Source organism: Enterococcus sp. LJL99 (assembly GCF_054871725.1).
Genome location: NZ_JBTXLT010000008.1, coordinates 115343 through 168055, shown reverse-complemented (window position 1 = coordinate 168055; position 52713 = coordinate 115343). Strand labels below are relative to the sequence as shown.

Here is a 52713-nt window from a genome sequence, read left to right as displayed (position 1 = left end):
TGAAAAACAGATTGCTAATATAATAGCTACCATAATATATAAAACAACAAAACCATTTATTGGTGCATTTGATATCAAACTTCCTAAACCGACAAACATTAATAGTACTAAAAAATTGCTTAACCGTGACATAATCAATCTCCTTCACTTCTGATCCTTTTTGAGAATTAGTTTTTGAAGCTTGGATATGACCTTCTCAATCAATGGACGCATTTTATCCTTCTTATACTTTAAAATATTCATTGATGTAATGTACTCCATAATTAGTCCTCGCAATTGTGGCTTAGACTCCATTATATAATGTAAAGCTGCAAGTGCTTGACGCACAGCTGTAAGCTTTTCGTCATTCAAAATGAGTAAACACTTTGGTAGGAGTGTATCAATAATGTCACTTTCATCCCACTTTGCTTGCCTACAAAGTAAACGAAATCCTCGTACTCTAATTACGTATTTTTCACTATTTACCATCTCAGAGAACATTTTGCAATATGGATATAGAATGGCCTCATTATCTGAAAGACTTTCAAGGTATTTAAGTGATTCGTATGCTTATTTTGTATCTTTTGCACGTAACAAAAACAAATTTTTTTCTAATTCCACAATTCATTTCCTCCTTATTCTTCGTTTTTGGCATTTTTTTATCTACTAATAATGAAATAGATTAACGTAGGTAGAATTAAAGAGACAAGAATAATACTACTAACAATAAACAATGTCTTCCAAAAGTAGTAAGCATTATTTTTTTTTCCCAGTAGCTTCTATTTTAAGATTTCTATAACTAATAAAAGGTAATATCACAACAAAAATTAAGGATAGAAATTTTATTATATTATTCACCATTATTTATACCCCACCTTTATTTATCCTTTTTGACAGAACGTTGTATTTTAGACAAAAAATAAATTTTGCTCAAAATATTTCTCTAAACACTTTACTTTCACAATCAAGACATATAATTGGTGCATTTTGGTATTCTAATGATTTGATTGGTTTATCTTGAGATGAATTTACTTTTGGCGGAAATTGCCATTTAGTCCAGCATTTTTCATAAGTTTCAATTTCATTTTTACATCTGTTACAATAAAATTTCTTTGTTTTCTTATCATACATAAAATACAACATCTCTTTCTAATTTTTTTATTACTATCCTTTTTGAGAATACATTTTAGTTTTCTGATTTGTTTAAAAATTGGCAAGTTCTCGTTGTAATGTTTTTACAAATTTGCCAGCATGAAATCCATCGCATACAGCATGATGTACTTGTATGGACATTGGAATTACGTACTCATTTTCATGTTTATAATATTTACCAATTGTAAAAATTGGAAGTAAGTAACTATCATTATTTACGTTAAGATTAAAGCTTTGAAATTCAATCCAAGGAATCATAGAAATTGTAACAACATTTTCTGGTATATTAGGTTTTGCAAATAATTGTTTCACGCCACCATATTTTTCTAGGTCTATTTTATATGCCTCAATAAATTTCTCATAGACATTAGTATACTCTGTCCAAATATTAGAGAAGGTTTCTTCTTTTTTATCAAATATTGTATATAATGGCATCATTTCCTCATAGATAACAAGGTTTCCATCCAATCGGAAAGACGTTCTAAATTCTTCGTATTGATTCACTGTCTTAATAATACAATATAGCAATGTTGGATATAATTTATTTTTATTTTTAATTATCTTTGTTATGTTTAGTTTGATTGAAAAACTATATGAACAAGGAATCTTTTCTAAATAATGATTAAAGTATTCTGATCGCTTCCAGTTTTCTTTATCAATTAGTCTAAAATCCACTCTTTTTCTCCCCCTAGGCTTTAATCGTATTCTTTCTAATTATCGTTTTTGATAAGGAATTCTAATTCTTTAATAACTTCTTGATACTTAATAGGATCTTCTTTTTCAAGTTGTTCTAATGCCCTGTATGGATTCCATGAGTTAGACTCGTTTAAATCTTCTAAATTAAACTCCTTAACAGTATAGCCCTGTGCTTCAAGTTCTTCCTTATTCAAAAAACCTTTTGGATCAATGATCATTTCAGCATCTTTTTTTACAAAAGGGCCAATTGTTTTTTGCGACATTCCAATACCACTTCTAACAATATTCAAATCTTCCATTATAAACATCTCCTTTATTGACCGTTTTTGATAAATTAATCGTCCTCGTCTAGCAGTTACTCATAAATATCTCTTATCACTCCTACTCATCCATTAATGATAAGTCTAAATCGACTATAAATTCATTAATATCATAAGAAAACTCTTTATAAAATTTGTAAATTTCACTAAACCAGTTTTCTATTTCACTTCCTCTAAACTGGAGACATATTTTATTTGGATTATCTTCATCGGTATAAATTAACTCTTTATCTGAAAGAATATTTAAATACATTGCTAGTTTATTCGCTTCAAGACTATTTGTAGTGTTTAAATAATCGAAATCGATTTCATAAACATCTCCATAACCTCTTTTTCCATAATTAATAATCAATAAAATAATCTTTCTAGTTTCAATAGACAGTGTGTCTAAAATTTCTAGTAGCGTACTAATCTCTTTCAATTCAATTGATCTGGATTGCTCTATTTCATTAGTTGTTAATCCTGCGTTTCTGTAATATGCATTTAAATTTTGTGGTGCTGTATAGTCATGATTACCAACAGTAACAGTAAAAGTTTCCATGATATCCTTCATTTTATTTTCATGTTTAGTTTTCAATTTTTTTAAATATTCTACACTATATTCTTGAATGTCCCCTTTATCTATTTCATCATGACAATTTCCACAAACCACAATTAAATTGTCAAATCCTGATTTTTGTTCTTCACTTTGTTTCTTATTGAATCTTGCTGAATTTGGTTTTTCTCCCTCTATATGAGCTATTTTACCTATGTAAACTCCTTCACGCGTAATCAATGGATTTTTGCATTTATAACAATATCCTCCTGACGATAACCATAATTGTTTTTTTACCGGATCAGAAATTTTCTTTTTTTTCCTCATAATTTTTCTCCTTTATTAATTGTTTTAGTAATTTGACAAAAATTGCTATCTAATCTAACATTAAATATTATATAGAATATTTAGGTAAGTTATCCTAGTTTTGGGATAGCTTTTTTATTTTGCCAAAAACGTCGTTTTTGATAATCCTCAGTTCATTTGTTTCATTAACTACCTTGCTAAAAATTTGAAATGCTCTTAAAATCGCTCTTTCATTATCGTATATTTATGATAGATAGATTTTGCTATGAGTTTTGGTATTTTCTTCGTCTTTTTTCTCTATATAAAGAAGCTTCGCTGATCCCTGTTTTTCGTGATACATTTTTTGTTGTATCGATTTTAAGTAAATCCATTGCTAAGTCCAATTGATCCATACTAAATTTTTTTGGTCTGCCTTCTCTAAAATCAGGATTCAATTTCGCTATTGCTTTCCCTTCTTGTGTTCTTTCCACAATCATATCTCGTTCAAACTCGGCAAAAGCTGAAAATATTGTAAATGTTAAGCGCCCTGTTGGTGTATTTTCGATTATTCCCATATTCAGAATATGAACTTTGATTCCTCGACTAAAAAGGTTTTGAACTGTTTCTAGTCCTTGAACAGTGGAACGTGCGAATCGATCTAACTTTGTCACAACCAATGTATCGCCTTCAGATAATTCATTAAGCAACGATTGAAACTCTTTTCTCTCCAATTTTGTTCCGGTGAATTTTTCAGTATAAATTTTTTCACACCCTGCTTTTTTTAAAGCGATAATTTGAGATTCTAAATCTTGTCCCCATGTACTAACTCTTGCATAACCAAAAATCAGAATTTTCACCTCATTTTTCAGTTTATTTATGATAGTAAGATATGATAGCCTCACAACCCCTATTTTATCACACCACCTTAAAGCTATCAATACTTTTAAGTTTTGATAGCTTTTATTGTAAAATTAAGGTCTACCCATTTTTCACATAAATGAAGAGACGTTTTTCTTTCTAATACATTCGTTTTTCGAAAACATCATGTTTGATAGATTGTATAGTAACAAAAAAGACCATCAATTTTTTTTGGGCTCTATAATAATTTGTGTTGGTGGATATTCCTAAAGGAAAACCCATCAACACTTTTTTGAGTGTTGAAACACAAAAAAGGAACAACAAACTGATAAAATGAAATCGTCTAAAACCACAAATTATTAGAAAGGCTATTCCTTATGGATAAGAATACCAGAAAATTACTTGGACTAACAGATAAACATCTCTCCTTTGGAGAGGATTGGCTTGAATACAGAAAAACAAAGGGGATTCAAGCTCAAGTCATCAAAGCAACGCTTACTTATATTCCGACATATTGTGAACATTGTGGGGTAAAAAATCAAGGACAAATTATTAAGAACGGGCATCATCTGACATGTGCCCAGTTGCCTGTGTTTAATGGGCGCTTGACTTTCTTAGAACTGAGACGCTCACGGTTTCTTTGTCATGAGTGCGGGAAAACCTTTCATGCACATACTGATTTGATTGAAGAACATCATCATTTATCAAAACAACTTTGTCTTCAAATCATGCTTGATTTAAAAAAGAATATCTCTAGAAAACAGATTGCTCAAAAGCATTTTGTTCCAGATGTGACCGTTCTTCGCTTAATGAGTAAGTTAGCTGCTTCGTATTCTCCTAATTGGGATTCCTTCCAAAAATTCTATGTATTGATGAATTCAAATCAATGAAATCCTGTGAAGGAGCGATGAGTTTCATTTGTGTGAACGGAGAAACCAACCAGATTCTTGAAGTCCTTGAAGATCGGCGATTAACTTACTTAACCCGGCATTTTATGCGCTATACAAAAAAAGCAAGAGAAAGTGTGAAGTATCTGGTCATGGATATGAACGCTAGCTATGACCAATTAATCAAGTCTGTGTTTCCAAATGCTCAACTAGTGACTGATCGTTTTCACATTGTACAACAGATGAATCGAGCCTTGAACCAGCTTCGAATACAGACAATGAATGCCTTTCGGCATTCTTCTCTTCAGGAACAGAAACAATACCGACGATTAAAGCGCTATTGGAAATTATTGTTAAAGGATTCAACTGAACTGGATAGTCAGCATCGCCCTTACCATCCATTGTTTAAACGTCCATTGACTCAAACAGACATTGTCGATGAATTACTCAGTTATGATCCCATCTTACGCTTAGCTTACGACACGATTCAATTTCTAAAATACGCCTTCGTTCATCGAGAAGCTAAACGTTTTTTTGAAGAACTGGATACCTTAGACGTCCGATTACCTTTCTGGTTCAAAAAGAAACTCACCTTCTTTAAGAAACACAAACAAGGAATCACAAATGCGTTCTGTCATCCTTTTTCAAATGGCATTACAGAAGGATTAAACAACAAAATCAAGGTAATTAAAAGAGTGGCTTATGGGTATCGTAATTTCTATCATTTTCGTTCACGTATTTATATTATTCAAGGTCTTATTTTTTCACAAGAGTAAAGGAGGATGTAGCCAATATCTTCGCAGCTACAAAGGCAAATCGGGAATTAGCAGCTGTTTTATCGGGTTAAGTACAGCTGCTTTGACTCTATTTAGGAATGGAATTGGCACGGGTTTCGCCAAGTCGCTTCCGGCCAGCTACTCTGATAATTGGCGGAATCCTCATAAACTACTACAAAAGCTCAGAATAAAACCAGAAGGTCTCTGATTTTTATTCCAAGCTTTACGATTTTATTCAGTTGTTTATATCACCAACACAATTTGACATAGAACCTTTATTTGATGGCCCTCTCAAACTATAATAATATTTCGCGATTTACTTGTATCATAGTTTTCAATTTTCATTTGTCAAACTCAATTTTATATTTATGTTGTCTATGTCCCATCATGACTTCAAGAAATTCTATAATTTCATTCTGAATAAATAGTTTTTCTATAACGAAAACACGAATAAGTTATTTGTAATCTCATTATAGAAGGCGATATTCAGTCACTCAATTATTTTAGCATACTCTTTCGCCAAAATTGTTGCAACAAAATCTAATTGGTAAGGATGGCTTATATGATCTTGTTGAGAAGAAAAGTAGATACAATCAGACACATAATCTGGTACATTTTTTTTACTTCCGCTAATTAACCATATTTTGGGTCTATTTTTTTTCTTCAAAAAACTTCTTTTTGTACTATAGTCGAAATAAGAACCTGTGTACGTAAATATAATAATTAATGTATCTTGTGCTGAATTTTCAATATAATCCATTTGTTCTTTATAGGAAAGATTGGTGTACACTTGTTTGTTACATGTAAGCAAATCAGATTGCAGAATTAGAGCTGCTGTTTCTGCTTTCATTAATCCAAATGCAGCTACTTTATTATAGGATTCCATATCTTCTATAAGTTGAGTAACTTTTTCTTCTGCTATTGACTTAGATACTTCAGCAATACTTTCAGCTATCATAGTTGAATAGTGGTCTATTCTAGTAGAAAATAAGTTTTCTTTAATACTGATATCTCGCTCAAGATCTTTTTCTATCAAAATTTGTTTTAATTCGGCAAAATCGGTCAATCCAATTTCTTTGCAGAAACGAGAAATCGAACTAATAGATACATTACAATTTTTTGCGAATTCTTTAATACCTAAGTATTTCATTTCATCTAAATTAGAAAGAACATACGACGCTATCGTTGAATTAGTAGATCCCTTTTTCTCACTAGCAATTGTGCTCAAAAAGACAATAGGCAACTTATTATAAAGCATGGGATCCCTCCTAACTATTTTCCACCAGCAAAATTGTACAACATTCTATTTTTTAAATGATCAACATTTTTTCCTAAAACTTCAGCTATCCTATAGGCAAAGGGATATGGAGTCGCTGGACCTTGACTGGTAATAATATTTTGATCAAATACTACAACTTCATCTTTAAAAATGCCGCCAACAAGTTTATCGGCATAACCCGTGTAGCCAGTAACCATTTTCCCTTTTATCACATCTGCCTCAGATAAAACTACCGTTCCCGAACACATTGCCGCAAGGTATTTGTTGTTCTCATTAAAGTATTTTACCAAATTCAAGACATCCACACTATTCCTTAAATTTTCTCCACCTGGTCGGCCACCTGGCAATACTAAAAGATCATATTCTTTAATATCTTCACTAAATACTTTATCAGCTTTAACTAGAATTCCATGCATTCCTTTAACAACAAGTTCATCAAAAGCAAATGTATGGCATTCAATTTCTGCTCTTCTTAGAATATCCACAATTGTAACTGTTTCACTTTCTTCAAATCCTTCTGCCATTAATACTGCTACTTTATACATAATATGCTTTCTCCTTCTCTTCAAATGAGTTAAAGTATACCATTCTATTTTTTACTGCCAATGAATCCCCATTTAATATATCTATCAATTCATAAGCAAATGCATATGTAGTTGCTGGTCCTCTACTAGTAATCAATTTCCCATCAACTACGACGATATTTTCCAAATAGTGCCCGCTATTTATTTTAGTACCATATCCTGGGTAGGCCGTAAACTTCTTGTTTTCCAGTAAACCTGCTTGTTCCAACACAATTGGTGCAGCACAAATTGCGGCAATCCACTTTCCATCAGCACTCATGTCTTTTAACAGCTTAATTACTTTATCATTATTTTTCAAATTTGTAGCTCCAGGATATCCACCAGGAAGAACGACCATATCATACATCTGTATTGAATCATCTAGAACACGATCACATTGAATAGCAATATCATGTCCCCCTATCACTTCTTTATCAAATCCAACTGAATCACAAGTAATACCAGCTCTTCTTAAAATATCAATAATTGTCAGGGTTTCGCCCTCTTCAAAACCTGGGGCTACTATAACAGCAACTTTTTGCATAATGATTCCCTCCGTAATTTTATTATAAATCTATCGTACACGTTTATGATTATTTAAACAATTCATTTTCAAATTTTGAAAATTACTCCAGATTATTTCCATTCGATTCGATTACCTTTTTATACCAATTATAGGATTCCTTTGTTATTCTCTTGTTACTTCCTCTCCCATAATTGTCTCGATCTACATATATGAAACCATAGCGTTTATCCATTTCTCCTGTTGAAGCTGCTACTAAATCAATGCATCCCCAAGCGATGTAGCCAATAACATCTACACCATCAATCATTGATTCTTTCATAGCCTCAATATGTTTTTGATGATAGTCTATTCGATATATATTCTCTACTTTTCCATTTTCAATTCTATCACGGGCACCCAAACCATTCTCTACAATAAATAACGGCTTTTCATAGCGATCATATAAAGTATTCAACGTAATTCGAAGCCCTAATGGATCAACTTGCCATTCCCATTCACTATTTTCCAAATAGGGATTTCTAATAGAAGTCATAACATTTGATTCGCTCATTTTCTGTGATTTGCTAGATATGCACCTAGACGTATAATAACTTAGAGCAATAAAATCTGATGTATAATCCTGTAGTAATTTAAAATCTTCTGGTTTAGAATCAATGCTTATTTTCTTTTCATTAAACAACCTTTTAGCATAACTTGGATATTTACCGCGACATTGAATATCAATAAAAAAATAACTTTCTCTATTTTTATTTAGTGCTTTAAAAATATCCTCTGGATGACATGAATAAGGATAATAATCCCCAGCAGCTAACATGCATCCAATTTGGTTAGAAGGATTAATTTCATGAGCAAACTTAGTAGTCCATGCACTTGCTACTAATTGATTATGAGCCGCTTGATACTTTATTTGCTCTGGGTTTTCAACATCTTCAAGAATAAGACCTCCTCCTGAAAATGAATTGTGCAAAATGACATTAACTTCATTAAATGTAATCCAATACTTTACTAAGTTTTTAAATTCTTTGATTACCGTTTTAGAATACTTCACGTAGAAATCAATCATTTCCCGATGATCCCAACCACCATAATGTTCAACTAAATATAGCGGAATATCAAAATGGCTAATCGTAACGATAGGCTCCATACCATATTCTTTACATAATTCAAATATATTACGATAAAACTCTAATCCTTCTTCATTTGGTTTTTGCTCAGTTCCTTTTGGGAAGATACGTGTCCAAGAGATACTTGTTCTAAAGCATGTCAAACCAAGTTCAGCTAACAACTTCAAATCTTCTTCATACGTGTGGTAAAAATCAATCGCATGGTGTGTAGGAAAATAATTTTCACTTTTTTGGTGCATATAATTTAATTTTCCTTGTTTTATCAATTTCCTCTCATCAGAAAGTGGAACTACATCCATCACTGAAAGTCCTCTGCCACCTTCTAAGTAAGCTCCTTCAGCTTGATTCGCTGAAAGAGCCCCACCCCAAAAAAAACTCGATTTCATCATATTAATGCTCCTTGAAAATCAGTTAATAATTCATTATCTTCATTGACTACTATTACATTAGAAAATTCTTCAAAATTTGTAAACAATATTGGAATAATAGAATTCAAATTATGATCAGCAATTTTTTTCAAATCAAATGCAATTAATAATTGTCCTTTTTCTATAGTATCATCCATTTTAACATAGGAACTAAATCCATCACCATTCATCTCAACTGTATCAATGCCAATGTGAATAAGAACTTCCAGTCCCTCTTTACTTCTTAAACCAATCGCATGCTTTGTTGGAAAAAGCATTGTCACAGTTCCCTCAAACGGAGAGTACACTTTTCCTTCAGATGGAATAATAGCGAATCCTTCCCCAAGTGACTTGCTAGAAAATACCTCATCAGGGACTTTTTCTAAGGAAACTATTTCTCCTTCAACCGGCTGAGTTAGATTGATTTCTTTAGATAATTGATCAATACTTGTATTTTTTTCGATCGGGAGACTATTTTCTTTAATGCCAGCTAACATTGTTCCAATAAATGCAAAAATAATACTAATCAAAATACCAATAATAATATGAATATAGCTATCCGCAATGTAAGTTGGCAATGCTAAAATACCTGGTAATATAATGGCAGTTGCACCTCCGCCAAAATAATTAATGTATGCTGCACCAATTCCGCCGCCTAACATAGCAAATATCATCGGTTTTTTATATTTAAGGTTAAACCCAAACATAACTGGTTCTGTGACACCAAACAATCCAGTAATAGAACTAGTAAATGCTACACTCTTTTCCACCTTATTTTTTAATAAGAAAAATACAGCAAAACCAGCTCCTGCTTGTGCCAAGTTTCCAGTCAAATTTGCTGGAGAAATTACAGAGTATCCATACTCAGCAATCAGTTGCGTATTGATTGGTGTTATCGCATAGTGCATGCCGAAAATAATAAGTAATGGTCTAAATGTTCCAAATAGAAAGGCCCCTAATACACCATTTGCATTGTATAACCATGTAACTCCTTGTGCTACCCATTGCCCAACATAAGACCCAAATGGTCCAACTAATACCAACTCTAATGGAACCATGATGAATAACACAATCATAGGAACAAAGAGTACTTTAAAGGTATCAGGGATAAGTTTATTGGCCCATTTATAAACATAAGACATAATCCATACACTAATGATTATAGGGATGATTGTAGATTTATAACTAACTAATAATATCGGTAACCCTAAAAAATCAAGTGAAGAAATACCTGTTTCTGCGGCCATTGTTGCTCCTTGCATAATAGTTGGATACATCAATGCCCCTGCAAGAGCAACTGCTAAATACTCATTTGTTCTGAACTTTTTTGCAGCACTGACTGCTAAAAAGAATGGGAAGAAATAAAAAAGTAGATCTCCTATCAAGTTAAAAATTTTAAGTGTATCACTATCTGGTGAGACCAAAGAAAATGTAGTTAAAATTGCAGTTACAGATTTTACCATACCACAACCAATTAGAACAGGAATAATTGGGCTAAAGCATCCCGAGATTGTTTCTATAATCTGAGATAGTGGATTTTTCTTTATTTCACTTCGTTCAATGGTAGTTCCCTCTTCAATAAGAATCATCTTTTCAAGTTCCGAAAAAACCCCAGTAACTTTTGCTCCAAGAATTACCTGCAACTGACCATGTTTCTTTTGAGATTTGATGACGCCTTCAACTTGATCTAATTCATTTAAAGAAATTTCTGATTCATTTTTTACATTAAAACGAAGTCGAGTTGCACAATGGGTCATATACGTGACGTTACTTTCCCCAATTATATGAAGAATTTTTTTTGCTATTTGTTTGTTGTCCATTTTTTCCTCCTTGAAAACGTATTCCCGGGTTAGTTATTATTTTAAATCGTTTTCAAATTAAAACAATATATTTCCAAAAACTGGAAATAGTATCATTGATTGTATATCAAAAGGAAAATTTTTTATATACACGAAACAAATTTATCTAAAGTATCCACTCTTCCAAAATCTAACCAAAATTCTTCGTTTTTGACATAAAGAAAAACATCTACAAAATATAGACGTTTTTCTCTTGTTTCAATTTTTAAGTGTTTCCTATACAATAAATGATGAAGATTACTTTTAATTTACATAAATCGCATTATTCTAAGTAAAAAAATTTCATCTCTATTCGTATCACACTTGCTATTTTTAAAACAACTCAAGCAACACTTTACCCTAAACACTTAATAGTTTAGTGACATCTAAGTTTACTGCCCTGTATACTTTTACTTATAAAAAGGAGTGAACAATCTTGTCTATAAGTGAAAAAATAAAAGTGTTACGAATAGAAAAAGAATGGTCTCAAAAAAAATTAGCTGAAATGTTAAATGTGTCTAGCCAAGCAATTTCAAACTGGGAAAGAGGACAAAGTTATCCTGATATATCAAATATCATACAACTATCTGACCTATTTGATGTTACCTTAGACGAGTTGATAAAAGAGGACATAAATTTTAAGGAAGAATTACTTCATAAAAAAGTTGAGAAGAAAATCTCTGTCTATTTAAGTAGTTTCATTTTAATCTTTTTTTTAGGAATTTTCGGATATTTTACTTACAACGCCTTCAAAAGTAATTTTGAAGAAATAAATTATTTTGCTTTGTCAGTTTCTCTGTTAGGTATAATAAATTTCATTAAAGAAATTAAAAAAAATAGTTAAGTATGTTATTAAAAGTACAAGGTCACATAATCCCGATTATCACAAAGTAAGCCCACCAGTCAAGCGATTGGTGGGCTTACTTTGTGATTTTCGATTGGTCTACCTAAACACCTCCTGGTTTCACAATCTTTTCAATCTAAAAAGATTGTGAAAAATATTAATTGAATATTGATTTAATTGCTATATAATAAATTTTTTAATAGCTAACAATTAGAATAAGTGGAAAACTAAACTGACTCCAACACCTAATAATATTATTCCGAAAAATAAGCTATACCATATAGAAAAGCCAATAAAATAAGAAGTATTTTTATTTCCATTATTCTTTACTTCAGTAAAATTTTTATAAGTAGTGGATTAGAGTCAATATCTTGGACACATTTTAGTAGAGACAGTTATGTCATCTTTTCTTTTGTCAACTCTTCAAACTCCTGAGGGGTTAGATAGTGAATGGAACTGTGAATTCGATTCCGGTTATAAAATCCCTCAATATAGCTAAATAGTGCACGATTTGCTTCTTCAAAATTTGAGTAGCTAGTCGTGTAAACTTCTTCCTTTTTCAATGAGGCATGGAAAGATTCGATTCCTGCGTTATCATAAGGTGTTCCTTTTCTACTATAGGAATGCCTTATTTTGTTGGTTTCAAGCCATTTTTCTACTTTTGTTGCTGTATATTGACTGCCCAAGTCAGTGTGTAGAATCATTCCTTCCGGAATGTGATAGTGTAGTTTTGCTTTATTCAACGTTTGAATGACACAATCCACAGTCATTCTTTTTGAAAATGTATAGCTAATAATCTTTTTCGTGTGTAGATCCATGATGGAAGACAAGTAACACCAACCGTTTTTCTTAGTAGGAATGTAAGTAATGTCAGCCGCCCATTTCTCACAGATAGTTTGAGTAGAAAAGTCCTGATTTAATATGTTCTCTTTTGAAATAATCGTTTTATTTGACTGTTGAGGTCTAAATTTTTTTGCTACAATCGATCTTAAATTTAATTGCTTCATTAGCTTTTGGACATGTTTAAGAGATACTGAAATGCCATCTTTTAATAAAACTTGATGGATTTTGGAGGCACCATAGCGTTGTTTATTCGTAAAAAAAAATTGTCGAAATAGTCTCTTTCAGCGTATTATTTCTGATTTCTGTAGCTGTCAATGGCTTGTTTTTATAAAAATAATAGACACTTCTAGGGATTTCTAATAACCGACATAACAAAGAAACAGTGTAGTCCGTACACCATTTTTCAATAAACTGAATAAGCGAATTTAGGTTTTTCGAGAGAATATGGCTGCGGCTTTTTTTAAGATTTCAAGTTCCTCTTTCAAACGAGCATTTTCTTTTTTTAGTTCAGCTACTTCATTTCCAGTCAGTCCTGTGGACTGATTAGGTAAATATAAATTCTTCCATTTGTAAATCGTCGCTTCAGATAAGCCATATTCTTTCGCCAATCCTCGAACTGAACGTCCAGTTTGATTCAGTTCAACAATCATCTGTTTAAAATTTTCTTCATATTGGGTCATAAAAATTCATCCTCTCGTAGATAAGTTTAATTTATTTTTGTCTCTACGAAAAGTTGTCTAAGATTTAATACTAACACCAATATATAAAAGTGTTTGTTTTTATTCGGACTTACGTCCTATTTTGCGTAATATAAGATTTTAATGAGTTTAAGAAGTTTACTTCGAAGTAATTGTTAGAATCAATTCTTTGAGCCTCAATAATATTTATAGTTATCTCTGTGTGGAGGTAAGAATTATTAGTATAGAAATAACCGTAGGCTTCATCAACAATTAGTAGTAAGTCTTCGTCATCATCATTTATTGGAGAAAAATCTGTTAATTCCTTTGAGAAATAATTTTCACTATTTACATCTTTTTCTACTTTGTAAAGTTTAAATTTAAACGATTTTTTATCAGCCAAAAAGCCTGTGAATGCCCACGCATTAAATTTCAAACTATCCATAAATGATTTACTTATATCATCAACAGTTATTTCATGAAGATTTACTTTTCCTTCTACAAATTTAACTATTTCATTTGGTGTATAGATATGCAATCGCCCCCCTATTAATTGTGGTTGTATTACCAATATTATAAACGGCACTCTGCCCTGAATTCAAGCTATACAATTGAAGACCAGACTTTTCAATATGATCTCTGGTTAATTTTGTTTTACTCATAATTTTTCCCTTCCTAAAAAAAGTCGTTTAGCATGTGCAAAAATCATCGATTTTGAACAAAAACAGCCTCAAAAGCAAAGTCACTATATAAATGACGAGTGACAGAGTATTCAAACGGTTTTCCAGATTCTAACGAAACAATTTTTTCAACTTCAATCATAAAAAAACCATCTGCAACAGACAAAAACGTTTTATCCATTTCATTTGCTACATCTCCCTTGATCCATAAATGAGAGGTTTGGATCATCAAATCCAATTCTTGCGTAATGTAGTTATAAACTGATTTTTCTAGATGCTTTGGTTGTAAACCTGGAATCAGTGACAATGGCATAAATGTTTGTTCAATCGAATAAGGTTTATGATCAATGTATCGACTTCGAACAATATTATACACATAATCTTTATTGGTGATTTTAAGTAATTTAGCAACTTTTGCACTTGGTATCTCAATAGAAAAACTATGAATTTTAGATGTCACATGCTCCTCTCCAACAATATTTAGCAATCCTGCATTTGGCCCGAAAACATGCGTCGTATCCATTGGTTTTCTCAACACTTCTGTCCCATACCCGCTTCGACTACGCAAAATCCCTTCCTTTACTAATAAATCCAATCCTTTTTTGACCGTAAGTTTACTGCATTGATAAATTTGAGCTAGCTCCCCTCCTGCTGGAAGCTTTTGTCCGACTGAATAATAATCATTCGTGATTTTATTTTTTATATCAATATAAACTTTCATATATTTTGAATCAATTTTCATCTATATGCCCTCACTGTTAAAGATATAGTTAAAGCTATATCTTTTTATTCGAATATAACTAAATTATCTATCATATAATAACTTCTGTCAAATTGAAAAACACAAAGATATATACTTTTAAAATAAAATGTATTGTTTCGTCAAAAAACTGTTTAACTTTCTTGAAAGCGGTGTTATTCTTTGGGTATTAAAGCAACTAAAGGAGACTATCATGAATAAACAACGATTAAATTTTCCAGAAGAATTTTGGTGGGGATCAGCATGGTCTGCCGAACAATCAGAAGGCCGTGGCGAAACAGGAAAAGCTGAAACAGTTTGGGAACGCTGGTTTAGTGAGCAACCTACTCGCTTTTACAATCAAATTAGTTCAGAAATTGCTACAGATCATATTCATCACTATAAAGAAGATGTACAGTTGATGAAACAAACAGGGCATAATTCTTTTAGAGTCTCGATTTCTTGGGCTCGTATGTTTCCAAATGGTGGTCAGGGAGCTGTGAACCCTAAAGCGATTCTTTTTTACCGAAATCTTTTTTCTGAAATGAATCAGAATGGAATCAAGGTCTTTGCTAATTTGTATCATTTTGATATGCCTGCTGCCATGCAAGATAAAGGTGGTTGGGAATCTAGAATTGTCGTTGATGCTTTTGTTCATTTTGCAACAACTTGTTTCGAAGAGTTTGGTGACTTAGTTTCTTACTGGTTTACATCAAATGAACCATTAGGACCGATTTTAGGTAGTTATTTAGAAGATTTTCATTACCCGAATTTAGTTGATTTCAAACGTGGTGCACAAGCAGCCTTCTTTACTATTTTAGCCCATGCTAAAATCATCAAAGTTTTCAAAGAAAAAGAAGTTTCAGGAAAAATCGGTGTGATTTTAAATCTTAGTCCGACTTTCCCGAGAAGTCAGAATTCAGCCGATGTAAAAGCAGCTGAGATTGCGGATTTATTTTATACTCGAAGTTTTTTAGATCCGATGGTCAAAGGTGTTTTTCCTAAAAAATTAGTTGACCTTTTACGTGAGTATGATCAATTACCTAGTGACTATACAACAGCTGATTTAACTTGTATTAAAGAAAATACTGCGCAAATTCTTGGATTGAATTACTACGAGCCAAGACGTGTGAAAGCACGACTAACCGCTATTAATCAAGAAGGTCCATTTTTACCTGATTGGTTTTTTGAGCTTCATATCATGCCTGGAAGAAAAATGAATGAATATCGTGGTTGGGAAATTTACGAAAAAGGCATCTATGATCTTTGTATGGATATCAAAAACAACTATGGCAATATTGAATCATTTATTTCAGAAAATGGAATGGGCGTTGCGAATGAAGAACGTTTTATGGATGAGGTTACAGGTCAAGTTATTGATAGTTACCGCATCGACTATATCAAAGACCACCTTGCTTATCTATGGAAAGCAATTGAAGAAGGCGCAAATATCAAAGGATACCATCTATGGACATTTATTGATTGTTGGTCTTGGATCAACGCTTATAAAAACCGTTACGGTTTAGTCTCATTAGACTTAGCAACACAAAAACGAACCATCAAAAAAAGTGGTGAATTCTATAAACAATTAAGTGATGAAAATGGTTTTTACTACGACAAAAATAAACTTGTATAGGAGCAAATAAAATGGGAGAAACTAAAAAAGATAAAGTTTTTGAAAAATTTGGTTATGTTGCAACAAAATTAGGGAATCAAATCCATTTAAGAACCTTACGCGATGCTTTTGCAACTTTTATGCCTTTTATGATGTTAGCTGGCTTTGTAACATTGATCAATTATGTCATTTTAGAACCTACTGGATTTATGGGGAAAATAATCGCACCGAGCACGTTAACAACGATTCAAGAAATTGGTATTTCAATCGGAAATGGGACGTTGAGTATCACAACCTTACTTGTCGTTGCAGCAGTCTCTTACCATATGTGTATGAGTCGTAATTATTTGAACCAAATTGCAGCGGTATTAGTTGCAATTTCGACATTTATTGTGCTAACTCCAATGAAAACGATGTTTTTACCAGATGGAGCAACTGACACGATTGAAGTGACTGGCGTTATTCCTTTAAGTCATACAGGGGCTTCTGGAATGTTTGTTGGAATTTTTATTGGTTTGTTTGCAACGGAATTATTCATTAAGTTATCTCGAATGGAAAAACTACAAATCAATCTTTCTGGAAACATTCCTCCGGCTGTTACCAAATCATTTAATGTTTTGATCCCAATTATGATAACCGTTACAAGTTTTGCAATTTTGTCTTTTGGTGTCAATCAATTATTTAAACAAGATGTCAATACCTTGATCACAAACGTCATTACAGGTCCATTAAGTCGAGTAACAACTGGTTTGCCAGGTTTCTTGCTGATTACTTCTATCGCAAATCTATTTTTTGGTTTCGGTATTCATCAAGCAGTTATTTCTGGTTCATTACTTGATCCATTTTTATTGCAAAATATGCAAGAAAACATGACTGCTTATGCAAATAAAGAAGAAATTCCTCACATCATTAATATGGCCTTTAAAGATACCTTTGCTGTAATGGGCGGATCAGGGAATACAATTGCTTTATTAATTGCTATTTTTATTTTTAGTCGTAGACAAGATTATAAAGATTTTGCCAAGCTTTCTGTGGCACCAGCTGTCTTCAACATTAGTGAACCTATTATCTTTGGTTTACCGATTGTATTTAATTTGAGCTTGATTATCCCATTTGTTTTAGCACCAATTTTTTCATTAACTGTTGCTTATTTTGCGACAGCTGCTGGATTAATCAATCATGTGGTTGTTCAAATCCCTTGGACTACCCCTCCTGTGATTTCTGGTTTTCTAGCAACTGCAGGGGATTGGCGAGCTGCTGTGCTTCAAATAGTAATTATTGCAGCTAGTGTATTTATTTACCTGCCATTTTTAAGAATCGATGAAAAAGTAACTTCTACAATGAAATAAAAGAGTCATAGATGTTTTCGTGATTGTTTACGGTCACATATAAAAACTAGAAATACTATTTTGATAAAAAACAAGACAACCTACTACTTTTAAGCAGAGGTTGTCTTGTTTTTCTGTACTGTTTGAATTTCAAAAGATTAGTTATTTTCTATACAGTGAAATTCTTTGTGCTTTAGTTCGTACACTTCATCGCATGCTTTTGCGACATCCTGTTCATGAGTGACGACGATAATACACTTTTGTTGTTCATGCGCTACTTTTTGAAAAAGTTGAACAATATCTTTTGACGTTTGCTCATCCAAATTTCCTGTGGGTTCATCTGCCACGATTAATTCATGATCACAACATAATGCTCGTACAATTGCTACTCGTTGTTGTTGTCCACCTGAAAGCTGTGTAACGTTTTTTCGGGCTAACGTTTCATCAATCCCGACACTTTTTAAATTCTCAAGTGCATAAACTTCTCGGTTTTCCTGTTTTGATCCCGAGATTACCATTGCCGTAAGAACATTATCTAAAGCAGACATATACGGTAGTAAATTATATGCCTGAAAAATGATCGATACATCATTTTTACGAAAATTACGCAAACCAATTTTACTTAGTGATTCTCCATTATATAAAATCATTCCCGTTTTTGGGACATCTAATCCAGAAATTAGTGACAAAAAAGTTGTTTTACCAGAACCACTGGCTCCTAAAATTGCATACATTCTTCCTCGATGAAAATCAAGATTGACATTTTTATATAAATAATCTTCTTCGTTTTGGTACCAATAACCGATCTCTTGTGCTTGTAACATATCCATTCCTCTTTTCTATATCCCTATCTAGGTCGTCAATATTTTTTTCGGTTGTAATCGTAAAATCCCAACAGATGCTAATAAAATTGAAAAGAAACTGATTAGGAGTCCTAAGCCCGCTAAGGTTGCGATTTCAGCTGGTTTTACTGAGATATTTAAATCTTGGATTTCTGCTGCAGCTTCTTTAGAACTTGCGCCGATTCCACCAAATCCGCCTTCCATCATTCCACCTCCACCATTGCCTCGACCTTGCTCTTGCCCACCACCAGGGCCACCATTGTTCCCTTGAGTGTTTTGCTGTGTAGATTCCGTTTGTTGTTGGATCAATTGCTCACCTACCACATTCCCAACGATATTTCCGCTGAACGATGCAATCGCTAAAGCAATCACCATACAAACAATAATTTCACTAAAGAATTGTAAAATAACTTTGAAGCGAGACTCTCCTAGTGACAGTAACACACCGATTTCATATCTTCTTTCACGAATGGTCATCATAACAATCAAAGTCAAAATAATGATTCCAGCAATCGCAACTAAAATCACGATATTTTTTGCAAAACTTGCTACATTATTTAAAGGTTGTAACATTTGTTGATAGGCTTGATCATTGGTTTGTAGACTAAAACTTTCTGTATCAATTAATTTTTCAGCACTAGCTACAAAACTATCCATTTCTTTAGGGTCACTTAAAGTATAAACAGCTGAATCGATTGTTTTTTCAGAATCTTCTCCTTTAAGAGTATTCGCAAAAGTATAAGAACTATAAATCGTATTAGATGGATTCAAAAAGTTGAACATCATTCCCATGCTATCGCCACTTTCAGAGGTTTCGTAAATGCCTTTGATCGTCACTTCATAGGTAGTATCTTCATTTTCTGGACTAGTGATTTTAAACGTATCTCCTACTTTTAAATCATTTGCTTGTGCTAACGTTTTTTCAATTACTACATTGTTAGTATCTTTGTCTTCATCAGTAATCAACTCACCGCTCGTTAATGTTGCAGTCCCTTCAGAAAAGGCTGCTAGCATTGACAGGTCTAAAACACCGCTGACTTGGAAATCACTCTGTGTCATCGCTGATTGATCGCCACCCACACCTCCTTGCATCTCTCCACCTGGACCACCGCCCATTCCTTGTTCAGTTTTCGTATCTGAATTTGCTTCTGTAGAAGATGATGTCGATGTATCCTCATTTGAAATGGGGGTAATATCATCTGTTGCTCCAGCAGACGATGAGGAAATAAATGAATAAGTTTTCACGTTATCTAGTGCAGCAATTTTTTCTGCGTCCTCCAAATTAACAGGCGTTAAACTGAAACTTCCAGGATCTGGTCTTTCTCCATCAGAACTTTCCGTTTTTTTCATTGCCGCTTCTCGATTAGCCGACAACGTGACGGTCGCTCCAACACTTTTTTTTGCATTTTCAGTGGCAGTCAATGCTGCACTTCGAATCGTTAACCCAGCTAAAACAAATATTAGTATGGCTGAAAAAACCAAACATAATAAAAAGGTTCGCCCTTTTTTCGTTTTCATACTTAATAATGCTCGTTTGATAAAATCCATGTTTTTCTTCCTCCTAAATAATGACTTGTTGACATCCATAACTATAAAGGTTGTAACTTAAACAGAACTTAAAGGAGAGAAATTAAATTTTTTTCTTTTCGACTTGCAATCAAAATAGAAAAATGATTAAATAGTTGTGGTTACCTCTTTAATATTTTTGATAAAAATAGAAAATAGAAAGGAACTTATTTTATTGGAAAAAAAGAGAATGTCTTTGTACGGAATAATTTTTTCTCTTAGCTTTTTCCTGATTTTATCTTTCTTTTTTTCCCCACATACTGTTGATTATGCCAAAGAGACTGATTTAGCGCATGAGTTGGCTTTTTCCCAAAAAGCTGCTGTCATACCAATTGAAGAGAAAAAAAATAGTATAGTGGAAGAAAAATCCACTGAATTGACTACTTTTTATGAAAATATTGCTGCAACAATCAATAAAACAGCTACTTCTTTTGATGGGAAAATTGGAATCACATATATTGATCTAACTACAGGTGAAAAAATAGCTGTAAATGGTGAGCAGCGCTTTTTTAGCGCTAGTACGATTAAAGTCCCCTTAGCTATGATGATTGCAGACAAAGTAGCCAATGGTGAGCTGAAATGGGAAGATCAATTAATCTACAAGGAAAAAGATGATTACGAGGAAGGAACGGGGATTATTGTTAATAACATTCAACCCACTTACTCTTTAAGAACTTTGCAGGAATACAATATTGTTTATTCTGATAACATTGCTAAAAATATGCTTTACGATACTTTTGGTGGAGATAAAGCTGGAAAAAAAGCAATCACACAGCACTTTTTCCAACGTGATACAGATCCTGAGAATACGGAGTTATCCTCAAACGAAGCAGCAGAAGTTTTATCTCAGCTGTATCAAGAAAAAGCAACAAATTCTGAATACCAAACGATTTATGATTATATGAAACAAACCGTTTTTCACGAACGAATGGATACGGCAACTACTAGTGGTAAAGTAGCCCATAAAATAGGTTCTTATGATAATTTTATTCATGATATTGGTATTTTAGAAACAGACCATCCATTTATTTTAGCTATCTATACAGATGGGAAAAATGGTAGTTCAGTTATTTCTGAGCTAACCGATCAATTATGGGAATTACAACAAAATGAATATCCTAAAATAAGCACTAAAAGTTAGCGATGTTGCTAACTTTTAGTGCTTATTTTTTAGAGTCATCTCCATCAAAAATCTAGAGTTGCAGTTGAATTCGATACAAGCTTACCTTACATATTTTTAACTTTAATCAAGCGAGTAATTTCACTACGTTCGTTTTCTTCTAGTTTCATTTTGATATAATGAATCGTTTCTTCTAATTGAGGAATCGTCAAATATTCTAGTGCATTAACTCTTCTTCTCGTTTTTTCTATTTCTGATGACATCAATTGACACGTTTTTTCTACTTCCGATAACTTTAAAAGTTCTGGTAAAATAGTGGTTATTTTAGTAAATGATGTATCTAATTCAGCATTTGAATTAAGATAACCATAGGAAAGCGGTGTTTCAGAAAGTGTCTGATCATAATCAAAATTCATTATTGGGACCGCCACGCTCATGATATTTTTCTCGATAACATCTAAAAAAACGTTGGTCGCAGGTATGGCTACTAATTCTTCGATGAAAGATTCATTAATTGTGGCACTGGCTAATACAAAATGACTCAATGCTGAGCTTAATTCTTTTTCAACTTGAATCCTTAATGTATGATTCTCTTTTACTAAAATAATAAATTGACGCATTAATTCATCTTGCTTGTCTTTTAGTAACTTATGGCCTCTTTTAGCTGTTGTTAATTGATTTTTTAAACGATTAAGCTCCATACGTGTTGGATTTACATTTAATCGGACCATTCTATTACGCTCCTTCTGTTAAAAATTCCTCTAACATATCATCTTTAATTCGTTTTAACTCTGTTCTAGGTAAAATAGACAGCAATTCCCAACCTAAGTCAAGGGTTTCTTCAATTGGTCGATTAACTTTAAAGCCTTGATTTACATATTCTTTTTCAAATCTAATAGCAAAAGTAGCATAGATTTTATCAATTTCAGATAATGCCGACTCCCCTAAAATAACAGCTAATTCTTTCGCTTGTTTTCCTTGTGCATAGGCAGCAAATAACTGATTCATCGTGGCTGCATGATCTTCACGCGTTTTTCCTGCCCCTGTTCCCTTATCCTTCAAGCGTGATAAGGAAGGCAATACATCAATCGGTGGCTGAATACCACTTTTGTATAATTCGCGAGATAAAATAATTTGCCCTTCTGTAATATAGCCGGTTAAATCAGGAATTGGATGTGTTTTGTCATCTTCTGGCATCGTTAAAATAGGAATTTGTGTAACGGATCCTTTAACTCCGCGAATTCTTCCTGCACGCTCATAAAGAGTTGCTAAATTCGTATATAAATAGCCTGGATAGCCTCTACGACCTGGAACTTCTCGCCGAGCAGCAGAAATTTCGCGTAAGGCTTCACAATAATTGGTCATATCAGTCATAATCACTAATACATGCATGCCTTTTTCATAGGCCAAATATTCAGCTGCCGTTAAAGCCATTCGAGGTGTTGCGATTCGCTCAATTGCGGGGTCATTCGCTAAATTCATAAATAAAACAGAGCGATCGATTGCACCCGTTTGTCGAAAATCTTCCATAAAGAATTCTGCCTCTTCAAACGTAATACCAATAGCCGCAAAAACAACAGCAAATTCTTCGTCACTATTTAAGACTGTTGCTTGACGAGCAATTTGTGCCGCTAATTCTTTGTGTGGAAGTCCAGATCCAGAAAAAACAGGTAATTTTTGCCCACGAACTAAAGTATTCAAGTGATCAATTGCTGAAATTCCTGTTTGGATAAATTCATCTGGATAATCTCTAGCAACTGGATTGATGACTTCTCCGTTGATGTTGACCATTTTTTCTGGTAGGATTGCTGGTCCTTTATCTTTTGGCCTTCCCAACCCATCAAAAACTCGTCCAATCATATCTTCTGATACGCCTAATTCTAAAGGATGACCTAAAAAACGGACTTTTGAATCACGAATATTAAGGTTGCTTGTTCCTTCGAATATTTGCACCATGGCTTTATCACCTGCTACTTCAAGAACTTGTCCTCGACGACTTTCTCCATTTTGCAAACGAACATCTACTAATTCTTCGTATTTTACTCCTTCAACTTGATCAACAATCATTAAAGGACCAACGACTTCACTGATTGTTCGATATTCCTTAATCATTCGTCATCCCTCCATCAGCTATTATTTTCATGATTGTTTCTTTGATACTGGATTCAAGAAGAGCCAACTTTTCAAGTTCTTCTTCATGTACATATTTACTTCTAGCAATTCGATCTCTTAATTCAGTTGTTCCATTCATAATTTCGGTATAATAAGCACCCAAATCTAACGCACGTTGTCCCTCACTATGAAAGGTCAAAATTAAGCGTAGCATTTTAACTTGCTTTTCTCTAGAAGTAAACGTATCTATTTCATCAAAAGCATTTTGTTGCAAATAATCTTCTCGAATTGATTTAGCTGTTTCTAAGGTCAAACGATCTTTGTCCGATAAAGAATCGATTCCCACTAAACGAACAATTTCATCTAGTTGTGCTTCTTCTTGGAGAATCCGCATCCCGTCGCTTACCATTTTGGACCAGTCTGTTCCCAATTCTTGTGTTAAATAGTTAGCAACTTCATAATCATAAAGTGAGTAACTTTGAAGCCAATTAATTGATGGAAAATGGCGTTTTTGCGCTAAAGTCGCATCTAAGCCCCAAAATACCTTTACTACTCGTAGTGTGTTTTGAGTCACTGGTTCTGAAACGTCTCCGCCAGATGGAGAAACGGCACTAATAGCAGTAATACTTCCTTCACGCTGCTCTTTTCCAAGCACGATTGCATGACCAGCACGTTCATAATATTCTGCCAGTCTACTTCCCAAATAAGCAGGATATCCTTCGTCCCCTGGCATTTCTTCTAACCGACCACTCATTTCACGTAAAGCCTCTGCCCAACGTGAAGTTGAATCCGCCATTATCGCAACAGAATACCCCATATCGCGATAATACTCTGCAATGGTTATCCCAGTATAAATCGAAGCTTCTCTGGCTGCTACAGGCATATTTGACGTATTAGCAATCAAAACCGTTCGTTTCATCAGCGATTCGCCCGTTTCAGGGTCTATTAATTCAGGAAATTCATTTAAAACATCCGTCATTTCATTGCCACGTTCACCACAACCAACATAAACAACTAAGTCAACATCCGCCCATTTTGCGATTTGATGTTGAACAACCGTTTTCCCAGCGCCAAAAGGTCCAGGCACTGCGGCAGCACCTCCTTTAGTTACAGGGAAAAAGGTATCAATCACTCGTTGCCCTGTCATTAAAGGAACGGTCGGATTTCTTTTTTCAGAAATAGGTCTACTTTTTCGTACTGGCCATTTTTGTAACATGGAAAAGTTTTTTTCTCCTTGTGGGGTCTTAATAGTATAGATTGTATCCTCAATAGTAAATTCACCAGAGTTAACTACCATCAAAATACCTTCGACTCCAAATGGAACCATAATTTTATGTCGAATAATGGCTGTTTCTTGAACAATCCCAATCACATCACCTGCTTCAACTTCTATCCCAACTGTCAAAATTGGTTCAAAGAGCCATTTACGTTCTCGATCTAAAGCCGTAATTTGTATTCCTCTACCTAAAAAGTAGCTATCTGTTACTTGCGCAAATGTATCTAAAGGACGTTGAATCCCATCAAACATCTGTGAGATAAGTCCGGGAGCTAATTCAACTGACAAAGGTTCGCCAGTTGTGACCACTGGTTCGCCAGGTCCAATTCCCGTAGTTTCTTCATATACTTGAATAGATGCAACATCTCCACGCATTTCAATGATTTCGCCTATCACGCCTAAATTACCTACATGACAAATATCTTGAATACTTGCATCTGCCATATTTTTTGCCATAACTAGAGGACCTGAAACTTTGATAATTTCACCTTTTTGCACGTTCTTTCCTCCTACTTTAATCGTTTATCTAAAACAACTGATTGCTTAGATAACTCTTTCATAATGTAAATCAATCACAATCTCATCGAAACGATTAATCCATAAATTCGCTCATCCTAAATTCTTCTCTCAATCAAATGAACCGATTTTTATAAAATATTTTGACCGACTGCTCTTTCAACTGTTTGTTGAATTTCATTTAAACCAATTCCCTTACTACCATTTTGATTAGGGATTAAGATGATTGCTGGTACTAAAGAAGATTTGTATCGTTCAATTGCTTCCAAAACCATCTCAGCAGTGCTTTCAGTAATAAAAATTAGTCCATAAGATTCTTTCGCCATTTGATCAATCGTTGAGCGAACTTGATTTTGAGATTCTTGATACACCACATCAAATCCTAATAATTTAAAAGGCATTACTGAATCTTTCTCCCCAATCACACCAATTTTATAATTCATTCCCTCATCGTATCCTTTCTCGCAATTGTTCTACTGGAAAATTATTTCGTTTACCAACTAAAAGTAATCGTAGATTCTTCCATTCAAGTTCTTTCGCGTGAAGTAATGCTAAAAGTGGTAACGGACCAAATGCAACTACAGTGTATTTTTCAAATTTTTTCGCTAAATATTCATCTTTTTTTTGTTCAAATTCAATTAGATTTACCGTTTGCGTTTCTGTATCCAAAATTGATGCAATTAATGAATGGTATTTTGTTGTTAATAAATACTGACTAAATTGTGTCAAATTTTGCTCTGAATAATTCAGCAATTCTTTTTTTTGAATCGTTCCTGAACTTGATAAAACAGTCGAAAGAAATGATTTATGTTGTTTTTGCCTGATTCCTCTTGCCATAGTTGATATATTAGTTAAATCGATAAACGCTTGTACTTCTTCTAAGACTTCTGGATAGCTTAATTTTTCTGCTAATTGACGTTGATAGGTCAAAAACAGTCGATCATAGATAATATCAATTGCTTGATAATCGGTAGCTTCCTTCAAGTAATCAAATACTTCGATAATCGCGTCCAATAGAAATGGATCCAACTCACTAGATTTTTTAGTTTGAACTGCACTTTTTAGTGTTTCGATTGAATAACAACCATCAAAAACAAACAAATAATCTAAATTTTGTTGTAGTACTTGAGCTTTTGTTAATACTTTTAAATTATGAAAAGTAAATCGAGAAGTATAAATCGAAATAATCTCTGCTTCAGGAGCCAAATTATACAACCACTCATAAAATCGTCCTCTTTCAACACCTAAAATGTTATCAAAACGATTAAGAAAACCATCTGTGAGATAAGGAGCATAGATAGTACTTCGAAAAACGCGCTCGAGCGCTTCACCATTTTTAGCAGTCAAGAGCTGCTCATATTGTTTTTCAGTTAGCAATTCCATTTCTTTAATACGGACTAAGGGATTTAGTTGATTATATGAGGGAATCTTCATTTAGTACCTCCGACTGAAATAATTTTTCTGCAACATTAAAGCTCTCAGCTTTTTTTATTTCTTCAACTAAATTTGAAAACAAACAATTGTACTCAACACCATTTTTTGAAAAAAGTAACCCACCTTCTCCAGAAATGACTTCATCACAAAGTATAAATTGTTTCTGCTCATTTTTTTGGTCTAAAAACCATTTTTGTGTAACTTTTTCTTTCGAAAATTCACCCAAATAAACCATTATTTCTCCCTCTAAAGGTAAATCAACGATTATTTGTTTTGCAAAAGATTGAAACGATTCTATTGACCAATGGTTCATCCTAGTAACAACTTCTGAAAATAATTGCTCCAAATAAAATTGTTTTTTATTTAGTAATTCTTGTCTTGTTTCAAGTTGTTGACGATTTCTTTTTTGATTCAATGACAAAGTTAGTTGCTTTTGATTTTTTTCAATTTGTTTTGCTTCTTCTATTAAAAGGGCTTCTTTTTCAATTTCAAAAGAGTTTTTGATTCCTTTCATGCGCTCTTCTTCCCATTTATTGGTATCTTGTTTCCCATTTTCAATAATTTCTTCAACTATTTTTTCGATTGCATTCATTTTCTTCCTCCTGTTATTTTACATTTAGAACTAATAAGAAAGAAATAACGAAGCCTAAAATTGCATAAGTTTCAACCATTGCTGCATAAATAATTCCTTTAGTTGCATGTTCAGGTTTTTTAGCTAAAATTTGAATACCTGCTGCTGAAACTCGACCTTGAGCAATACCTGAAAACAAGCCAGCAAAAGCAATCGGAAGCGAAGCTACAAAGTAATCTAATCCCTGAACCATCGTTAAATCATTACTAAGGTTGATAAAAATTAAGAAAGCAATAACAAACCCATATAAGCCTTGTGTCCCTGGTAATAGTTGTAAAATTAGTGCTTGTCCAAATTTTTCAGGTTGTTCAGTCGTTAAAGCTGCTGCTGCTTCTCCTGTAAAACCAACGCCTTTGGCTGAACCAATCCCTGCTAAAATCGTTGCTACTACCATTCCTAAAACGGCAAAAATAATACCACCATTATTATTAATTAAGTAATCGATCATTTATTCTTTTCCTCCATTTTGTTGATTAATTTTCTTTCTATATTCACATATTTTTCTTCAGTTTTTAATGGCCGAAAAGCTCGTCCTCCACCAGTATAAAATTTACCGAAAAATTCAACATATTGTAATCTTGCTCCATGGACATAAGCTCCTAATAAACTTAAAAATAGATTTAAAATATGCAAAACAATAATCAGCAAAATACCAACTGAAAATCGAGCAACTGGCGGCATAAATGAAACTAACATATTGAAAGCAGCGGCAATACTCCCACCTGAAATTCCTAAAGCCATTAATCGAGTGTAACTCACTAAATCGCCAATATAGCCTGTCATTCCATATAAGCCATACAGACCTTTAGCAAATCCTTTTGGTTTTGAAGGATGTTGAACTGTCGGAACTAATACAATAGATATCGCTGAAACTACAATTAAAAACAAGCCAATTAAAAATAAGAGCTGACTACTCATAATTGATTTACTGATAATAACCATAATGACTCCAAATAATAAGCCTAACCAAGCAAAACTTTCATTAATACTATCTAAATATCGTTTTTGTTTTGTTAGCTCTATCCCATTGAGCATTAAACCAACAATTATTTGAATCAGTCCAAAAATTACAGAAAGAATCAAAATCGTATTAATATCTTCAGTTGTTGATAAAAGTGGGAATGGCAGATGAATACCTCCTATTTCAGTTGGTAAACTAATACCAAAAAACGAACTATAAATAAAACCCCAAACAATCGTTGGAAAAGACAAAATCAATAAAAAGTCAGCAAATCGTTTCATTGACCTCGATAAGACAAATAAATGAGTAGCTAGTATCGCTCCCAAAAACATCAGCAATCCATAACCAATATCAGCAACCATCATGCCAAAAAAGACCAGATAAAAAGGGGTCATTAAAGGCGTAGGATCAACTTCTTGGTATTTTGGTAAGCTATACATTTCGGTTAACATTTCAAAGGGAGCAACAATACGATTATTTTTCAGTTTAATTGGGATATCTTGATTAATTTCACTTGCTGTAGGCTCTTCAAAATGAATGTATATCTCTTCCATTAAAGAATTTTGTTTAAAAGCAGTTAAAAGGGCCTGCTTTTCATCCTCTGGTATCCAACCTTGAGCAATAAAAAACGTATCTAATGAAACAAACTGTTTTTTTGCTTGCTCCCGTTGTATAAAAGCAGCAATCATTTCTTCTGCCATACAAAAATCTTCAAAATTTTGCTTATACAGACTTAACTGTTGCTTCACTTTTCTTTCTTGTGTAACTAGAAGTTTCTGTTTTTGCTTTACTTTTTTATATGCTTCTTTAGGCAAACAAGAGTATTCATAATCAATAAGTTGAATTGAATAATTTTGCACTAATTGCGAAATCTCACTCTTTTTATACTTTGGGTATATCAGACAAAAGTAATAGTGATTAGTATTTTGGTAAATTTCTTCAAGATAGATAGTCATGTTTTTTTGGCAGTCATTCATAAAGGTTTGTTTATTTTCACTTGTCATTGAACCTAGTAAGATATCAACACTAGAAAAATGTTCTTGACTAGGAATTACATCTAAAGATTGCCAATAAGATAGTATTGTTTCTTCTTTATTGGCTTGTTGCTTTTCAGTTTGAATTCTTTCAAGTTCTTTTTTTATTGCAGCAATTTCTTTAAGTTGCAACGTTAATTTCGTTTCATCAAAAGAACCCTCTATTGTTTCTAAATGTTCAACTCGTCTTTTCAAGCGATTTTTTTTACTCTTGGTTCCTGAAAATCTTTCAATAAATAACATGGCTTCTTGAAGATTTACTAATAATTCTTCATAGTTTTTTTTCTGGTTATCATTTAACTGAATAGCATCAGTATGTAAATAATCGGTTACTTCTTTTTTTGTTAAGTTTCCCACTGCAAGCTCTTTTATCTCAACAGCTTGCAGACCTTGAATCGTTTGTAGCATTCGTTCTTCATTTTTGCTCGTTGCAATCAATGTAATTTTTTCCATTTTATTGACTGCCATATAAATTTTCCACCCTCTCCAAGACATAAGCTATTGCTGCTTCTTTATTTTGTTCAAATTGCTTTTGATAGGCTACTTTTTTTTGCTGAATCTCGTTTGAAAAACACTGTTTTTGTTCTAATAAGCTCTTTTCGATGCTTTCTCGTTCTTGTTTCAGTTGGCTAGTCATTCGTTTTAAACTAATTTCACGTAATTTCTCTAACTCTTTTTTTGTTTGTTCTTCATATTTTTCAATTTCAATTTGACTTTCATTTTTTAAGCTTTCTACTAGCTCTTCAGCCTTTTTAATTTGTTCTAAAGCTTCTAAAACCATTTTTTCCACCTCCATATTTCCTATTTAATTTTTAAACGCAAAAAAAAAACGAAAACTCAAAAATTGTTCTTCTCACCCCTTGAAGAACATGATCCTTGAAGCTTTCGCCCAACCATTTTACTTTCTATTCAGTTTCTAGCATAACAAAAAGAACAATGAAATTCAACTAAAGAAATAGTGGTCTTTGATAATAAAAGTGTCCTTTTCTTTTGTTTTTGAAAAAATATTCTCGATGATTGCAATTAAAAACAAAAATTCAAGTACACCTTTATTTCTTCTTTTTGATTCTGAAATTTTTTATTCTGTTTCTTCCGGATGTTCTGGATCAAAGGGAACGTAATCATTAAAATCATCTAATTGTCCTTCAAAAACATCGGAAACAAATGTGCTATAGCCTCCCATACTCATTCCACCCATATCCGAACTAGTTTCAGTGACTTCAGTCATCATTTTTTCTTTGTATTCTTCTTCAGTAATCACTGCACCTGTTTTAAGATTCTTGTAAAATTTTGCCATCTTAATCACTCACTTTCGTTTTTTGCTTTTTCTATTTTTATCATACATTTTTTATCAAAAAAAAGATAATAATCTGCGTAATCATCGCTTAATATAACAATATAGTTTAAAATTATTTTAAAGATTACTAAAATTTAACCAATTCTCTAATAGAAAGGATGAACTAACGTTGAGTTATCATCTAAGTGAAGGAATGCTCGTAATTGTGATTACATTAGTTTTTATCGGATTATTTTTGTTTTTGACTAGAAAAGCACCTTGGACTTTCAGAGACAAATTATTATTATTGATGACTGTTATTTGCTATTGTTTGGACACAATTTGGTGGCTGTTTAATCTTCATTATTCATTTACGGATATTTATTTTCAATTTGCTGGTCATACTGAACAACTTACTATTTTCTTTATCTGTTCATTTATTACTTTTGTCAGCTTGATTTTCGGTAGATATAAACGACTTAAAAATAGAAAATAGCTCTTTTAATAAAAAACAAATGATTCATAAATAACAATTAGCTATTTTAAATCATTTGTTTTAAGTATTATTTAATTCATAATGAGCGGTTTTTATCAGAATCTAAACAGTTACTTTTCGAATCCATCCTGCTGGAGCTTTGACATCTCCAAACTGAATCCCAGTTAATTCATCATATAATTTTTGTGTAACGGGTCCAACTTCTGTTTCACTATAAAATACATGGAAATCATCTTTTAATTGAATCCCGCCTATTGGTGAAATAACTGCTGCGGTTCCGCAAGCACCAGCTTCTTTAAAATCATTCAAGGAATCAATATAAACATCACCTTCAACAACTTCTAAACCAAGATGATGTTCTGCTAAGTAAAGTAATGAGTATTTAGTAATACTTGGCAAAATCGATGGAGATAATGGTGTAATAAAGCGATCATCATTTGTGATTCCAAAAAAGTTTGCTGAACCGACTTCTTCAATTTTAGTATGTGTTTTAGGATCTAAGTAAATGCAGTCAGAAAAATGTTTTTCTTTGGCTTCTTCACCTGGTAAAAAGCTCGCTGCATAGTTTCCGCCAACTTTAATCGCACCTGTCCCTTGTGGCGCTGCCCGATCATAGTCTGAAACGATAAAATTAGTAGGCGTTAATCCACCTTTAAAATAAGCGCCCACTGGCATGCAAAAGACTGTAAATAAATATTCTGGAGCTGGACTTACGCCAATTCCTTCTCCCACGCCAATCAGCAATGGGCGAATATAAAGAGTTGCGCCACTTCCATATGGAGGAACAAATTCTTCATTCGCTTTAACAACTTTTTCAACGGCATCAATAAACTTAGCTTCTGGTACTTCTTCCATTAATAATCTACGCGCACTACGATTCATTCTTTTCGAATTTTGATCTACTCTAAATAAATTAATTGAGCCATCTTTACAACGGTATGCCTTAAGTCCTTCGAAACACTGTTGCCCATAATGTAGCGCTGCTGAACCTTCGTGCAGATTCAACTGATTATCTTCTGTTAGTTCTCCTTCATCCCATTTCCCATCTTTCCATCTTGATACATAGCGAAATGGTGTTTTTATATAATTAAATCCTAAGTTATCCCAATCGATTGTCATAATATCACTCCTTATTTTCAGAATATTGTAACATATTTTCATTTATCTTGTTACATTTTTATGAAAGAAATCTATCTTTTTTTTAAAATTACGTTTATAGTAACTAATGAGGGAAGTTTTACTGGTAAAATAGCAATAAATTATTTTAGAAAGAAAGTAGGTAAATTATGTTTTTATTTCAAGCAACGTCCACTTCTTCACTTGAAAAAACAACAGATTCTTCCACCTTAAATTTAACCGAAGCGACCGTAAAAAAAGTAAATGCCTTAGAACGCTTTTGGAATAGTATCAATTGGGATCAAATTCTTGCTACATTTATCGAGAAACTTCTTTATATTGCTTTATTGTGTGTCTTATTCGTAGTGATTAATAAAATTGGTGTCTTTTTGATTGATCGAGCTTATGGTAACTATCGTAACAAAAATACATTGAGTGAAAGTCGTTTAGATACCTTGCATAAATTGATGAATAATGCCTTTAAATATATTTTGTTTTTCTTTTTCATGTATTCTATTCTATCAATAGTTGGTGTTCCAGTCGGATCATTATTAGCTGGGGCGGGAATTGCCGGTGTTGCGATTGGTTTAGGGGCCCAAGGATTCATGAATGATATTATTACTGGTTTTTTCATTATTTTAGAACAACAAATGAATGTGGGCGACTATATCCGTTTGATTGCTTTAAATATTGAGGGAACAGTTGTATCCGTTGGTTTACGGACAACACAGGTAAAAGCATTGGATGGTACCATGCATTTTATTCCAAATCGTAATATAACGACTATAAGTAATCTTTCTCGTTCTAATATGCTAATTCAAATTGATGTCCGCATTATACCAGAAGAAGGATATGACAAAATCATTGCAGTCATCAGTCGTGTCAATGAGCGATTAAAAGAAAAATATGAGGATAGTATTCAAAATGGTCCAACTATTTTTGGAATGGTTGATTTAGGAAACGGAAATTTTGCGGTGCGTACTACCATGTATGTGTTGAATGGGAAACAAGCTATCATTAAAGAAGACTTTTTAGCTCAGTATGTTAAAGAGCTTTCTGAAGCGAACTTTACAATTCCTAATACACCAATCATCATACCCTAAACCGACGTTACAAGGGAATTGAATATAAAAAATAAGCACTAACTCGCGAAAATTATTTCTGATTTTTCGTAAGTTTGTGCTTATTTCTTGGAGTTAAAAACTTCTTTTCCAACATCATTTTACTTTTTTCATTTCCCTTTATTCTTTCACTAGTTAATCTTTCTTACTTTTAATCTTTGAGCATTTTTAAGTTCTCATCATAAGAAATCTCTATTTTTTGATTTACTACTTTTTTAATTTCTGCCACAAATTTTTGTTTCGTTTTCTTATTCATCAAAAATAATTGGGCTTGTTCATCAAAAGAATTGGAGTAAATCTTAATCCCCTTTGTACCTACTTTTATCTCCTTAATTGATTGGAAAGGAAGTGTTTTTCTATTCATAGGCAATAAAGCATGAATAGTCAAATTTTCAGAACCAATCAAAAAATATCTGTTTGTCCCTAAATAAACAAAGAAAAAGAAGACACATAAAACAATATTACTCGCTAAATATGGTTTGGTATGCTCAAGTGTTAAAATCAAACTTAAAAATAAAATGGCAAATGTGCATGACCAATAAATAATTGTAATAGATACCTCTGGTTGCCAGCGGTAGATTTTTTTCTTCATTGCAGGAACCTCTCATTACTTTCGATGTGTTATAATAATAACATATTTAATGTTTGAACGAAAAGAATAAGAGGAGTCTTTTATGTTACGAATTTATGTCGATGCTGCAACAAAAGGAAATCCAGGTCCTAGTGGTGGCGGAATTGTGATCACTGGAGATCATCTACACGAGCAGTTGCACGTTCCGCTTGGGGTATGCTCTAATCATGAAGCAGAATTTAAAGTTTATCTTTATGCGCTTGAATGGTTAAGAGATAATGATTTCACAAAGGAAACGATATTAATCCACTCAGATAGTAAAATCGTAGTCCAAACAATTGAAAAAGCACATGCGAAAAATCCAACTTTTGTGCCTTATCTTCAACAATACCAAAAATTAGAACCTTTGTTTACGCTACTTTTAACAAAGTGGATTCCAGATAGTAAAAATAAAGGCGCAGATACACTAGCTCGCCAAGCGCTGCACAAATATCAATAGTAGTTGAATAATTGAATCTAGCTCACTCAGTAATTTCGGCAAATTTACCATTGATTAGTTCTGCTATTTTTTGTGGATCTAATGCTACTTGTTTTCCTCTTTGCCCTGCTGAAACAACGATTTGTTCATAACTCTTTGCTTCTTCCGCTAAAAATGTCGGAAAAATTTTTTTCATTCCAATTGGTGAACATCCACCACGAATATAGCCTGTTGTTTCTTCTAAATCTTTTAATGGGAGCATTTCTACTTTTTTATTCCCACTGGCTTGTGCTAAGTTTTTTAAGTTCAGTTCTTTTGTTCCAGGAATTACAGCCACAAGGGGACCAGTTTTATTTCCCACTGCCACAAGCGTTTTAAATACTCGTTCATAATCAATCCCTATTCTTTCGGCAGCTTCTTCCGCTCCAAGATGATCCTCGCTCCACTCAAATCCATAATCTTTATATGTAATTTTATGTTGTTCTAAAACACGCATGACATTTGTTTTTTGATTTTTTTTCTTTTTGGCCATTATTTCTCCTCACCCATCAATTCATAAACAAAACTATTTCATTGATTGATTTGTATTCTTATTTCCTTTTATTATAACTGCTTCCTTTACTCAAAGTCTATTAATTAATCATGAGTAGACTCTCTTCAAATACAGGTTGGAACAATAAATATTTGGCTATGAGAACCAAGGATGTACGATGAATTATATTCACTATCCTTAACTAATTTATTCAGGCTGAATGGATTTTTGAACTATGGTGACGCCATTCTCCTGACATATCAAAAAAACAGTTCCCTTGCATCTTAAGAACACAAGAAAACTGCGATTTATTAATTATAAAGATAGCGTTTTAAGCATTTCACGTAATTTTGATACAGGAACTTGTCCAGGTGCTGAAGCTTTTTTAGCAGCACCGAAAGTCATAGCTGATCCAAAAACTGCACCACTTACTCGGCTCACCATTCCCAATTGTCCCATAGACATTGTAACAATTGGGCGATCAGCATAGTTTTCTTTCATTTCATTTGTAGCAGCTAATAATGCTAAAACATCTTCAGAGGATTTAGGCATTACAGCAATTTTACAAATATCTGCGTTTTTTTCTTGCATTTTTCTTAAGCGAGCGATAATTTCTTCTTTCGCAGGTGTTTTATCAAAATCATGATTGCACATTACAATTTTTACTTGTTTATCATGTGCTAATTGGATAACTTCTGCTACTCGATTCGCGTCCATAAATAATTCAACATCCAATAAATCAAGCGTTCCTTTGTTTAAGATTGTTTGATACACTTCAAAATATTGATCATCTGTAAACGCTCGTTCTCCACCTTCTTGTTTGGTTCTAAATGTAACAAGTAACGGTTTTTCTGCTAAAATTGTAGCAATTTTGGTTGATAATTTAGCAACTGCATAAAAATCAGTGACGTTTTCATAAAAGTCAATTCGCCATTCAACTAAATCACAATCAATTTCTGCCACATTTTTTGCTTCTTCTATTAATTCTGTTTCTATTTTTCCAACAATAGGAACAATAATTTTAGGATCCCCAGTGCCTAAAGTAATATTTTTTACAGTAACTGTTTTCATCTTGATAGCTCCCTTATCTGAATTAAACTAATTATTTTGATGTGTCCACAGTTTGACGATAACGAATAAAGATCACAATTGCAAGTACAAATCCGATTCCAGCAATAATTGAATCTAATAACATGATATTACGAGGACTATTATTAACGACTACTCCGCCGACTGCTGGAACAACATAAGAAGCAATACTACCAAATGTATAGAAAATTCCTGTAATTGTTCCTTTTCCAGCTGGGAACATTTCGCCCATGACAGTTAAACCTAATTGCATAACACCACCAGCAGCGAAAAAGCCCACAAGGACCGCACCAATTTTCAATACTCCTGGTGAAGGGAACATGTACATAGCCGTAATCGCAAGGAACGAAGCCAATGTATAGGGTAAAACTAAATTAACTGGACGAACTTTTGTTGCTAAGATCGCAGTCACAGCGACACAGATTAATGATCCTGTAGAATAATACGAAATCAACAATTTACTAGCTGATTCTGACATATCTGCAACTTTTTCTCCATAGGTTGCAACATACTGCGTGATAATATAAAAAGTAGCTTGAGATACAAACCCATATAAAACAAAGGCGATTCCTTCAATATACATTTTAGGTTTACTTTTGAAAACAGTGTCTGTCGCATCAACTTGTGCTTCGGTTTCCGTTTCATCTGCATGTTCTTTTTTCTCATCTTCATCAGGAAACGGCATTTTAAATAAGATAAATGCATTTAAAACTAATAATGCAATACAAAACACAAACGACCAACCGTACCATAATTGATTACTAACGATAAATGCAATGATAAACGGAAAAATAAATTGACCAATTTGGATTGCGGCTTTTAGTAAAACAGTTGCTGTTCCAGCTGTTTTTGGAAAAGATTCCATCAATGCTGGATACGTTCCTGAGTCAAGACATGAGTTGGCAATACCCGCTAGTACCCCAAAAATCATAGCTACTGCCACACTTGGACTTAAAAGAATGCCAATAAAGAATAATGCGTAAAAAAGCATTCCTAAATAAACGAAAGGTTTCCGCCCGAATTTATCTGATAGACGTCCAGAAATAAAAATAGCAATTAATCGACCAATCCCTAACATAGCAACTACTTGAGAAACACCCGCTATATTTGTATTCCATTGTTGTTCCAACGAACCACTATTTTGCATGATGATCAAAACGCCGATTCCATGAACGACATAATTTAAATATAAGCTTAACGCTGTAGGTACATACTTGTTTTTCATTTTTTTTCCTAACTTTCTCTAAGTATTTTAGTCTTTAAATAATAATTCACGAATATAGTCAACAGGCATTTCTTCCCCAGTAAAATGTTTAAACGCTTCCGCTCCTTGATAAAGCATCATGCCTAATCCGTTAATTGTTTTTTTTGCGCCATTTTCACGAGCAAATTTTAATAATTTTGTTTCTTTTGGAATGTAAACAACATCAAAAATAACTAAATCAGGACGAATAACTTCTGGATCATTAATCAAACTTTCATCTGCCAAAGGCTTCATTCCAACACCAGTAGCATCAATGTAAATACTACTTTCAGCCAGTGACTTTTTAAAACCTGCTTGATCAACTAAATCAGTAACTATTGCTTTACATTCTGTATTTTCGTTAATTTTCTTTACTGTTTCTTGTGCAGTTGCAAAATGTTGATCATTGATATTAAAAATGCGTAACTCTTTTGCACCATCTAACGCTGCTTGGATTGCGATTGCCGTTCCAGCACCTCCAGCTCCAGTCATCGTAACAATTTGATCTTTAACATCAACGCCTTCTTCTCTTAAAGCACGCATCGCGCCAGTCCCATCAGTGATATGACCAACCAGATGCCCTTTTCCATCCTTATTAGTCACAGTATTGACTGCACCAACTAATTTTGCTGCTGGTGATAATTCATCTAAATATGGAATAATCGCTTGTTTATTAGGCATAGAAACATTAGAGCCTCTAATTCCTAAAGCGCGAATGCCAGAAACAGCATCTTTTAGTTCCTCGTTGCCAACTTCAAATGCTAGATAGGCATAATCTAAACCAAGTTTAGCAAATGCTTCATTGTGCATGGTTGGTGATAGACTGTGGCGAATCGGTGTAGCAATCAAACTGATAAGTAAAGTGTGACCATTCAAACGTTCTGACATGTTGATTCCTCATTTCATTTTTTTATTGTCTAGTTGCTTGTTGTAAACTTTTCGTTTGTTCAAATAATTGTTTTTGCGTACGATTATTTTCTAATACTTCAATAGTTTTTAAAATATCTCTTGCTTCCCTAGTTCCTTCCATGATTCTACGAGCAACTTTACTATCACCAATGTTTAATAAAACAGCGTTATTCGCACGAGCATAAATATCTAACTCACGAACTAATAATGCCTCAGCACGCATGCCTAAGCAGACAAACCCTAAATCAAATAGTAGCTCAATCATTTCTCCGTCTTTTTCAACAAAAAAACTATTTTCATTAACTTGCATCAATTTCGTTTCAACCAACACTTCTACATCATACTCTTTGACGATTTCCATCATCGCAAGTTTCGTAATCAAATCTAAATCTTTTCCTAGTTCAGATTGCATTTCAACAATCGTTACTTTTTTAGCACCGCGTTCAGCATAATATTCTACTACATCCAAACCAACAGCTCCGCCACCAATTACAACAATTTCTTTACCTTCAAACTCTTGAAATTTCGACATATCACCAAGAATATCAAAAATAGAAAAGACCTTTCGATTTTCATTCGCTAATTGTTCCTTCAATCCATTGATTGGTGGCAATAATGGTTTTGCCCCCGTAGCATTAACAATAATGTCAGGACCAATTGCTTCAACATCAGCTAACGTTGCGGCTTTATTTAAATGAATAGATAAATTATCCAATTCTTTACAGCGATTGATTTCATAAGTAATAAAATCATCAATTCTTTTTTTATCTGGGAAACGAGCAATTTCATGTCCTAAGCCGCCCAAATAATCTTTTTGTTCAAATAGTTCCACATTTACGCCCACTTCTGCAGCGGTGGCAGCTGTTTCTAACCCAGCAGTTCCACCACCAATGACAACCATTTTAGTCGGATGAAGAACTGGTTTCATTTTATAGCTATCTTCGTAATGTAAGTCAGGATTAACCGTACAGCGAATTGGACGAGATTTTGAAATCCGATGATCTGCACATCCAATATTACAAGATATACATTTTCTTAATAAGTTTTCTTGCCCACTAGCTACTTTATTAACCCAATTAGGTTCGGCAATCAAACCACGGCCCATTGCTAATAAATCGGCATCGCCATTTTCTAAAATTTCGGTTGCACGTCTTGGGCTACGAATATTCCCCGCAGTTACTACGACTTTTTCTGGGAAGCGTTCCTTAACCGCTTTTGCCATATAAGCACGCCAACCATCTTCTAAATTCATCTTGTCAATTTGATATTGCAAACTATCATTTAATGCAGCTGAAACATTCAAAATATCAACTTCATCTGCAAAATAACTCAGAATTTCAATGGTTTCTTCTAATGTGTTTCCGCCTTCCATCAATTCATCTGCACTAAAGCGTAAAGAAATCGGGAAAAATGGTCCGACAGCTTTGCGCACCGCTTCAACAACCAATTTGGTAAAGCGTGCCCGATTTTCAGCACTTCCACCAAATTTATCTGTTCGTTTATTGTAAACTGGTGATAAAAATTGGCTCAGTAAATATGAATGTCCCGCATGAATCTCGATACAATCAAAGCCGGCTCTTTGCGCTCTTTGCGCTGCTTCTGCATATTTATCTACAATTTGATAAATTTCTGCTTCAGTTAAAGGTCGAGGAATTGGATTGCCTTTTTTTGAAGGAATATCGGATGCTGAAACTGGTTGATTCCCTTCTAATCTTAACCCGTAAGCTGAAGCCCCAGCATGGTTAATTTGAACAGAAGTACAGGCACCATAGGCATGCATTTTTTCGTTAAAATACCATAAACCTGAAATATACTGATCATTATCCATTCTTAACTGGCGGGCACCATTTGTTCCCATTGGATAATCAATACAAACATTTTCCAATGTAATCAAGCCAGTTCCACCTTTGGCACGTTGTTCATAATAAGAATAGTGTTGCACACTGAATGTTCCGTCCATATTTGCGAAGTTTGTTCCCATCGGTGGCATGACGATTCGGTTTTTAAGTGTCATTCGTTTAATAGTTAAAGGTTCAAAAATTGCTTGATACTTATTCATAATGGCCTCCTGATTTTTAGGTTGTTACTTTATTCACAATCTCTATAGTTGAATTTTATTATATAATATCTATAAATTCAAATGAATGTTTTTTATAATTTCGATAAATATAATTTATGCATAAGCTGGAAATCAACTTTGAACTCGCTAACTTTACTCCGAAACTGATAAAAAAAAATAATCTAATCGATTTTTCATCATGTGAAATAATTATTAAAAGATTTTTATTTGTATAAGCTCTACTATTTATTTTTTTAGTGAAACTTTGTTAGTTTATTGATACACTCATCATATGAGAATTAGATGAAGGAGCAAAAACATGAATTTAAGACAATTAGAGTTTTTTAAATTATTAGCTGATACACAGCATATGACACAAGCTGCACAACTACTTAATACAACACAACCTAACTTAAGTCATTCAATGTCAGAATTAGAAAAAGAATTAGAAGCACAATTATTTGAGAAGAAAGGAAGAAATATTCAACTTACAAAGTATGGCAAGTTTTTTTATACATATGTAGCAACTGCGTTAGAGGAATTGAATAAAGGAGAACGTGCGTTAAAAGAGTTAGTCAGTCCAGAAAAAGGATTGATTGATTTTGGTTTTATTTATACTGCTGGTTCTTATTTAGTTCCGTTATTAATGAAAGAATTTTCTGCAATACCTGAGAATAAAGAAATTCGTTTTGACTTATTTCAAGGAAATTCATCTGATATGAGAGAATTATTAGTGAATGAAGATATTGATATTGCAATCACCTCAAAATTTAAGGAAGACGAACAATTACGCTATGAAATACTAACTGAGCAAGAAATTGTTATGATTGTACCAGAAAATCATCCATTAGCAGAATGTGATTCCATTTCTTTAAAAGAGATTGGTTCCTATCCATTTATTTCATTTAATAAACGAAGTGGACTACGTCCTTATATTGATCAAATACTAGCAACTGCTTCTATTGATCCGGATATTATTTGTGAAGTTGAAGAAGATCATACAATGTTAGGTTTTGTAGCCCATGATTTTGGAATTGCTTTAATTCCAAAAATCCCGTCTATTTCTGCTTATAAAGTAAAGGAAATTCACTTACAAGACAATTTCTTTCCACGCTATATTTACATGGCAACAAAGAAAAATCATTTTCTTTCCCCTGCGGCTATCCGCTTTAAGGACTTTATTTTGAGCTATGCTCATTCACTTTATTTTGATTAAAATTTTATTTTCTATATAAGTAGGCTGAAATAGAAAGTTGCTTTTACTCAAGCATTTTCTATCTCGGCCTTAGTCGATTTTATGTTTAATTTTTTCTCACTATGAAATGACTATTTTGTTATCTCAATAAATAATACTTTTAAATAATTGCCTTCTTGAAAATCTGGATTCACTCGGAAATCTGCTGGTAATTGATAGACTTCTCTTATGTGATATTGAACCCCTTTGGCTTCTAACGCTTCTTGAATCATTGTTTTATATCTTTTCATTGTAATATTTGCAGCATTTGTGGAGGCAATGATTGTCCCTTGATCTGCTAGAATATCGATTGATTCTTTAATCAAATCACCATAATTTTTGGCAACGGAAAAAACTTTTTTCTTATTTCTTGCAAAACTTGGTGGATCCAAAATAATTAATTCATAATTTAGTTGCTTGCGCGCTGCATATTTGAAGTACTCAAAAACATCCATCACAATAATTTGTTGATTTTCTAAAGTTAATTGATTGACTTCAAATTGTTCTTTGGTTTTTGCAGAGCTACGTTTTGCCAAATCAACACTGGTCGTTGAAAACGCCCCTCCCATTGCAGCTGCAACAGAGAAAGCTCCTGTGTAACTAAACATGTTTAGCACTGATTTTCCAATTGCTTCCCCATCTACCAATCGACCTCTGACCTCTTTTTGATCTAAGAAAATCCCCGTCATTAATCCTTCATTTAAGTAAACAGCAAATGAAACACCATTTTCCGCTATAATCAATGGTTCAGGTGCTTTAGCACCAAATAAAAATTGGCTTTCTGGTAATTTTTCAGAAGAAAAACGAATTTTTTCATACGCGCCACAAATTTCTGGAAAAACAACTTGGAATGCTTGAATAATTTCCTTTTTGTGATGGTATAGTGTCTCGTTATACCAAGAAAAAACCGCAAAATCAGCATAACGATCAATAATCAATCCGCCTAACCCATCTCCTTCTCCATTAAATAAGCGATATGCAGTTGTCAATTCATCATTTTCAAAAGCTGATCGTTCCTCTTTGGCTGTCGTGAAAAGTCTTAGCAAAAATTTGCTATCTACTGGACCATTCCAGTTAACCAACCAACCGAGCCCTTTATTTTGTTCACCCAGATAACCAACAGCAATCTCTTTATTCTTACTGTCAACAAATTGTAGCCATTCTTTTGGTAAAACGGTTAATTTATTTTCCAAATCTTCTGCTTGAATCAACGGATAACCACTTTTAAACTTTTTTTCGGCTTTTCTGTTTACTTTTATTTTCAAATCAATTAAACCTACCTTTTTTACTTACTTTTTAATTTTAGCATAATCAACAATTATCCATGCGCGCCCTTTATCAGTAAAAAATTTGTTACGTTAAAATAAGCATAAATGAGCATTTAAAATAGTGCTATAGTATTTATTTTCAAAAAATTCCCAGATTAGAAGCAATTAATACTGGAAGCAAATTTTAGACACGCCATTAGTATAGCAAAAATCTAAACTTCTGTCTTTGGAAGATAAATAAATAAGAATTTATTAACCTTGATGACTTTCATTTTGATTTAAATTGACATGGAAACAAGTACAGAGTAAAATTGTAAGAGTATATCTAAAGCTTTTGACTTGTTTCATCAGCTTATTTAAGATTTGTTATTCAGAAAGGACACGTTTACTTTGAAAAAATTACACACGCCGAACTTTTTAAATACGCGTTTAGGGTTATTTGGGTTCGTAGCAATCTTGATTTGGTTAAAAAATATTTTAGCCTTCACTATTGATTTCAATATAAGAATTGAAAACCCAGTTGAGTATTTTATATTAATCATCAATCCAATCGCAACTACCGTATTTCTATTAGCGATTGCCCTCTACATTAGAAGAACAAAGGGCGCATACATCACGATGATGATTGTCTACTTTTTACTAACATTATTGATTTTCTCTAATGTGGTTTACTACCGAGAATTTACAGATTTTATTACTGTAAATACAATGCTAGGAACTGGTAAAGTCGCAAGTGGACTAGGAGAAAGCGCACTACGTTTATTCAGACCTTATGATTTAGTTTACTGGGTAGATTATATTGCTATTTTAGTTTTACTACTTACAAAGAAAATCAAAATGGATGATCGCCCAATTCGTGCTCGAGTTGCGGTTTCAGTAAGTTTATTATCAACCTTATTTTTCCTAGGTAATTTAACTTTAGCTGAGTCTGTTCGTCCCTCATTATTGACACGTCAATTTTCACGTGACTATATTGTTAAATTTTTAGGTTTAAATGCTTTTACAGTTTATGATGGAATCACTACGTACCAAACGAACCAAGTCCGTGCAGAGGCAAGTCCAAATGATATGTTGGAAGTTGAAGACTATGTAAAAGGTCATTATGCTCAGCCATCAGATGATATGTTTGGAATTGCAAAAGGCAAAAACGTTATCTATATTCACTTAGAAAGTTTCCAACAATTCTTAATCGATTATAAATTGAAAGATGAAAATGGTGTTGAACATACCGTGACTCCTTTCTTAAATAGTATTTATCATAGCAACAGCACATACAGTTTTGATAACTTTTTTCATCAAGTAGGTCAAGGAAAAACAAGTGATGCTGAAACAATGTTTGAAAACTCTTTATTCGGATTAAACCAAGGATCACTTTTCACTCAATTCGGTGGAAAAAATACTTTTGAAGCAGCACCTGCTATTTTAAGTCAAGAAGAAGGTTATACAACAGCCGCTTTCCACGGAAATGCTGGAAACTTCTGGAATCGAAACGAAACTTACAAACATCTTGGTTATGATTATTTCTTCGATGCTAGTTACTATGATGTAAATGAAGATAACTCATTCCAATATGGCTTACATGATAAACCATTCTTTAAACAGTCTGTTGAATATCTAGAACACTTACAACAACCGTTCTACTCTAAGTTCATTGCTGTATCAAATCACTACCCTTATTCACAATTTACAAATGATGAAGCTGGGTTTCCGATTGCACAAACCTCTGATGAAACAATTAATGGTTACTTTGCTACTGCGAATTACTTAGATAAATCTGTGGAAGAATTCTTTAATTATTTAAAAGCTTCTGGTTTGTATGAAAATTCTGTTATCGTTCTTTATGGAGATCATTATGGAATTTCAAGCTCTCGTAACCAAAACTTAGCTGAATTGGTTGGAAAATCAAAATCTAGTTGGAATGACTTTGACAATTCTACAATGCAGCGTGTTCCATATATGATTCATATTCCTGGTCAAACGAACGGTGGAATCAATCATACGTATGGCGGACAAATCGATGCTTTACCTACCCTGCTTCATTTAATGGGAATCGATACAAAGAATAATATTCAAATGGGTCAAGACTTATTTTCTAAGGAAAACGAACAAATCGTTACTTTTAGAAATGGTAGTGTTGTGACACCTAAGTATACGATTTTAGGTTCTCGAATTTATGATACACAAACAGGTCTATTGATTCCTGAACCTACTGAAGAAGTTCAAAATGAAATCAATAACTTAAAACAAAAAGGAAATCTTCAATTACAAATGTCTGACCGTGTTACAACTGGAGATTTGTTGCGTTACTACACAAACAGTGGCTTGACTCCAGTCGAACCTGACAAATATAATTATAAAAATCAGTTAGAGCAAATGGAAAAAATTGAAGCCGATAAAGGTTCCGATTCAACTAGTATCTATAGCGAAAACAACGATAAAACAACAACTGATTTGTATCATACAGATACTTTCCAAGGTTATCTTAAATCTGGAAAATAAATCATAGAATAATAAAAGCTTGAGCGAAAATTGCTCAAGCTTTTTTGTATCTTTTTCATAATTTATTCATATTCTTCTTTTATACTATATATATAATTGAGGTGAAAGAAATTGAGAACCATTCATTATGCGATCGCAAGTAATACTTACCATCGAAAAAAAACAATTTTAATTAGTATTATTTTCTTTGTATTTTTATCTCTGCTTACTGGTATCTTAAATTTAATTGATATAGAGAAAATTTTATTTAAACAGTATACGGATTTGATGAATACGAATCAAGCAGATCATTTTCAAAAGAATCTATTCATCTATTATTTCTCTATTCTAATTCTGTATTTACTGATTATCAGTATTTTTAGTTACTTCTTTTTAAAATCAAAACAAGATGATATCATCAAATGGAAATTAATGGGCTTCTCCAAAGGTTATATTATTAAACAAATCTTGGCAGAACTTTTTATACCTACTTTTTTCGTTTCATTTTTTGTTCTTATTTTTGTTCTAATTTTTCAACATACTTATGATTATATGTTACTACAGTGTCATCAAGGTATTTCTAAGTCATTAGGCTTTCTAAAAACATTAACACTTCATTCAACTAATGGTAGCGGTACGACTGTGACAAAAGAAATGACCCCTTTAGCAACAAATTCAATCGAACATGTGCGTTTTTTAGATTTAGGAGTCACTCGTCTTCCTTCACAATACGTTGTAGCCGCATTTTTTAAAACTTATGCTCTATTACTGTTTTTCTTATCAATTGTAACAACTATAGGAAGTAGCTTATTTATTCTAAAATCTAGAAATAAACTTAGGAAGTGAGTCAAATGAGTTTTTTTACTAACAAAACCTTATCTGAACAAGAACATCTGAATTTATTCAAGCCGCAAAAAATTACTGTTATTTTAGAAAATCAAACAAGTATTGAAAGTGATTTAACCTTTATTATGGAACAATTGCTTGCTAAAAATGGAAAATCTACGGTTGGCTTAATTTCTAAGGAGAATATATTTTTCCCTTATCTTTCATTAAAAGACAATTTGTTTATAACAAGTGAAATCAAGGAAAAAAATCGGAAAACAGCATTAAATGAATTGCTTTTACAATTCCAAATAAGTCCAAATACTTTATTCAAATCCTATGAACAATTAACAAAATATGAACAAATCCAACTACAATTAATGCAAATTGTTCTATCCAATAAAAATGAAATCATTATTGAAGATATTTTTTCAGATTTAAGTATTTATCAAAGACAGCATTTACTTCCTTTACTAAAACAAATCTCAAATAAAAAAGAAAAAGCAATCCTTTTATTTACCTCTGATCAGCAAATAGCAGAAAGCTCTTATATAGATAAAGTCATTACTCCCGTATCTATTAATTGTTAAAAAAGAATTGAAAAAAACCAACCCTAAATTGAACGACAATAATTTAGGATTGGTTTTTTATAATCGAAAATACGGAATTTTCATCTCTTCATTTAAATAACAAATAAATGATTAGTAAATACTTCACTTGGATCATCTAAATTATACTTCACTTTAATAGTATCACCTATTTGACAATTGAGTGGAACTTGAATTCTATTTTTAGAAAGATATTTTTGATTATCAAGTTCAAATGAGACAATTGCGAATTTTGAATTCAATTTACTTTGTGTATCAGGAATCACTGTATATACTTCCTCAACTAGTGCGTTAACCGTGCCTTTCATAACTTTCATTTTCTCTCCTCTTTTCTTTGTCTAGCTTTCAGTATCGAATCAAACCAACTAAAAATTTATTTTAAGATATATCTTCCGTAAATCGTTAAAAAGGGATCCACTGCTCCAATAGAAGAAAATTCAAAAAATTGTTGGACTTTATAATTATTTTCTAATAAGAAATAGCCGTTTACTTGTTTTTGGACTAACCAATCAATAGAATCTTGTACTAACTGATTTTTTTCTACTTTTAACTCTTTTGCTAAAAGTAAAAAGCGAATTAGACTATAATGGTATCGAAATGGATAGGTATTTTTTCGATAGGTCTTATTATCTTGAAACAGATGATGTTTATAGAAAAAGCACAGCCCATTTTGAATTGCTTCCTCTATTTCAGCTGGTAAATTTGAAGTAGGGAAATTTTTTAAAAAAGAATTAAGACCTTCTAATACACAAATCGTGGAATGTGGATCACCTTCTTCATCGATTAACCAAGTAAATCCGCCATCTTTTTTCTGCTTTTTTAAAATAGAGCGTACCAAATTAATTATTTTTATTTGATCAAAATTAAAATAGCTTGCGTAATTTAAAATCATTCCATCTACACAAATATCACTTGGTAAATTTGATTTAGCTAAATTTAAGCCCCTCTCTTCTAATTGACAATCCTCAAATATCTTTAACAATACATTCCGACAAATCAAATTAACTGACTCAATACCTAAATCTTTCAATTGTAATAATGTATAGTGAGTCGACGTCCATTTAGGTTGATAATAATATTTTCCCCATTGACCATCTGCATTTTGTTGATCCAAAAGCTTTTTGCCGTAGCCTTCACTAGTAATTCTTTCTTGCTTTGATTGATAGTTTTTATTATTTATTAACCTTTCGTAGAGATATATAATAGAAACATATTATAAAAATAAACAACCAAAAAATGATTCTCCCACCCTCACTTAACTCCCTTTTTACAAAATTAAAAAAAAGCTGAGAATCGCAAAATTCACAGAAACTTTTCTATGAATCGTTCAATATCTAAAATTGAAGATTTCATGTTTCTTGTCATTTTTTACAATTTTCAGCTTATGCTTTTACTAAAACTTTTAAACAAACACTATTTCTATTCTTCGATTTCTACATCAGGGAATGAAATTGTAAAGGTTGTCCCTTGACCTAATTCACTGTCAACAGTTATTTTTCCTTTATGCAGACGGACCAATTGTTGAACAATTGGTAACCCTAAGCCAGATTCACCATATTTAGTATTTTTTCGTGATGGATCCACTTTATAGTAACGATCCCAAATATTTTGAATTTGCTCTTCAGACATCCCAATTCCTGTATCAGAAATCTTAATAATTGTTTCTAAATAGCCTTTTTCGATAGCGATAGTTATTTTACCATCTGTTGTAAATTGAATAGCGTTTTGAATAATATTGACAACTATTTGAACAAAACGATCATAGTCCGCATAAACATCGATTTCAGCTTGTGCTTCCAAAATCAATTGATCTCCTGCCATCTCTGCTTTTGAAGCTAATTGGGTCACAATATTTTGTAATGCCTCAGTTGCATTGAATTTTTTCACCACAATATTGATTTGATTTGTCCGAATTTTTTCATAATCTAGATTTTCATTAACCAAACGAATCAGCCTAGACGTTTCATTTTGCATCAAGCGAATGGCATTGGCTTTTTGATCCTCTGGTATCGCATCATATTGAAGTCCTTCTAATAGACCATTGATTGTCGTTAACGGCGTTCTCATTTCATGTGAAGCATCAGCCATAAATTGTCTGCGACGGTCTTCTTGACGATCAATTTCTAGTCTTGATTCCTCTAATGACTCTGCCATTTTATTAAAATCTTCTGCTAAATCATCAAATTCATCTTTATCATGAACTTCCAATTTTACTGAAAAATTTCCACTTGTAATTTCTTTGGTCGCTTTTCTCATCCGATTGATTCTTTTTACTTGGAAACTGGCAAAAAAGTAACTTAAAACAAGAGCAACAACACTTGAAATAATAAATCCTTTAAACAAATTTTGAGTAACCGCACTCACACTGTCAGAAACGTTTTTAGCTGGTTGTACGGCTACTAGAACTCCTTTAAAGTCTTTGGGATTATTCGCTGCAGTTACTGGTAACATTACAAATGAAGACATTTGTTTTTCCCCATAAATATTTTTATTGATTGTTGTATAAATTTTTCTACCTTGTAACAAATTATCCCATTGATCCTGGATAAACGAATAATCGATTTTTTTTTCTGTAGTAGTGGGGTATTGTTGAACCATATCTGAATTAATAAAAACAAATTTTACATCTTGTTTACTAAGCAGAATCTCTGTCCATTCTAATGAAGCATTTAATCGTTCAGAACTAGATAATTCGTTGGAATTTATAAACTCTGTAGTTTGTAGTACTGATTTTGAATAGCTTAAGAGTTGATCATAGTTTGAATCTTGCATACTTTTTTTCGTTAGCTGGGTAAATGACGTGCCTACAATCAAAATAATCAGGATGATTACTCCCCAAAAGGCAAGTAACTGTTGGTATAAGTATTTCATTTAGTTCACTCCGGAATCATCAAATTTATACCCGACGCCCCAAACAGTTTGAATCACTTGTGGTCCCACTTTTTCAATTTTTTGACGCAGTTTTTTAATATGAGCATCTACTGTTCGTTCATCGCCAAAATACTGATAATCCCAAACCATTTGTAACAACTGCTCACGTGAAAAAACTTGACGTGGTTTTTTAGCTAAAGTATAAAGTAAATCAAATTCTTTAGGGGTTAAGCCACTAATCAACTTGTCATCCAAATAAGCTTCTCTGGTTTTGGTATTCATTTTAAAATGATCTGTCAGTACATCATATTGTTGCGAGTTTGCTTCATTTCCTTCACCAGAATGATCTACAATCTCAGAACGACGATGAAGAGCCTTCATTCTAGCAATCAAAGTCAGTGGACTGAATGGTTTAGTAACGTAGTCATCGGCCCCCATTTCTAAGCCAATTACTTGATCACTCTCTGAGTCACGAGCAGTCAACATGATAATCGGAACACTATTAGAAACTTTACGAATCTCTCGACAAACAGCCATTCCATCCATTGTCGGTAAATTTAAATCTAATGTGACCATATCCCAGCTTTCAGGATATTCTAAAAAAACATCTAATCCTTCTTTTCCATCATATTTAAAGGTTGCTTCCCATCCTTCGTTCAAGAAAAACATTTGCATCATTTCCGAAACTGATTCATTATCTTCTATCATTAAAACTTTCATTTTATTCGCTCCTTTGAATTTTTCTCATAGTTGATTGACTCTTTTTATTTACTATCCACTATTAGTTTACTTTCATTAATAGTCTAATTATACTCTAAATTGCTCTACTCTCCAATAACTTCTATCTTACATTGAAAAAAGCTTTGTCTTTTTTTTAAGATTTGATAAGATAGAGAGATGAAAGGACGTCGAATGTATATGAAAAAAATTGAAGCTGTAACTTTTTTTGACTTGGATGGTACTTTATTAGACCATCAATCTCAGATTACTCCTGAAGTAAAAAAGGCGATTGATTCACTAAAGGAAAACAATATTTTACCCGTTATTGCTACAGGAAGAACACTTATAGAAGTTGAAGCAATTATGGAAGCAAGTGGTATCGACTCAGCCATTGTAATGAATGGCCAATTTATTCAAGTGAATGGTGAAAAATTATATTCTAATGAATTTTCTTATGAGGAATGTAAAAAAATGCATGATTTTGCGAAATCTCATGGTCATGAACTATCCTTCTACAACGAGAAAAAAATCTGGTGTACAGCCATTAATCAAACGGTTATTGATTGTTATGGATTTATCCACTCTGATTTGCCAAGTACTGATATGAGTCTTCTAGGAAAAGAACCAGTAAATATGTTATTGGTCGTATCTGAAGAAGGCGATGAACATTATTTGGAACATTTTCCTGAATTGACTTTTTATCGTAATGGACCTTACTCGATTGATGTTGTTCGAAAAAATGTATCGAAGGGTTCTGGAGTCAAAATTCTTTTAGATTCTTTAGGCATTGCAGATGTCCCGACTTTTGCGTTTGGCGATGGACTGAATGATATCGCATTATTTGAAGCTTGCGAACACAAAATTGCTATGGAAAATGCTCGTGATCAATTAAAAGAACTAGCAACTTTCATCACTAAAAAAAATACAGATGGCGGCATTGTTCATGCCTTAAAACATCATCAATTAATTTAAAAAAAAGCCCACTTCTTACTTAGAAGTGGGGATTTTTTTTGGATGCTTTTTCCTATACACACAAATGGTTGTTCCTGTCACTTGAATCAGTAATATCAGACCTAAAAGCAGGCTTAGTGCTACATGCCCTTGATCGATTGTTAACTTTAATAAAATAACTAAAACTAAACTGCTTACTGAATAGAGTGACCACTGTTTGTCCATATCAATTAGACCCCTTTGTTTTGTTACTTATAGGATAGGACTTTTAACTAAAAAAATCAAGAGGATTCAAAGGATTTGTGAAAAAAGACACATTTATGAGTGATTTCTTATTTTTCTCACAAAACTCTAAGCATTTATGTAAATCAGGATTCAGGATATTTTCATTATTGAATAAAAATGATACACTGAGATATAAGTGATTGACACAGATAGAGCGTTTTTTATTTGATTAAAAAGTAAAAAGAACATTTGCTTTTTCTTATGAAATTGAACCAACGTTGCTTTGTTTTTTTCACTTTAGATTCAAATAAAATCTTTATACTTTATGAGAGGACTATTCGCATGCCAAAGAAATTAAAACAGCAATTGATAGTAGATACTTGTCTGCTAGCAGGTAAAATTATGACAGAGAGTGGTTCAGAAGTTTATCGTGTAGAGGATACAATGAATCGAATCGCTTCTAATGCTGGAGAACAAAATAGCGTGAGTTACGTTACTGCTACAGGACTTTTTATGAGTATTCGATCAAGTAATTATACTCAGTTAGAAAATGTTACTGAACGAAATATTAATTTAGAAAAAGTCGCTGTCGTCAATCAATTATCAAGAAAATTCCAAGAAAAGAACATTACTTTGGAAGAATTAAACCATCGTTTGCAGCATATTGATGATGAGGCACCTATTTTTTCTCCATCACTGCAAATATTCGCAGCAGGAATCATTAGTTGTACATTGATGTATATTTTTGGTGGAACTTGGTCTGATTTTCTAGCGACCTTTGTAATTGGTATGATTGGCTATTCAGTTTCTTATTTCACAAAAAAATGGTTAGCAATTAAATTTCTCGATGATTTTATCGCTGCCTTTATGATTGGACTTTGTGCTTATTTTGCAGTAGAACTTCACTTAGCAACTACTATTGATAATATTATTATTGGCGCTGTGATGCCATTAGTTCCAGGTGTAGCCATTACAAATGCCTTTAGAGATATTCTAGCTGGTCATTTACTCAGTGGAACTGCTCGAGCAACAGAAGCCATTTTTGTGGCAGGTTCAATCGGTATCGGAATTGCAATCGTCTTTAAATTATTTTTATAAGGAGTTTAATTATGGAAGTTTTTATTCATATTCTCTTCAGTTATTTGAGTACCATTACTTTTGGCATCGTTACGAATGTTCCTAGAAGAGTCCTAAATGCTT

50 protein-coding genes, 2 pseudogenes and 1 other annotated feature (1 of these 53 running past the window's edge) are annotated in these 52713 nt (G+C 32.9%); of the genes and pseudogenes, 15 read left to right on the top strand and 37 right to left on the bottom strand.

Annotated elements, in window-relative coordinates; all coding sequences use genetic code 11:
* Positions 1-1182: 1182 nt before the first annotated feature.
* The 4 genes from catA to ACYSNW_RS13085 all read right to left on the bottom strand — a co-directional run bounded on the left by catA (position 1183) and on the right by ACYSNW_RS13085 (position 3815).
* The gene (catA, locus tag ACYSNW_RS13100) at positions 1183-1806 is read right to left on the bottom strand and encodes a type A chloramphenicol O-acetyltransferase (RefSeq protein WP_461745175.1); all 624 of its coding nucleotides are present in this window, start codon (positions 1804-1806) and stop codon (positions 1183-1185) included.
* A 35-nt stretch (positions 1807-1841) separates the two neighbouring features.
* Positions 1842-2126, bottom strand: a complete 285-nt coding sequence (locus ACYSNW_RS13095) for a hypothetical protein (protein ID WP_461745173.1) — start codon at positions 2124-2126, stop codon at positions 1842-1844.
* An 82-nt stretch (positions 2127-2208) separates the two neighbouring features.
* A complete protein-coding gene (locus ACYSNW_RS13090; protein ID WP_461745171.1) occupies positions 2209-3009 on the bottom strand; it encodes a hypothetical protein in 801 nt (266 codons plus the stop codon).
* Between the two features lie 242 nt (positions 3010-3251).
* Entirely contained in the window at positions 3252-3815 is a 564-nt protein-coding gene (locus ACYSNW_RS13085) for a recombinase family protein (RefSeq protein ID WP_461745182.1), read from the bottom strand.
* 387 nt (positions 3816-4202) lie between these two features.
* On the opposite strand from ACYSNW_RS13085, the pseudogene ACYSNW_RS13080 reads away from it, so the two are divergent.
* Positions 4203-5488, top strand: a pseudogene (locus ACYSNW_RS13080) (ISL3 family transposase).
* Between the two features lie 490 nt (positions 5489-5978).
* Here the strand turns inward: ACYSNW_RS13080 and ACYSNW_RS13075 are convergent.
* The 5 genes from ACYSNW_RS13075 to ACYSNW_RS13055 form a co-directional block, all read right to left on the bottom strand.
* Entirely contained in the window at positions 5979-6746 is a 768-nt protein-coding gene (locus ACYSNW_RS13075; protein ID WP_461745169.1) for a MurR/RpiR family transcriptional regulator, read from the bottom strand.
* 14 nt (positions 6747-6760) lie between these two features.
* A complete protein-coding gene (locus ACYSNW_RS13070) occupies positions 6761-7312 on the bottom strand; it encodes a DJ-1 family glyoxalase III (RefSeq protein ID WP_461745168.1) in 552 nt (183 codons plus the stop codon).
* Positions 7305-7874 carry a DJ-1 family glyoxalase III gene (locus ACYSNW_RS13065; RefSeq protein WP_461745166.1) on the bottom strand — a complete coding sequence of 190 codons (570 nt, stop codon included), beginning with the start codon at positions 7872-7874 and terminating at the stop codon, positions 7305-7307. Before ACYSNW_RS13065 ends, ACYSNW_RS13070 begins: the two co-directional genes overlap by 8 nt.
* An 82-nt stretch (positions 7875-7956) precedes the next feature.
* Complete coding sequence (gene ascB / locus ACYSNW_RS13060; protein ID WP_461745164.1) at positions 7957-9369, bottom strand: 6-phospho-beta-glucosidase; 1413 nt, start codon at positions 9367-9369, stop codon at positions 7957-7959.
* Positions 9366-11207, bottom strand: a complete 1842-nt coding sequence (locus ACYSNW_RS13055) for a beta-glucoside-specific PTS transporter subunit IIABC (RefSeq protein WP_461745162.1) — start codon at positions 11205-11207, stop codon at positions 9366-9368. The genes ascB and ACYSNW_RS13055 overlap by 4 nt, the downstream gene beginning before the upstream one ends.
* Before the next feature lie 454 nt (positions 11208-11661).
* On the opposite strand from ACYSNW_RS13055, the gene ACYSNW_RS13050 reads away from it, so the two are divergent.
* Positions 11662-12069 (top strand): helix-turn-helix domain-containing protein, encoded by a 408-nt coding sequence (locus ACYSNW_RS13050; protein WP_461745160.1) that lies wholly within the window; start codon positions 11662-11664, stop codon positions 12067-12069.
* A gap of 395 nt (positions 12070-12464) precedes the next feature.
* Here ACYSNW_RS13050 and ACYSNW_RS13045 read toward each other — a convergent pair.
* From ACYSNW_RS13045 to ACYSNW_RS13035, 3 genes and pseudogenes are all read right to left on the bottom strand, one after another.
* Positions 12465-13592: pseudogene (locus ACYSNW_RS13045) on the bottom strand (IS3 family transposase).
* 109 nt (positions 13593-13701) lie between these two features.
* Positions 13702-14127, bottom strand: coding sequence for a hypothetical protein (locus tag ACYSNW_RS13040; RefSeq protein WP_461745158.1), 426 nt, complete (start codon positions 14125-14127; stop codon positions 13702-13704).
* Between the two features lie 167 nt (positions 14128-14294).
* Entirely contained in the window at positions 14295-15011 is a 717-nt protein-coding gene (locus tag ACYSNW_RS13035) for a GntR family transcriptional regulator (protein WP_461745156.1), read from the bottom strand.
* 211 nt (positions 15012-15222) lie between these two features.
* Between ACYSNW_RS13035 and ACYSNW_RS13030 the strand changes: the two genes are divergently transcribed.
* Together ACYSNW_RS13030 and ACYSNW_RS13025 are read left to right on the top strand one after the other, a co-directional pair.
* Positions 15223-16644 (top strand): glycoside hydrolase family 1 protein, encoded by a 1422-nt coding sequence (locus ACYSNW_RS13030; protein ID WP_461745154.1) that lies wholly within the window; start codon positions 15223-15225, stop codon positions 16642-16644.
* An 11-nt stretch (positions 16645-16655) separates the two neighbouring features.
* Entirely contained in the window at positions 16656-17972 is a 1317-nt protein-coding gene (locus ACYSNW_RS13025) for a PTS sugar transporter subunit IIC (RefSeq protein WP_461745152.1), read from the top strand.
* Between the two features lie 137 nt (positions 17973-18109).
* Here ACYSNW_RS13025 and ACYSNW_RS13020 read toward each other — a convergent pair whose 3' ends face one another.
* Together ACYSNW_RS13020 and ACYSNW_RS13015 are read right to left on the bottom strand one after the other, a co-directional pair.
* Positions 18110-18775 carry an ABC transporter ATP-binding protein gene (locus ACYSNW_RS13020; RefSeq protein WP_461745150.1) on the bottom strand — a complete coding sequence of 222 codons (666 nt, stop codon included), beginning with the start codon at positions 18773-18775 and terminating at the stop codon, positions 18110-18112.
* Positions 18776-18802: 27 nt separating this feature from the next.
* Entirely contained in the window at positions 18803-20341 is a 1539-nt protein-coding gene (locus ACYSNW_RS13015; protein ID WP_461745148.1) for an ABC transporter permease, read from the bottom strand.
* 208 nt (positions 20342-20549) lie between these two features.
* Between ACYSNW_RS13015 and ACYSNW_RS13010 the strand changes: the two genes are divergently transcribed.
* Positions 20550-21500 (top strand): serine hydrolase, encoded by a 951-nt coding sequence (locus ACYSNW_RS13010; RefSeq protein WP_461745180.1) that lies wholly within the window; start codon positions 20550-20552, stop codon positions 21498-21500.
* 86 nt (positions 21501-21586) lie between these two features.
* On the opposite strand, the gene ACYSNW_RS13005 is transcribed toward ACYSNW_RS13010, so the two are convergent.
* From ACYSNW_RS13005 to ACYSNW_RS12960, 10 genes are all read right to left on the bottom strand, one after another.
* On the bottom strand, positions 21587-22210 hold the full coding sequence (locus ACYSNW_RS13005; protein WP_461745146.1) for a V-type ATP synthase subunit D: 624 nt from the start codon (positions 22208-22210) through the stop codon (positions 21587-21589).
* Between the two features lie 4 nt (positions 22211-22214).
* Positions 22215-23591 (bottom strand): V-type ATP synthase subunit B, encoded by a 1377-nt coding sequence (locus tag ACYSNW_RS13000; protein ID WP_461745145.1) that lies wholly within the window; start codon positions 23589-23591, stop codon positions 22215-22217.
* Entirely contained in the window at positions 23584-25365 is a 1782-nt protein-coding gene (locus ACYSNW_RS12995) for a V-type ATP synthase subunit A (RefSeq protein WP_461745143.1), read from the bottom strand. Before ACYSNW_RS12995 ends, ACYSNW_RS13000 begins: the two co-directional genes overlap by 8 nt.
* 149 nt (positions 25366-25514) lie before the next feature.
* Positions 25515-25826 carry a V-type ATP synthase subunit F gene (locus ACYSNW_RS12990; protein WP_461745141.1) on the bottom strand — a complete coding sequence of 104 codons (312 nt, stop codon included), beginning with the start codon at positions 25824-25826 and terminating at the stop codon, positions 25515-25517.
* 4 nt (positions 25827-25830) lie between these two features.
* A complete protein-coding gene (locus tag ACYSNW_RS12985; protein ID WP_461745139.1) occupies positions 25831-26817 on the bottom strand; it encodes a V-type ATPase subunit in 987 nt (328 codons plus the stop codon).
* Positions 26798-27409, bottom strand: coding sequence for a hypothetical protein (locus ACYSNW_RS12980; protein ID WP_461745137.1), 612 nt, complete (start codon positions 27407-27409; stop codon positions 26798-26800). The genes ACYSNW_RS12985 and ACYSNW_RS12980 overlap by 20 nt, the downstream gene beginning before the upstream one ends.
* A 13-nt stretch (positions 27410-27422) precedes the next feature.
* A complete protein-coding gene (locus tag ACYSNW_RS12975) occupies positions 27423-27896 on the bottom strand; it encodes a V-type ATP synthase subunit K (RefSeq protein ID WP_461745136.1) in 474 nt (157 codons plus the stop codon).
* Positions 27893-29911: a V-type ATP synthase subunit I gene (locus ACYSNW_RS12970; protein ID WP_461745134.1), complete on the bottom strand. Its 2019-nt coding sequence runs from the start codon at positions 29909-29911 to the stop codon at positions 27893-27895. Before ACYSNW_RS12970 ends, ACYSNW_RS12975 begins: the two co-directional genes overlap by 4 nt.
* A complete protein-coding gene (locus ACYSNW_RS12965; protein WP_461745132.1) occupies positions 29898-30224 on the bottom strand; it encodes a hypothetical protein in 327 nt (108 codons plus the stop codon). The genes ACYSNW_RS12970 and ACYSNW_RS12965 overlap by 14 nt, the downstream gene beginning before the upstream one ends.
* A gap of 66 nt (positions 30225-30290) precedes the next feature.
* Positions 30291-30338 (bottom strand) — a sequence feature (sodium ion sensor (DUF1646 type); this cis-regulatory element may regulate processes involved in with the transportation of sodium ions).
* A 183-nt stretch (positions 30339-30521) separates the two neighbouring features.
* Positions 30522-30740, bottom strand: coding sequence for a hypothetical protein (locus ACYSNW_RS12960; RefSeq protein ID WP_461745130.1), 219 nt, complete (start codon positions 30738-30740; stop codon positions 30522-30524).
* 169 nt (positions 30741-30909) lie between these two features.
* Between ACYSNW_RS12960 and ACYSNW_RS12955 the strand changes: the two genes are divergently transcribed.
* Complete coding sequence (locus ACYSNW_RS12955; protein WP_461745128.1) at positions 30910-31215, top strand: hypothetical protein; 306 nt, start codon at positions 30910-30912, stop codon at positions 31213-31215.
* Positions 31216-31317: 102 nt separating this feature from the next.
* Here ACYSNW_RS12955 and ACYSNW_RS12950 read toward each other — a convergent pair whose 3' ends face one another.
* On the bottom strand, positions 31318-32334 hold the full coding sequence (locus ACYSNW_RS12950) for a branched-chain amino acid aminotransferase (protein ID WP_461745127.1): 1017 nt from the start codon (positions 32332-32334) through the stop codon (positions 31318-31320).
* Between the two features lie 167 nt (positions 32335-32501).
* On the opposite strand from ACYSNW_RS12950, the gene ACYSNW_RS12945 reads away from it, so the two are divergent.
* A complete protein-coding gene (locus tag ACYSNW_RS12945; protein WP_461745125.1) occupies positions 32502-33434 on the top strand; it encodes a mechanosensitive ion channel family protein in 933 nt (310 codons plus the stop codon).
* 169 nt (positions 33435-33603) lie between these two features.
* On the opposite strand, the gene ACYSNW_RS12940 is transcribed toward ACYSNW_RS12945, so the two are convergent.
* On the bottom strand, positions 33604-34044 hold the full coding sequence (locus ACYSNW_RS12940; RefSeq protein WP_461745124.1) for an EbsA family protein: 441 nt from the start codon (positions 34042-34044) through the stop codon (positions 33604-33606).
* Positions 34045-34126: 82 nt separating this feature from the next.
* Here ACYSNW_RS12940 and ACYSNW_RS12935 point away from each other — a divergent pair, with 82 nt between their 5' ends.
* Positions 34127-34522 (top strand): ribonuclease HI family protein, encoded by a 396-nt coding sequence (locus ACYSNW_RS12935; RefSeq protein WP_461745122.1) that lies wholly within the window; start codon positions 34127-34129, stop codon positions 34520-34522.
* A gap of 22 nt (positions 34523-34544) precedes the next feature.
* On the opposite strand, the gene ybaK is transcribed toward ACYSNW_RS12935, so the two are convergent.
* The 5 genes from ybaK to ACYSNW_RS12910 all read right to left on the bottom strand — a co-directional run bounded on the left by ybaK (position 34545) and on the right by ACYSNW_RS12910 (position 40333).
* Positions 34545-35033 (bottom strand): Cys-tRNA(Pro) deacylase, encoded by a 489-nt coding sequence (gene ybaK / locus ACYSNW_RS12930; protein WP_461745120.1) that lies wholly within the window; start codon positions 35031-35033, stop codon positions 34545-34547.
* Between the two features lie 315 nt (positions 35034-35348).
* Positions 35349-36104 carry a type I 3-dehydroquinate dehydratase gene (gene aroD / locus ACYSNW_RS12925; protein ID WP_461745118.1) on the bottom strand — a complete coding sequence of 252 codons (756 nt, stop codon included), beginning with the start codon at positions 36102-36104 and terminating at the stop codon, positions 35349-35351.
* Between the two features lie 31 nt (positions 36105-36135).
* Positions 36136-37347, bottom strand: coding sequence for an MFS transporter (locus ACYSNW_RS12920; RefSeq protein WP_461745117.1), 1212 nt, complete (start codon positions 37345-37347; stop codon positions 36136-36138).
* 27 nt (positions 37348-37374) lie between these two features.
* Positions 37375-38253, bottom strand: a complete 879-nt coding sequence (locus ACYSNW_RS12915; RefSeq protein WP_461745115.1) for a shikimate dehydrogenase — start codon at positions 38251-38253, stop codon at positions 37375-37377.
* 22 nt (positions 38254-38275) lie between these two features.
* On the bottom strand, positions 38276-40333 hold the full coding sequence (locus ACYSNW_RS12910; RefSeq protein WP_461745113.1) for an oxidoreductase: 2058 nt from the start codon (positions 40331-40333) through the stop codon (positions 38276-38278).
* A gap of 319 nt (positions 40334-40652) precedes the next feature.
* Between ACYSNW_RS12910 and ACYSNW_RS12905 the strand changes: the two genes are divergently transcribed.
* A complete protein-coding gene (locus tag ACYSNW_RS12905) occupies positions 40653-41549 on the top strand; it encodes a LysR family transcriptional regulator (RefSeq protein ID WP_461745111.1) in 897 nt (298 codons plus the stop codon).
* Between the two features lie 110 nt (positions 41550-41659).
* On the opposite strand, the gene ACYSNW_RS12900 is transcribed toward ACYSNW_RS12905, so the two are convergent.
* A complete protein-coding gene (locus tag ACYSNW_RS12900; protein ID WP_461745109.1) occupies positions 41660-42832 on the bottom strand; it encodes a class I SAM-dependent rRNA methyltransferase in 1173 nt (390 codons plus the stop codon).
* A 393-nt stretch (positions 42833-43225) separates the two neighbouring features.
* On the opposite strand from ACYSNW_RS12900, the gene ACYSNW_RS12895 reads away from it, so the two are divergent.
* The 3 genes from ACYSNW_RS12895 to ACYSNW_RS12885 all read left to right on the top strand — a co-directional run bounded on the left by ACYSNW_RS12895 (position 43226) and on the right by ACYSNW_RS12885 (position 46728).
* Entirely contained in the window at positions 43226-45334 is a 2109-nt protein-coding gene (locus tag ACYSNW_RS12895) for an LTA synthase family protein (protein ID WP_461745107.1), read from the top strand.
* A gap of 111 nt (positions 45335-45445) precedes the next feature.
* A complete protein-coding gene (locus ACYSNW_RS12890) occupies positions 45446-46159 on the top strand; it encodes a hypothetical protein (RefSeq protein WP_461745106.1) in 714 nt (237 codons plus the stop codon).
* Positions 46160-46164: 5 nt separating this feature from the next.
* Positions 46165-46728, top strand: coding sequence for a hypothetical protein (locus tag ACYSNW_RS12885; RefSeq protein WP_461745104.1), 564 nt, complete (start codon positions 46165-46167; stop codon positions 46726-46728).
* Positions 46729-46820: 92 nt separating this feature from the next.
* Here ACYSNW_RS12885 and ACYSNW_RS12880 read toward each other — a convergent pair whose 3' ends face one another.
* From ACYSNW_RS12880 to ACYSNW_RS12865, 4 genes are all read right to left on the bottom strand, one after another.
* Positions 46821-47063, bottom strand: a complete 243-nt coding sequence (locus ACYSNW_RS12880; protein WP_461745102.1) for a hypothetical protein — start codon at positions 47061-47063, stop codon at positions 46821-46823.
* Positions 47064-47119: 56 nt separating this feature from the next.
* A complete protein-coding gene (locus ACYSNW_RS12875; RefSeq protein WP_461745178.1) occupies positions 47120-47890 on the bottom strand; it encodes a prenyltransferase/squalene oxidase repeat-containing protein in 771 nt (256 codons plus the stop codon).
* A 275-nt stretch (positions 47891-48165) separates the two neighbouring features.
* Positions 48166-49617 (bottom strand): ATP-binding protein, encoded by a 1452-nt coding sequence (locus tag ACYSNW_RS12870; protein WP_461745100.1) that lies wholly within the window; start codon positions 49615-49617, stop codon positions 48166-48168.
* Positions 49618-50337, bottom strand: a complete 720-nt coding sequence (locus ACYSNW_RS12865) for a winged helix-turn-helix domain-containing protein (RefSeq protein ID WP_461745098.1) — start codon at positions 50335-50337, stop codon at positions 49618-49620. It abuts the gene before it with no gap.
* Between the two features lie 198 nt (positions 50338-50535).
* On the opposite strand from ACYSNW_RS12865, the gene ACYSNW_RS12860 reads away from it, so the two are divergent.
* A complete protein-coding gene (locus tag ACYSNW_RS12860) occupies positions 50536-51309 on the top strand; it encodes a Cof-type HAD-IIB family hydrolase (protein WP_461745096.1) in 774 nt (257 codons plus the stop codon).
* Between the two features lie 15 nt (positions 51310-51324).
* Here the strand turns inward: ACYSNW_RS12860 and ACYSNW_RS12855 are convergent, their stop codons facing one another.
* The gene (locus ACYSNW_RS12855) at positions 51325-51513 is read right to left on the bottom strand and encodes a hypothetical protein (RefSeq protein WP_461745094.1); all 189 of its coding nucleotides are present in this window, start codon (positions 51511-51513) and stop codon (positions 51325-51327) included.
* 342 nt (positions 51514-51855) lie between these two features.
* Here ACYSNW_RS12855 and ACYSNW_RS12850 point away from each other — a divergent pair, with 342 nt between their 5' ends.
* Complete coding sequence (locus tag ACYSNW_RS12850) at positions 51856-52611, top strand: threonine/serine exporter family protein (RefSeq protein ID WP_461745092.1); 756 nt, start codon at positions 51856-51858, stop codon at positions 52609-52611.
* Positions 52612-52622: 11 nt separating this feature from the next.
* On the top strand, positions 52623-52713 hold the 5' end (the start) of the coding sequence (locus ACYSNW_RS12845) for a threonine/serine exporter family protein (protein WP_461745090.1). It continues 359 nt past the right edge of the window; 91 of the gene's 450 nt are visible here — the first part of the coding sequence; the start codon lies at positions 52623-52625; its stop codon lies beyond the right edge, outside the window.

Bases quoted from the DNA above. Each gene is read 5' to 3' on its own strand.
- ACYSNW_RS13095 (WP_461745173.1), bottom strand. From the start codon at position 2,126: ATGGAAGATTTGAATATTGTTAGAAGTGGTATTGGAATGTCGCAAAAA.
- ACYSNW_RS13090 (WP_461745171.1), bottom strand. From the start codon at position 3,009: ATGAGGAAAAAAAAGAAAATTTCTGATCCGGTAAAAAAACAATTATGG.
- ACYSNW_RS13075 (WP_461745169.1), bottom strand. From the start codon at position 6,746: ATGCTTTATAATAAGTTGCCTATTGTCTTTTTGAGCACAATTGCTAGT.
- ACYSNW_RS13070 (WP_461745168.1), bottom strand. From the start codon at position 7,312: ATGTATAAAGTAGCAGTATTAATGGCAGAAGGATTTGAAGAAAGTGAA.
- ACYSNW_RS13065 (WP_461745166.1), bottom strand. From the start codon at position 7,874: ATGCAAAAAGTTGCTGTTATAGTAGCCCCAGGTTTTGAAGAGGGCGAA.
- ascB (WP_461745164.1), bottom strand. From the start codon at position 9,369: ATGATGAAATCGAGTTTTTTTTGGGGTGGGGCTCTTTCAGCGAATCAA.
- ACYSNW_RS13055 (WP_461745162.1), bottom strand. From the start codon at position 11,207: ATGGACAACAAACAAATAGCAAAAAAAATTCTTCATATAATTGGGGAA.
- ACYSNW_RS13035 (WP_461745156.1), bottom strand. From the start codon at position 15,011: ATGAAAATTGATTCAAAATATATGAAAGTTTATATTGATATAAAAAAT.
- ACYSNW_RS13030 (WP_461745154.1), top strand. From the start codon at position 15,223: ATGAATAAACAACGATTAAATTTTCCAGAAGAATTTTGGTGGGGATCA.
- ACYSNW_RS13025 (WP_461745152.1), top strand. From the start codon at position 16,656: ATGGGAGAAACTAAAAAAGATAAAGTTTTTGAAAAATTTGGTTATGTT.
- ACYSNW_RS13020 (WP_461745150.1), bottom strand. From the start codon at position 18,775: ATGTTACAAGCACAAGAGATCGGTTATTGGTACCAAAACGAAGAAGAT.
- ACYSNW_RS13015 (WP_461745148.1), bottom strand. From the start codon at position 20,341: ATGGATTTTATCAAACGAGCATTATTAAGTATGAAAACGAAAAAAGGG.
- ACYSNW_RS13010 (WP_461745180.1), top strand. From the start codon at position 20,550: ATGTCTTTGTACGGAATAATTTTTTCTCTTAGCTTTTTCCTGATTTTA.
- ACYSNW_RS13005 (WP_461745146.1), bottom strand. From the start codon at position 22,210: ATGGTCCGATTAAATGTAAATCCAACACGTATGGAGCTTAATCGTTTA.
- ACYSNW_RS13000 (WP_461745145.1), bottom strand. From the start codon at position 23,591: ATGATTAAGGAATATCGAACAATCAGTGAAGTCGTTGGTCCTTTAATG.
- ACYSNW_RS12990 (WP_461745141.1), bottom strand. From the start codon at position 25,826: ATGAATTATAAAATTGGTGTGATTGGGGAGAAAGATTCAGTAATGCCT.
- ACYSNW_RS12985 (WP_461745139.1), bottom strand. From the start codon at position 26,817: ATGAAGATTCCCTCATATAATCAACTAAATCCCTTAGTCCGTATTAAA.
- ACYSNW_RS12980 (WP_461745137.1), bottom strand. From the start codon at position 27,409: ATGAATGCAATCGAAAAAATAGTTGAAGAAATTATTGAAAATGGGAAA.
- ACYSNW_RS12975 (WP_461745136.1), bottom strand. From the start codon at position 27,896: ATGATCGATTACTTAATTAATAATAATGGTGGTATTATTTTTGCCGTT.
- ACYSNW_RS12970 (WP_461745134.1), bottom strand. From the start codon at position 29,911: ATGGCAGTCAATAAAATGGAAAAAATTACATTGATTGCAACGAGCAAA.
- ACYSNW_RS12965 (WP_461745132.1), bottom strand. From the start codon at position 30,224: ATGGTTTTAGAAGCTTTAGAACAAATTAAAAAGGCTGAAGAGCTAGTA.
- ACYSNW_RS12960 (WP_461745130.1), bottom strand. From the start codon at position 30,740: ATGGCAAAATTTTACAAGAATCTTAAAACAGGTGCAGTGATTACTGAA.
- ACYSNW_RS12950 (WP_461745127.1), bottom strand. From the start codon at position 32,334: ATGACAATCGATTGGGATAACTTAGGATTTAATTATATAAAAACACCA.
- ACYSNW_RS12945 (WP_461745125.1), top strand. From the start codon at position 32,502: ATGTTTTTATTTCAAGCAACGTCCACTTCTTCACTTGAAAAAACAACA.
- ACYSNW_RS12940 (WP_461745124.1), bottom strand. From the start codon at position 34,044: ATGAAGAAAAAAATCTACCGCTGGCAACCAGAGGTATCTATTACAATT.
- ACYSNW_RS12935 (WP_461745122.1), top strand. From the start codon at position 34,127: ATGTTACGAATTTATGTCGATGCTGCAACAAAAGGAAATCCAGGTCCT.
- ybaK (WP_461745120.1), bottom strand. From the start codon at position 35,033: ATGGCCAAAAAGAAAAAAAATCAAAAAACAAATGTCATGCGTGTTTTA.
- aroD (WP_461745118.1), bottom strand. From the start codon at position 36,104: ATGAAAACAGTTACTGTAAAAAATATTACTTTAGGCACTGGGGATCCT.
- ACYSNW_RS12920 (WP_461745117.1), bottom strand. From the start codon at position 37,347: ATGAAAAACAAGTATGTACCTACAGCGTTAAGCTTATATTTAAATTAT.
- ACYSNW_RS12915 (WP_461745115.1), bottom strand. From the start codon at position 38,253: ATGTCAGAACGTTTGAATGGTCACACTTTACTTATCAGTTTGATTGCT.
- ACYSNW_RS12910 (WP_461745113.1), bottom strand. From the start codon at position 40,333: ATGAATAAGTATCAAGCAATTTTTGAACCTTTAACTATTAAACGAATG.
- ACYSNW_RS12905 (WP_461745111.1), top strand. From the start codon at position 40,653: ATGAATTTAAGACAATTAGAGTTTTTTAAATTATTAGCTGATACACAG.
- ACYSNW_RS12885 (WP_461745104.1), top strand. From the start codon at position 46,165: ATGAGTTTTTTTACTAACAAAACCTTATCTGAACAAGAACATCTGAAT.
- ACYSNW_RS12880 (WP_461745102.1), bottom strand. From the start codon at position 47,063: ATGAAAGTTATGAAAGGCACGGTTAACGCACTAGTTGAGGAAGTATAT.
- ACYSNW_RS12870 (WP_461745100.1), bottom strand. From the start codon at position 49,617: ATGAAATACTTATACCAACAGTTACTTGCCTTTTGGGGAGTAATCATC.
- ACYSNW_RS12865 (WP_461745098.1), bottom strand. From the start codon at position 50,337: ATGAAAGTTTTAATGATAGAAGATAATGAATCAGTTTCGGAAATGATG.
- ACYSNW_RS12860 (WP_461745096.1), top strand. From the start codon at position 50,536: ATGAAAAAAATTGAAGCTGTAACTTTTTTTGACTTGGATGGTACTTTA.
- ACYSNW_RS12855 (WP_461745094.1), bottom strand. From the start codon at position 51,513: ATGGACAAACAGTGGTCACTCTATTCAGTAAGCAGTTTAGTTTTAGTT.
- ACYSNW_RS12850 (WP_461745092.1), top strand. From the start codon at position 51,856: ATGCCAAAGAAATTAAAACAGCAATTGATAGTAGATACTTGTCTGCTA.